Below are 56,522 nucleotides of genomic sequence, written 5' to 3'. Positions count from 1 at the left end.
AACGCCAGCCTGACGTGGTGTGCTTGCAAGAGTTGAAAGCGCCTCAAGAGAAATTTCCATTGGCCGCGATCGAGGCCGCTGGCTATGGCGCCATCTGGCAGGGGCAAAAAAGCTGGAATGGCGTGGCCATCCTGGCACGGGGCGTGGAACCGGCCGAGCACCGGCGCGGCCTGCCCGGCGACCCCGATGATTCACAAAGCCGCTACCTGGAGGCCGCAGTGAACGGCATCTTGGTGGCTTGCCTGTACCTGCCCAACGGCAACCCTGCGCCCGGCCCCAAGTTCGATTTCAAGTTGCGTTGGCTCGGGCGCCTGTTGGCGCACGCCCGGCAATTGCTGGACACCGGTTTACCGGTGGTGCTGGCTGGCGACTACAACGTGATGCCCACCGAGCTGGACGTGTACAAGCCTGAGCGCTGGCTGGACGATGCCCTGTTCCGACCCGAGGTGCGCGAGGCTTACCGCGAGCTGGTCGACCAAGGCTGGATCGATGCCTTGCGCGCCTTTCATCCCAACGAGCGCATCTACACGTTCTGGGATTACTTGCGCCGCAGTTGGGATCGGGATGCCGGCCTGCGCATCGACCACCTGTTGGTCAGCCCCTCGCTGACGGGGCGCTTGAAGGGCGCCGGCGTCTACAAGGAAGTCAGGGGGCGCGAAAAGGCCAGCGACCACGCACCGGTTTGGATAGAACTGTCGACTTGAGGCGCGCAGGGCTGACGCAGCCCCCAAAATACCGCCATCACCTCACAACAGAAAGAATGCATGTCCAAGACCAGAAACCGCCGCCAGCGTAAAAAACTGCGTGTCGCCGAATTCCAGCAACTGGGGTTCCTTTTTGAAGCAGAACTGGGCAAAGACGCGAACGACGAGGCCTTGGTCGATTCATTCCTGGCTGAAGCCATCGCGCCGCGCAACCTGAGTTTTGGGGGCTGGGCCACCGGCGGCGCCATCGACAAGCTGGGCCGTCAAAGCGTGACGGAAGAAGACCGCTCAGCGGTGCTGGCGTGGCTGGCTGCCCGTCCAGAAGTGCTGGCCTTGTCGGCCTCCGGCCTGGTGGACATGTGGTACTCCACCCCAGAAGCTCAGCAACGCACCAAGCTCAAAGGCTGATTCACTTCGCGTCGTCGTTGGCGATCTGCTGCGGGCTGGCAAATGCCGGCCCCGAGATGGCCAATGCGGCATGGGCTTCGGCGGGCTGTTCAGATGGTTGAACCGCGGCCGCCAAAGAAGCCAAGGAGATGACGAAGACATAAAGTCCGAGGGGTTTCATGGCGTCAATCTCCTGCGCGAGGGTGTGACCGGTTGATGATCGCATCATCTGCCTGCAGTGCAAATCAGGCCGTCAGACGCCCCAGGCATCGCTTGTAGGACAAAATCCCGTGGAGCCAGAATGTGCTCCACACGCTTTGGCAGTTTCACGAAAAAAGGACGTCCCCATGGCGATTGGTTGGCTCTCGGTCTTGCAAGCCGTCCCGTGGTCGGACGTGATCATCAATGCGCCCAAGGTGGCCGAAGGGGCCAAGAAGCTGTGGAGCACCGTGTCCAAAAAACCGGTCGACGCCCCCACGGCCTCGCAAGCGCCCACGGCATCGTCATCCTCCATGCTGGACGCCCGTGTAACGGCCCTGGAAGCCAACGCCGCCCAGTTGCACGAGCAGCTCGTGGCCTCGTCTGAATTGATCAAGGCCCTGGCCGAGCAGAACACCCAGCTCATCCAGGGCATCGAGGCCAACCGGCTGAAGGTGAAATGGCTGGCCGGCCTGGCGCTGGTGGGCGCGGTCACGGGCATGGTCAGCGTGGGCTTGCTCTTGGCCCACGGCTGAACAAGCCTGAAACGGCTACAGTGGATGCATGACACACCTTCGCCTCATCCTCCTTCTGGCCGCCACCGGCGGTCTGGCCGCTTGCGGCACCATGTCCAGCCCGCGTTATGCCGGATCGGTGGTCGCCAGTGAAACCGGCGCCATGGCGCGCTGTCAGTACCTGGGCGACATCAGCGGCAGCTCTGGCCTGTCAGGCTTTTTTGCGCTGAAGGGCGCCGATGACATCCGCCAGGAACTGCTGCGCCGGGCCGATGTGCAGGGGGCCACTCACGTGGTCTGGGACCGCCCCGATGCTGGCTACACCAGTACCACCGTGGTGGCCAAAACCTACCGTTGCCCACCCGTTGCTCAAGGGACCCCATGAAAAAACGAATCCTGGCTTTGGCGCTGCTGGCCGCCTCGGCCCTGGCCCATGCCGAATCAATTGGCGAAGTGGACACCGTGTTCAAGTTCATCGGGCCTGATCACAAGATCGTGGTCGATGCGCACGATGACCCCAAGGTGGCCGGCGTGACCTGCTACGTGTCGCGGGCCAAGGTGGGCGGCATCAAGGGCGCGCTGGGCCTGGCCGAAGACAAATCGGAAGCCTCGATCGCCTGCCGCCAGGTGGGCCCCATCACCATCAGTGGGCCGCTGCCCGTTCAAGAAGAAGTCTTCAGCGAACGCATCTCGCTGGTGTTCAAGAAGCTGCGCATCGTGCGCATGGTCGATCTCAAGCGCAACACTTTGGTCTACCTGACTTATTCAGACCGCGTCATTGAAGGCTCGCCGCAGAACAGCGTCACGGCCGTCGCGGTGGACCGGGCACGGCCCATTCCCGTCAAGAACTAACCGAGGCCCGCCAGGAAGGCGTGGAGCAGCGGCACCACCGCCGCGCCTTCGCCAATGGCGCCGCCCACACGCTTGACCGAGCCTGACCGAACGTCGCCCACCGCGAACACCCCCGGGATGCTCGACTCCAGGCTGGCGCCGGGCCGCAGGGCTTTGCAGCTGGCCGACCGCACCTGGTCGCCCGTGAGCACGAAGCCCGCCGGATCGAGCGCCGCGTGGCAACTGGTCATGCACTCGGTTTCTGGATCGGCGCCCACGAAAAGGAACAGGTGCCGGATCTCGTGGTTCTCAAGCTCGCCGGTTTGGCGATGCTGCAAGGTAATGTTTTGCAGGCCAGCCTCGGCATCACCGTGCAAGGCCGTCACGGCCCGGTGCGTTTTCAGCTCGATGTTGGGCGTGGCCTCGATGCGCTCGATCAGGTACTTGGACATCGTGGCCGACAGCCCTTCGCCACGCACCAGCATGATGACCTTGGCGGCGTGCGCGGCCAGGAATACAGCGGCCTGGCCTGCAGAGTTGCCACCGCCCACCAAAGCCACCTGCTGATCCCGGCAAATGCGTGCTTCGATGGGCGAGGCCCAGTACCAGACCCCGCGGCCTTCAAACGCGGCCAGGTTGTCGACGTCCAGCCGGCGGTAACGCGCGCCCGTCGCCATGACCACCGAGCGCGCACGGATGCGCCGCCCATCGGCCAGCAGCACGCCCAGTTCACCCTCGGCTTCACGCCGGCTGCAATCCAGCGACACCACCTGCGCCGGTATCAGCATCTCCACGCCAAACTTTTGCGCCTGCACGAAAGCCCGGCCCGCCAATGCCTGCCCGGAAATGCCTGTGGGGAAGCCCAGGTAGTTCTCGATGCGGGCCGAAGCACCGGCCTGGCCACCATGCGCCCTGCAATCCATCACCATCACGCGCAGCCCTTCCGAGGCGGCATACACCGCCGTGGCCAGACCGGCAGGCCCAGCGCCCACGATGGCCACGTCGTACAGGTCGGTGTGATCGACCGTGTCCACCATGCCCAGGCAGCGGGCCAACTCCAGATCGGCGGGGTTGCGCAGCACGGCGCCCGTGGGGCACACGGCCAGCACCTCGAAGGGGCCGATCTGGTATTGCTCGGTCCAGACCTGAGCATCGTGGTCGGTGTTCGGATCCAGGTGGTGGTAAGGCTGGCCATTGCGCCGCAGAAAGTTTTGCAGGCGGGCCAGCGTGGGTGCGTCGGAGCGCGCAATCAGCACCGCCCCACTGGCCCCCGATTCGATGAGCGCCACGCGGCGCAGGATCAAAGCCCGCGTGATGCGCTCGCCCAGGTCGGCCTCGGCGATCAACAAAGCGCGCAGGGCCGCGGGTTCGATCAGCAGGGCCTCAACGTCGCTCTCTGCCTGCCCATCCACCAAGGCCGGACGGCCCGACAGCTGCCCCACCTCGGCCAGGAAATGGCCGCGGTCTTGCTTTGCAATGGGCACCACCTGCCCCAAGCCATTGCGCTGCGTGATGGCCACCACGCCATCGAGCACCACGAACATGCCTGGCCCCGACTCTCCCGCGGTGAACAGACGCTCGCCAGCCGAGTAGCGGCGCACCGTGCCAAAGCGGCCCAGACGTTCGATCTCCGCCGCGTTGAGCACCGGAAACATCTGGTGGCGACGCGAAGCGACGAGGTCGGTGGGCGTGTCGGATGACATGGCAATTCTCCGTTGATGCATGCGCAATGGGACGATTGTGACGTGCATCGGCATGCCATTTGCCCTGGCAGGGCATCTCTTTCAACCAGGAGACTTCACCATGACGCACACCATCCCAGCCACCGTCCAACTCAGGGCGAATGAGGCCGTTGATCGACTGGCGCAGGCAGCCCACCATGCGGTTGACCGGGCTGCGGCCAAAGCAGAAGCTTTGGGCGAAACACAAGATGCATGGCTGGCATCCGCCCGCCTCCACGTGCAACAGCGTCCGCTGAGGAGCGTGCTGATCGCCCTGGCCGCGGGGCTGGTGATTGACCGCCTGCTGCGCTGAATCAAGCCACGGCCCCTGCCTCTCCGCGCTCAAGCGGACAAGGGGCCAGCGGTCACCGAAGACAGCTCGGCTTGTTCGATCTTCTGCGAACCATCCGGGCGCTCATAGGTGCCGATCAAACAGCCGCTGGCCAAAGCGTGGGCTTGCAAGACTTCCAGCACTTCTTCCCGCCCAGGTTTGGCCGACCACGCAGGCATTGTCGACAAGGCGAACAGCTGGAAAGCGTAGCGGTGCACCCCATGACCAGGCGGCGGATCAGGCGGCAGCCAGTGCGCCTGCAGGAAGGAGTTGAGCCCGCACGACCATTCCGGCCCGCGCCCCTCTTGCTCGTCCAGCGCGCCCTCTCTCAGGGCGCCATCGCCTGGAGGCAAACCGACCACGATGGCATGCACCAGGGGCTGGGGCGTGGGCGCGTCGGCGTCCTCTACCATCAACACGGCCGATTGGGCCTGAGCGGGCAGCCCCGTCCACTGCAGCGACGGAGAAGTGCCAGCCCCATCGGCCGTGTACAAAACGGGCAAGGGCGCGTGATCTTGAAACGCCAGGCTCGACACCGTGATGGCCGCCATGCCCGAGCGCAAGCCGACCTTGTTGAACGCCAGCTTGTCCAGCCCTGCTCGCTGGTCGTGCAGCACATGGCCAATCACGTCGGGTAGTTTTTCAAGCATCGGGCGGGCCCCTCGGTTTCAAGCCGGGCGAGATTGCCCATGCTCAGCACAGCAATCCGCGCGCCTGCGAGTACCCCCAGCCAAGCTGGGTGATCCCGGGCCGGGGCACACTGGACCACCGCCAACGAGACCATCGACATGATCGACCTGTACTACTGGACCACGCCCAACGGCCACAAGATCACCCTGTTTCTGGAAGAGGCGCAAGTGCCCTACCAGATCAAGCCCATCCACATCGGCAAGGGTGAGCAGTTCGCGCCTGACTTCTTGCGCATCGCGCCCAACAACCGCATCCCCGTCATCGTGGACCATGCCCCCCAGGATGGTGGTGAGCCGCTGCCATTGTTCGAGTCGGGGGCCATCCTGCTGTACCTGGCGGACAAGACCGGCCAGTTCATCGCGCCCGACTTGCGTGGCCGCAATGACACGCTGCAATGGCTGTTCTGGCAGATGGGCGGGCTGGGGCCGATGGCCGGCCAGAACCACCACTTCAGCCAGTACGCGCCCGAGAAACTGCCCTACGCCATCGAGCGTTATGTGAAGGAAACGGCGCGCCTGTACGCCGTGATGGACAAGCGTTTGGCCGACCGCGAGTTCCTGGCGGGCGAGTATTCGATCGCCGACATGGCCAGCTACCCCTGGATCGTGCCGCACGAGCGGCAGGGCCAGAACCTGAACGACTTCCCCAACGTCAAGCGTTGGTTCGAGGCCATTAAGGCCCGGCCCGCCACCGCACGGGCCTACGCCCGCGCCCAGGAGGTCAACCCTGGCAGCAAACCCACGGTGGACGATGAATCGCGCAAGCACCTGTTCGGGCAAAACGCCGCGACGGTGAAGCGCTGAGCATCATTTGCTGCTGAAGAACTCTTTGATGCGCTGCCAGAGTTTGGAGAAGAAGCCCGCTTCTTCCACCGGCTCCAGCGCCACGAGGGCCTGCTCGCCATAGCCCTGGCCATCCAGCGAGATCACGACCTTGCCCAGCACGGCACCCTTGGCGATGGGCGCGGTGATGCCGGGGTTCAGCTGGATGTCCGACTTGACGTTGGCAGCCTGGCCGCGCGGGATGGTCGCGACCATCGGTTCCGTCAGGCCCACCTTGACGACCTCGGCCTTGCCGAAGCGCACCTTGGGCGTTGCCAACGGGGTGTTCGCGGCCAGCGGGCGCACGTCTTCGAACGAGCCGAAGCCCCAGTTGAACAGGGCCCGGGTCTGGTCGGCTCGGGCCTGCATGCTCTTGGTGCCCATGATCACCGAGATCAGGCGCATGTCGCCGCGCTTGCTGGACGCCGTCAGGCAAAAACCCGCCTCGGCCGTGTGGCCGGTCTTCAGGCCATCGACGGACGAGTCGGTGTACAGCAGCGCATTGCGGTTGCCCTGCTTGATGCCGTTGTACTTGAACTCCTTCTCGGCGTAGATCTTGTAATAGTCGGAGCTGTCTCGGATGATGGCGCGGGCCAGGATGGCCAGATCGTGCGCCGAGGCACGGTGCGCGGGATCAGGCAGGCCGGTGGCATTGACGAAGTGGGTGTTCTTCATGCCCAGGCGCTCGGCCTCCTTGTTCATCAGCACGGCGAACGACGCTTCGCTGCCGGCCATGTGTTCGGCGATGGCCTTGGAGGCGTCGTTGCCCGATTGCACGATGATGCCGCGCAAGATGTCCATGACCGAGGCGGAGCCATGCACCGGCAGGTACATGCACGATTCGGCGCTGGTGCCGCGGCACCAGGCGTTCTCGCTGACGCTGACCATGTCGGTGGGTTTGAGGCGGCCGGCCTTCAAGGCTTGTTCGACGATGTAGCTGGTCATCATCTTGGTGAGCGAGGCGGGCGGCAAAGGCTGCTCGGCATTGACCTGCGAGAGGATGCGGCCGGACTCGAAATCCATCACCACGTAAGCGGTGTTGTCCAGAGTGGGCGCGGGCGCGATGGCGATCGCGGCGGAGGCGGAAACAGAGAAGCAGGCGGTGAGAACCGCGAGTGCCTTCTGCCAATGGGGCTTGGCTGAGCCGATGTTCATGGGAATCCTTGTTGTCAATCTACCGAAGCTGGCGCCAGGCGCGGCAGCGCGAAACCCGTCAGCCTACCCGAAGATGAGCTACGTGCGCTCACATGGCTCAACGCATAATCAATCCGCCCCTCGCCCATGGAAGTTCGAAGATGGTCAAGCAGCTCAGCAACTCAACTCACTACATGAGCCGCCTGGTGGACAAGCTCCCATCCATGCTGGCCTACTGGGACCGTGACCTGCGTTGCCGCTTTGCCAATCAGGCTTACTCCCGGTGGTTTGGCGTGGACCCCAAAGCCTTATTGGGCACATCGATCCGCGATTTACTGGGCCCCCAGTTGTTTTTGCTGAACCAGCCCTACATCGAGGGCGCGCTGCGCGGTGAAGAGCAAACGTTCGAGCGCGTGGTACCTGGCCCCGATGGCGTCCACCGCCACAGCTTGGCCAATTATGTGCCGGACGAAGTTGACGGTGAAGTGATGGGCTTCATGGTGCAAGTCACCGAGATCACTCGCCTCAAAGAGGTGCAGACTGCTCTTCAATACAGCGAAAGGAGATTTCGTGCCTTGGCCGAATCGTTGCCACTGGGCGTGTACCACGCCAATGCCGCTGGTTCATTGACTTACGTCAACGTCCGCTGGCAGGAAATCCATGGCTTGAAGTCCATTGACTGCCTGGGCGATCGATGGCTTGACGCATTGCACCCGCAAGATCGCGATCGAACGATGCAGGCTTGGCAGGCCTTGGTGCAAACCGGTAGCGCACTCGACATCGAATTTCGCATCTTGAGGCCCGATGGGGCCTTGCGCCTGGTCCGATCCCAGGCACAAAGCATTCAAAACGACACCGGGCTGACCACGGGCTTTGTGGGTGCGATCGAGGATGTCACCGAACAGCGTTTGTCGGAGCAACGCCTGCGTGCCAGCGAAGCCTTTCTGGAAAGGACCGGACACCTGGCCAGCGTTGGCGGATGGGAGGTCAATTTGCTCAACCATGAAGTGACTTGGTCAGAGCAAACCCGAAAGATCCACGAGGTGGAGCCTGCCTACCGACCCAATGTGAATGACGGCATCAACTTTTATGCGCCCGAGGTGCGCCCATTGGTGGAGCGGGTTGTGCATCGATGCATTGAGCTTGGCGAGCCCTGGGACCTTGAGTTGCCATTCATCACCGCCAAAGGCCGTCATCTATGGGTGCGGACATTCGGTGAAGTCGAGTTCGACGATGGCGTGCCCGTGCGGCTGACCGGCGCGTTTCAAGACATCACCAATCACCGCCAGCAAAGCCTTGATCTACAACGCGAGCAGGCCTTGCGCGCCCAAAGCGAAAGTCATGCGAAGGAACTGGACAAGCTGCTGCAGGAGCGCGGTGAGATGCTGGATGTACTGGCCCACGAAGTCAGGCAACCCCTCAACAATGCCTCTGCCGCCCTGCAAAGTGCGGCACAGGCTCTCTCCGAGATGGGTGAGGAACTCGCCTCAAAGGGCTTGAAACGCGCTCAAAACGTGATGGGCAAAGTGCTGGCGAGCATCGACAACACCCTCGCTGTGGCCTCTTTGCTGGCACGCCCCGAACCCATTCAACTCATGGACACCGACATTGATGTGGTGCTGGCCGTCGCCATCGCCGACATGTCCGCGGATCAGCACACGCGGGTCCGCATCGAGCGGCACACCAGCACCCGAACGGCCTCGATGGACATGAGCTTGATGCGGCTGGCCTTGCGCAACCTGCTGTCCAACGCCTTGCGGCACAGTCCGCCGGAATTCGAGGTGGTGATCCGCGTGGAGGACCTCGACGAACCGCCGGCACTGGTGATCGAGGTGGTTGACGCAGGCAAGGGCATCAACCCCGACCTGGCTCCCTTCCTTTTTCAACGGGGCGCTTCAAGCACCTCACAAGGCTTGGGACTGGGCCTGTACATTGTTCGCAGGGTCATGGAACTGCATGGCGGCCATGTCGAACTGGCCCGCAACACCCAAACAGGGGTCACCATGCGCCTTGTGATCAAGCAATGAGCAACTCATTGAGCTTGAACATGCTCATGGTGTCGACCAATCGACTCGCCTGCTGGCTCAGACTGTCTGCGGCGGCAGCACTTTCTTCCACCAAGGCGGCATTTTGCTGCGTGACCTGGTCAAGCTGCCCCACTGCGTCGCTGACCTGGTTGATGCCCTGGGACTGCTCGTGCGTGGCCGCACTCATCTCACCAATCAGTTCATTCACGCGTTTGACCTGCTCCACGATTTCGCTCATGGATTGGCCGGCCTCACCCACCAAATCGCTGCCGGCAACCACCTTCTCGACGCTGTCGGTGATCAAGCCTTTGATTTCCTTGGCTGCAGCCGCTGAACGCTGCGCCAGACTTCGGACTTCGCTGGCCACCACGGCGAAACCTCGGCCTTGCTCTCCGGCCCGAGCCGCTTCGACAGCCGCATTCAGGGCCAGGATGTTGGTCTGGAAGGCAATGCCATCGATCACGCCAATGATGTCCACGACCTTTTTGCTGGACGCGGAGATGTCGTTCATCGTGTCGACCACCCTCCCGACCACCAGTCCACCCTGAACCGCCGCGGCGCTGGCTGCACCGGCCAGTTCAGTGGCCTGACGGGCGGTCTCCGCATTGGTCTTCACGGTCGCGGTCAGTTGTTCCATGGATGCCGCGGTCTGCTGGAGATTGCTGGCTTGCTCTTCAGTTCGCTGACTCAAATCGGCATTGCCCGTCGCAATTTCGGCAGCACCCGTTGCGATGGAGTCGGAGGCCTGCCGCACCTGACTGACCACCTCGGACAAGCGCCCTTGCATGGCAGCCAGGCAAACGAACACGCTGCCAGCCGGAGCATTTGCAGCGCCATTGATTTCGAACAAGTCGCCCGAGGCCACTTGTTGGGCGGCGGCACCCAACTCGGCGGGTTCCGCCCCCAAGGCTCGGGTAATGCTGCGCCCGATAACGACGCCAGCCAAGGAGGCTGAGATGAAAGCGACGGCGCAAGCGACCATCAAGATGTGACGTTGGGTGGCGTACTCCTGCGCGGCCAAGGCCGTCATCTCGGCGGCGCGGCCCTCTGTGTACTCTTGGTAGTCACTGGATGCCTTCACCAATGCCGCCAGCAAAGGGCGGCATTCATCGTTCATCTTGACAATGGCATCTTCTTTTTTTCCATGGAGAGCCAGATCGACAATGGCCAGGGCGACGGGGCCGTAGGCACCCTCGATCCGGCTGATTTCTGAAATAAGGCTGCGAGCCTTATCAGAAACATCTGGCATCTCGGCCATCTTGTTCAACTGAGCCAAGGCGCGCTGAGCGTCCTCATGCGCCTTGTTTACCCGGATTTTCTCCGCATCAAGGTCGGAGGACTTGGTGACCAAGACCAGGTTTCTGGCGGCGATGGCGCGTCGGTCAATGGCCCCAGCCAAGTTCGCGGCTGTATTGGCCCGCGCACTGACGCCATTCACATAGTGCGTGAAGCGATGATCAGCATCACTGAGTCCCTTCAAGGACAAGATGGTGACCAATAGCACCAGCGCGGCCAGTCCCCCAAACGCCCAGCTCAGCTTGGCACGAACCGTCATATTGCTGAAATTCATAACTGCTTTCATTCAGGTTGTTCATCGCACCGAACCAACGGCTAGTTCGCATGCCCATCATTTATCGAATCAAATAATCATTTATGATTTTTTTAATACGATTTAATGAATTTACGGGCATTTATTCGCGCATGTCCGGTTTGATGGGTGCAAAAAAGCCACCATTTCAGGACATGCCGGGGAGCATTGCGATGGCCGCCAACGGGGCGGCCGCTGTTCAGACCGCTTGAAGCGATGCCTTGAACAGGTAGCCGACTCTTGACTTCGAATGGAGGGGCACGGTCATTGGCGTGGCCTTTTCGATGCGTCGGCGCAATCGGTAAATGGTGGCATTCAAACCATCGACTGCGTCAGCCTCCTGCGTCCAACCCAGTCGTTGACGAAGGATTTCACGGTTGACTGGTTCTCCGTTGGCATTCACGAAGCACTCCATCACCGCCAGGTCAGCTTCGCTGAGATCCACCCTGGCCCCATCGGGTGCGACCAGTTGCTTGAGTCGCCGGTCCAACTGCCAAGGTTGACCCGCCATGACAGAGACACCGCCACGACGCTGAACCGCCTTGATGGCCAGCGCCACTTGTTCAAACTTCACGGGTTTGACCAAGTACATGTCTGCCCCCGCACTGATCACGATGTCGAAAACATCAGGGGCCAATCGACCCGACACCACCACCACCCCCGCCTGTGATCGCAAACGGAGCACTTTGAGCAAGTCCTCACCTGCGATGCCGGGCAGCATCAAGTCCACAACGTAGAAATCGTAATCGTATGGGGAGGTATGCACCAGCCACTGGTTGCTGTCGGAGAACACGTCCACCTTGATCCCCAAACCTTCCAGGTACTGCGATAAAAACTCGGAGTACTCCGTGTCGTCGTCGATCAAGGCAAGTGTTCTCGGGAGCATAGGAGAGCTGGGTAAAAAGCTGATTTGTTGAATGACAAGTTCCAGCATAAATGATGAAGGCCACAGGTGCGGCAGGCGGCACCCAAACCGGTGCGAATGCGCTGGCATCAAGATTGCATGAACACTCACACAGAGAAACGATGTCGTCAGTCGTTGACTCGAAAGGGTGGCTAGGGTTCCGGTTTGGTGCAAATCAAATGTCTGGTCCAAGAGCCATCGGCCTGAGTTGGCACATTCACCAACGCAGGCTCCACGGCGGGACAAAAGCCCGGGAGATTCGCTTCGATTGCTGAAGTGTTCTCTCGTCACGTCTTTGTCCCAGCCTTGGAGCCAACCATGCGCCGTGTTTTGCCCTCACTCAAGCGTTCAGTGCTCAGCGCCTTGGTTGCGGTCGCCGCGATCAAGGCGCTGACAGCACCCTTGCCCAACACCTCGGCGCCCAGCCTGTGGGCCATCCGCCAGGCCATCCCTTCGTCTATCTACTGGGCGCTGGCCTGCGTCGGCCTGATCGTTCCGCTGCTGCTGTGGGCCGTGCTGGCCGCCATGGGCACGTTGGACCCGGTCTTCCTCCCTGGGCCTTCGCTGGTGCTTGAACGCACCAAAGCCTGGTGGGCCGATGGGCTGGTGGGCGACATGGGCATCAGCGTGATGCGCGTGGTGGTGGGCTGGGCCTTGTCGGCGCTGATCGCGATCCCGCTGGGCTTGTTCATCGGCACCTGGCGCTCAGTGCAGGCTTTGCTGGAGCCCTTGATGGACTTCGTGCGCTACATGCCCGCCGTGGCCTTCGTGCCGCTGGTGATGGTGTGGGTGGGCATTGATGAGGGCGCCAAGATCGCCATCATCTTCATTGGCACCTTCTTCCAGATGGTGCTGATGGTGGCCGAGGACGTGCGCCGCGTGCCGCTGCCGCAGATCGAGGCCGCGCAGACCATGGGCGCCACGCGAATCGAGATTCTGGAGAAGGTGATCGTGCCTTCGGTGAAGCCCGCACTGCTGGACACCTTGCGCATCACCATGGGCTGGGCCTGGACCTACCTGGTGGTGGCCGAACTGGTGGCCGCCAACTCGGGCCTGGGCTACGCCATCTTGAAGGCCCAGCGCTTTCTGCAGACCGACAAGATCTTTGCCGGCATCTTGCTGATCGGCTTGATCGGCCTGCTGATCGACCAGATGTTCCGCCTCGCGCACCGCAAGGCTTTCCCGTGGCTGCACGTCCGAGGTTAAGACCATGAGCACCTTCCCGCCGCCCTTGTCCGTGGGCATCGAATGCCAGGGCCTTTTCAAAACCTACCCGGGCGCCAAGGGCCCGGCGCTGCAGGACATCAACCTGCACATCACGCCCAACGAGTTCGTGACCCTGGTGGGTGCGTCAGGCTGCGGCAAGTCCACGCTCTTGCGCACCATTGCCGGGCTGGAAACGCACAGCCAAGGCGCCGTGCGCGTGAGCGGCCAGCCCATCCATGGGCCGGGGCCCGACCGCGCCATGGTCTTCCAGCATTACAGCCTCTACCCGTGGCTCACGGTGCAGGACAACATCAAATTCTGCCGGCAATTGAAGACCCACACCGACGGCCGCACCAGCAATGACGTGGAGAACGCCGCCGGCCGCGCCGATGCGCTGCTTCGCTTGATGGGCCTGACGCACGTGGCCAAGTCCTACCCCAGCGAGTTGTCGGGGGGCATGCAGCAGCGCGTGGCCATTGCGCGGGCGCTGATGAGCAAGCCGCCGATCATCCTGATGGACGAACCCTTTGGCGCTCTGGACGCGCAAACGCGCGAGGTCATGCACGACCTGATCATGCACGTGCACAAGCTCGAGCGCACCACCATCGTCTTTGTCACACACGACGTGGAAGAGGCCATGTACCTGGGCCACCGCGTGGTGCTGATGGCACCGCGGCCGGGCCGCATCGACTCGATCCACTCGGTCCCGCTGCCTTTGATCCGCGAGCAGGCCATGAAGCTGTCGCCCGAGTTCTTGCAGCTCAAGCGCCTGCTGCTGGACCGCATCCGCGAGACCTCGGGCATGAAGACCGACTTCGAACTGCTGGACCAGTTGTGCAAGTCGGCCCAGGACGTGGCCTCGGGCGCGTCCTCACATTGACTCAGACGTTGATTCAGGAAGAAGGAGCCTTGAGCATGGAAAGCTTCACCGAGATCCCCCGCAATCCCAGCGTGGCCGACCCCGTGGATGTGCCCGCGCTGTGGAAGCGCTTCGCACCCGATCTGGACGAATCCAAAGTGATGTGGTCCGAGATCGTGCCCGGCGGCGGCCATTGGTCTTACGTGATGCCGCGCGGCAGCAGCCTGCGCATGGTGGCACTGGAAGACGGCGCCAACCTCAGCATGGTGCTGTATTCAGCCCGTGAAAAATTGGAGCGTTACAACATGCCCGATTCGCTCAAGGCGCAGCACACCGCGCACTACACGCGCGGCCACGTGCTGATGAGCGACATGGGGCGATCACTGGCCAGCATCACGCTGGACACCGTGGGCTGGCACGACCCCATGGGCGGCCTGCTGGATGCCGAGCGATTGAAGCAGCAGTATGGCGAGCGCAGCTTCGACACGCACCGCAACGCCATGTACCGCAGCGGCAAAGATGGCCTGTTGATCGAGATCGGCAAGCACGGCCTGAGCCGCCGCGACCTGATCGCGCCGGTCAACTTCTTCAGCAAGGTCAGCGTCGATGAAGAGGGCCGCTTCCAGTTCGCACCAAGCCACGCCAAGGCTGGCGGCGCCGTGCAACTGCGCTTTGACATGGACACCTTGATCGCCTTCTCGACCGCGCCGCACCCGCTGGATCCATCGAAGGCCTACGCGCCCAAGAAGATCGGCCTGGCCGCCTGGCGCAGCGGCCCCGCCTTCAAGGACGACTTCTGCCGCACCTTCCGCCCCGAGTGCGCCCGCGCCATCCACAACGCCGACATGCTGTACCTCTGAGCTGAAGGACGCCACACCATGACCGCCATCCGCCTCCAGGAAAGCGCCTTGCAAGCCGAGCGCGCCGTGCTGAACCACAAGCTGCCCTCGGGTGAGCCTTACCTGCTGGAGATCAAGCAAGGCCAGACCTTGCGCATCGTCGACCTGGAAGGCAACCAGGCCGTCGACGTGATCTTCTACAACGCGCAAGACCCGGCCGAGCACTACAGCGCCACCGACACCATGCTGTCGCAAGGCGGCATCTACCTGACCACCGGCACGGTGCTGATGAGCAGCGAAGCGCGCCCCATGCTCACCATCGTGGCCGACACCTGCGGCCGCCATGACACGCTGGGCGGTGCCTGTGCGGCCGAGAGCAACACCGTGCGCTACGCCTTGCAGAAGAAGTTCATGCACAGCTGCCGCGACAACTACCTGATCGCGCTTCAGCACGCCGACATCGGCCTGGGCAAACGCGACCTGGTGCCCAACGTCAACTTCTTCATGAACGTGCCGGTGACACCGGATGGCGGCTTGAAGTTCGAAGACGGCGTGTCGGGCCCCGGCAAGTACGTGGAATTGCACGCCGAGATGGACATCCTGATGCTGGTGTCCAACTGCCCGCAGCTCAACAACCCCTGCAACGCCTACAACCCCACCCCCGCGCAATTCCTGATCTGGGACTGAGACCCACACCATGTTCGACACCGTCCTGATCGCCAACCGCGGCGCCATCGCCTGCCGCATCATCCGCACCCTGCGCAAGATGGGCTTGCGCTCCGTCGCCGTGTACTCCGAGGCCGACGCCGACGCGCGCCACGTGGCCATGGCCGATGCCAGCGTGTGCATCGGCCCCGCGCCTGCCGCGCAGAGCTATCTGGATGTGGACCGCATCCTCGCCGCTGCGCGTGCCACCGGCGCGGGCGCCATCCACCCAGGCTACGGCTTCCTGTCGGAGAACCCCGGCTTCGCCGACGCCTGCGAGCAAGCGGGCATCGCCTTCATCGGCCCCACCGGCGGGCAGATGCGCGCCTTTGGTTTGAAGCACACCGCGCGCGAACTGGCGCAGCAACACGATGTGCCCCTGTTGCCCGGCAGTGATCTGCTGAACGATGCGGCCGATGCACGGGTGCAAGCCGAGCGCATTGGCTACCCGGTGATGCTGAAGAGCACGGCTGGCGGCGGTGGCATCGGCATGCGCCTGGTGCGCAACCAGGCCGAGCTGGATGCGGCCTATGAAGCCGTCGAACGCCTGGCCCGGTCCAACTTCAAGGATGCTGGCTTGTTCCTGGAGAAGTTCGTCGAACACGCACGCCACATCGAAGTGCAGCTGTTCGGGGATGGACGCGGCCACGTGGTGGCTCTGGGTGAGCGTGATTGCTCGGCCCAACGCCGCAACCAGAAAGTCATTGAAGAAACGCCCGCGCCCCACTTGAAGCCCGCGACGCGCGATGCGCTATTGAAAGCCGCTGTGCGCCTGGGCCAGGCCGTCAACTACCGCTCCGCCGGCACGGTGGAATACGTGCTCGACGCCGACACCGGGACCTTCTACTTCCTCGAAGTCAACACGCGCCTGCAAGTGGAGCATGGCGTGACCGAGCAGGTCACCGGCGTTGATCTGGTCGAATGGATGGTGGGCCTGGCGCGCGGCGATCAACTCAACTTGCAGGCGCCCGAACCCAAAGGCGCCTCGATCCAGGTTCGCCTTTACGCCGAAGACCCCTCACGCAACTTCCAGCCCAGCGCGGGCGTGCTGACCGAAGTGGTCTTCCCCACCGATGTGCGCGTGGACACCTGGGTCGACACCGGCACCGACGTGCCTCCGCACTACGACCCGATGATCGGCAAACTGATCGTCACCGCCGACACGCGCGAGCAGGCCGTCGCCAAGTTGCAGCGAGCCTTGGCCAACACCCGCCTGGCGGGCATCGAGACCAACCTGCGCTACCTGCGCGCCGTCACTGCGTCCAGCGTCTTCGCTCAGGGCCAGGTCATCACCAAGACCCTCTCGCAACTCGCCTGGCACCCGCATGCGTTTGAAGTGCTGGAACCCGGCGTGCAGACCACCGTGCAAGACTGGCCCGGCCGCCAAGGCCATTGGGACGTGGGCGTGCCGCCCTCCGGCCCGATGGACGACCTGCACCTGCGCCTGGCCAATCAACTGGTCGGCAACCAACCCCATGCTGCCGCTTTGGAGTGCACGCTGTCCGGCCCCACGCTGCGATTTCATGACGACCTGGTGATCGCGCTCAGCGGCGCGCCGATGACCGCGACGCTGGATGGCATCGCCCTGCCCTTGAACCAGGCCATGTCCGTTCAGACCGGCCAAACGCTCAAGCTCGGTGCCGTGCCCCCAGGCCTGCCCGGTACCCGCAGCTACCTGGCCGTGCAAGGCGGCCTGGACGTGCCTTTGTACTTGGGCAGCCGCAGCACCTTCACCCTGGGCCAGTTCGGCGGCCACGCTGGCCGCACCTTGCGCACCGGCGATCTGCTGCACGTCTGGCCCTCCGAGGCCCAAGCCCCGACCCCACGCCAAGGCCCCGTTCCCGCACTGGCCCGGCAATGGGACATCGGCGTGCTCTACGGCCCGCACGGCGCGCCTGACTTCTTCACGCTGGACGACATCGCCACCTTCTTCGCCACCGACTGGCAGGTGCACTACAACTCCAGCCGCACCGGCGTGCGCCTCATCGGCCCCAAACCCCACTGGGCGCGCACCGATGGTGGCGAGGCGGGCCTGCACCCCTCCAACATCCACGACAACGCCTATGCCATCGGCGCCATCGACTTCACCGGCGACATGCCCGTCATCCTTGGCCCCGATGGCCCCAGCCTGGGTGGTTTCGTCTGCCCGGCTGTGGTCGTGGCCGCAGAGCGCTGGAAGCTGGGCCAGCTCAAGCCCGGCGACACCATCCGCTTCCAGGCCTTGAGCGCCAAGCAAGCCCAAACTTTGCTCGAGGCGCAAGAAGCCTGGCTGGCTGGCACCGGCCCGTTGCCAGCCTTGCCCCAAGGCGTGCCACCTGATGAGGTCGCCAGCACCCTGTCGCCCATCATCCACCAACGCGCCGCCCAAACCACCCCGCAGGGCGAACAACCCGCCCTGTGCATCCGCCAGGCCGGGGACCGCTACCTGCTGATCGAGTTCGGCCCCCTGGTGCTGGACCTCACCCTGCGCTTCCGCGTGCACGCGCTGATGGCCTGGCTGCAAGCGCGCCGCGACGCGGGCGAGTTGCCCGGCATCATCGACATGACGCCCGGCATCCGATCACTGCAGGTCCACTTCGATCCGTGTGTGCTGCCACGCGTTGAACTGCTCAGTGCCTTGAAGCAGGCCGACGAACAACTCGGCAGCACCGATGACATCGTCGTGCCAACGCGCACCGTCTGGCTGCCCTTGTCGTGGGACGACAGCGCCACCAAACTCGCCATCGAGAAGTACATGCAATCGGTGCGAGCAGACGCGCCCTGGTGCCCCAGCAACATCGAGTTCATCCGCCGCATCAACGGCCTGGACAGCATCGACGACGTCAAGCGCATCGTCTTCGACACCAGCTACCTCGTCATGGGCCTGGGCGACGTGTACCTGGGCGCCCCCGTGGCCACGCCGCTGGACCCGCGCCACCGCCTCGTCACCACCAAGTACAACCCCGCACGCACCTGGACGCCCGAGAACGCCGTGGGCATCGGCGGCGCCTACATGTGCGTCTACGGCATGGAAGGCCCTGGCGGCTACCAGTTCGTGGGCCGCACCATCCAGATGTGGAACCGCTGGCGCGACGAACGCAGCGGCGCCATGGACTTCGAAGCCGGCAAGCCATGGCTGCTGCGCTTCTTCGACCAGATCCGCTTCTACCCCGTGGGCGAAGAAGCGCTGCTGCAATTGCGCCGCGACTTCCCCGCCGGTCGCTTCAAGCTCAAGATCGAGCATGGCCAATTCAGCCTGGCCGGCTACCAACGCTTCCTGGCCGACGAGGCGCCCAGCATCACCGCCTTCAAATCGCGGCAGCAAGCAGCCTTCGATGCCGAGCGCGAACGCTGGAAGGCCAGCGGCCAGGATGGCAGCCTGAGCGAACTCGATGTCAACACGTCTGCGGACGAGCAAGCCCTGCCCCCAGGCGCGCGCGCGGTGGCCAGCCCGGTGCCGGGCAGCGTCTGGAAGGTGCTGGTGGCCGAAGGCACCAAAGTGCTGGAAGGCCAGACCCTGGCCGTGGTCGAATCCATGAAAATGGAGTTCCCTGTGCTGGCCCCTTGTGATGGCACCGTGCTGCAAGTGCGCTGCAGGGAAGGCGGCGGCGTCACGGCCGGGCAGGATGTCGTGGTGATGGCCTGAATCGAGGCGGCGTGCGACACTGCGCGGTTGTTTTCGATCCCAGGGGCACCCGCCCCGCGTCTGCCTGCCATGTCCACGCCCACTCCATCCCCAGCCAAAGCCCCGCACGTCATCGTCATCGGGGGTGGCCCGGCTGGCCTGATGGCCGCTGAAACCCTGGCGGCAGGGGGCGCGCAAGTTGACGTGTACGACGCCATGCCCTCGGTAGGCCGCAAATTCCTGCTGGCCGGCAAAGGCGGCCTCAACCTCACGCACGCCGAACCCCTCGACTATTTCCTGGGCCGCTACGCCGAGCGCCGCGAAGCCCTCACCCCGCTGATCAACGACTTCAACCCGCAAGCCCTGCGCGATTGGGCCCAGGCCCTGGGCATCGAGACCTTCGTGGGCACGTCCAACCGCGTCTTCCCCAAGGACCTGAAGGCCGCGCCCTTGTTGCGCGCCTGGCTGCACCGCCTTCGTGAAGCCGGCGTGCGCTTCCACATGCGCCACCGTTGGCAAGGCTGGGCTGATGACGGCTCGCTGCTGTTCACCTCACCGCAAGGCGAAGTGCGCCAAAGCGCCGACGCCACTGTGCTCGCGCTGGGCGGTGCCAGCTGGGCCCGGCTGGGCTCCGATGGCGCCTGGGTGCCCTGGCTGCAAGCGCGCGGTGCCGAGATCGCCCCGCTCAAGCCGTCCAACTGCGGTTTCGACGTGGCCCCCACCGCCCCCGGCCGCACCGGCTGGAGCGAGCACCTGCGCGACCGCTTTGCCGGCCACCCCATCAAGCCCGTGGCGATGAGCTTCACCGATGCCCAAGCCCAAACGCACCGCCAGCAAGGCGAGTTCGTGCTCACCTTCAGCGGCATCGAAGGCAGCTTGGTCTACACCTTCTCGGCCCGCATCCGCGATGCGATTGAAACCCAGGGCTCGGCCACCGTCCACCTGGACCTGCTGCCCTCGCACACGCCCGAGCAAGTGCTGACCGAGACCAAGCGCCCACGCGGCACGCGCAGCCTGTCCACGCACCTGAAAAGCTGCCTGGGCATCCAGGGCGTGAAGATGGCGTGGCTGCACGAAGTGCTGACACCCGCACAACTGGCCGATCCGGTGCAACTGGCACAACTGCTCAAGGCCCTGCCAGTCACCTTGGCTGCGGCACGCCCCATCGACGAAGCCATCAGCACCGCGGGCGGCGTGCGCTTCGAATCACTGACCACTCAGCAAATGTTGCCGTCCATTCCTGGCGTGTTCTGCGCTGGCGAGATGCTGGACTGGGAGGCGCCCACAGGTGGCTACCTGCTCACGGCCAGCATGGCCACTGGCAAAGCCGCGGGCCAAGGCGTGCTCGACTGGTGGGGCCAGCAACCCGCGGCGGCCCGTTAACATTTGTGATCTTTTTTAACTTTTAGAAAACAAGCCAGGCAAGCCCTTTCCGAAAATCGGAGTTAAAAATCTCGTCCATTAAATCAAGGGATGAGAGGGTTGGTGATGTCTGAAGAACGGATGCTGGAGCATGCACGACCTGAATTCGCACAGGCGTGGCAAGACCTCCAATCAAACACCGTGCGAGAGGCCGTGGTCAGGTTCTACGCTCGGCATGACGCCCGCGTGAACACCGCCATCCAAGCCGCACCTCAGGCATTGGCCTGCGACAAGGGTTGCAGCCACTGCTGCCGGCAGTTTGATGTCGTGGCGCTGCCCGTTGAGGTTTTCGAAATCCACGCTCACGTGTTCCGGCATTTCAAACCCGACCAGCTGCGCGACACAATCCAAAGGGTGATCAAGTACGTGGCCAAGCGCAAAGGCGTGAGCGAAGAAACGCGGCTGTCCTTGCGTGATGCCTGCCCTTTCCTGGTCGACAACAGCTGCTCGATCTACCCGGTGCGCCCATCCGTGTGCCGCAACTACCACGCGACCGACAAGACCAATTGCGAGAAGTCCTTGAACGAGCCGCTCAGCACCTGGCCCACCACCTACATCGATGATGTTTTCTTCACCGCCATGGGCAGCTCAGCGGGCTTCAGGAACGCGGTCGCCGAAATGGGCCTGGACACGAAGGAATATCACCTCTCCGCGGCCTTCCTGGAAACCGTGCAGAACCCCAATTGCGTGAAGCGTTTCAAGAGCGGCAAGAACGCCTTCGTCAAGGCCACCCACACCCAGTTCAACCAATCCTCAGGCGGAGCATCACGCGCCGCTTGAAATGGCTTCCTGCAGGCCCACGCGGGCCTCGCCGAACATCAGCCAATCGCGCACACCCGCCACGCAATGCCCTTCGCGGATCAGCTTGAAGTAATAGCTGCCATCGGCCGTGTCGCCATACAGGCAGGCGCCAATCAACTTGTTGTCGCGCAGCACCAATTTTTTATAGACACCGCCAAACGGGTCCGACAAGAGGATTTCTTCCGTGCCTTCCCCGCCCATGAAATCACCCGCCGAGAACAGATCGATGCCCGTGACCTTGAGCTTGGTGGACACCTGCGAGCCCAGGTAACGCCCGATGCCGTGCATGGCCAGGTGGTTGGCGCACACCTTGCCTTGGTCAAACAAAGGGGCGACCAGGCCGTAAGCGATGCCCCGGTGTGCTGCGCACTCGCCCACGGAGTACACGCGTGGGTCGGTCACCGTCTGCATGGTGTCGTTGACGACGATGCCGCGGTTGCAGTGCAGGCCGATCTTCTCGGCCAACTGAGTATTGGGCCGAACACCCGCAGCCATGACCACCAGGTCGGCCAGCACCTCGGTGCCATCCTTGAACTTGACCGATTGCACGCGCCCGTCGGCATTGCCCACCAGCTCTTGCGTCTGCGCGCCAATCATGAACTTCAAGCCGCGCTCTTCCAGCGATTTCTGCAGCAGCTTGGCGGCCACATCGTCCAGCTGGCGTTCCATCAGCCAAGGCGCGATGTGCACCACCGTCACGCTCATGCCGCGCAGCATCAGTCCATTGGCCGCTTCCAAGCCCAACAGGCCGCCGCCGATCACCACGGCGTGCTGGTGCGTGGCGGCCGTCTCGATCATTGTGTTCGTGTCGGCAATGTCGCGGTAGGCAATCACGCCCTTCAGGTCGTTACCCGGCACGGGAAGGATGAAGGGGTTGGAGCCCGTGGCGATCAGCAATCGGTCGTACTCGGCCTCGGTGCCGTCTTCGGCCGTCACCAGGCGCTTCTTTCGATTGATGCTGGTGACCTTCTTGTTCAGGTGCAGCGTGATCCCGTGCTCGGCATACCAGGCCAGCGAGTTGAGGATGATCTCATCCACTGTCTGCTCGCCGGCCAACACAGGCGACAACATGATGCGGTTGTAGTTGGGATGCGGCTCGGCGCCGAACACCGTGATCTCGTACAGATCAGGGGCCACCTTGAGCAGCTCTTCCAGAGTGCGGACACCCGCCATGCCGTTGCCCACCATCACCAACTTCATCTTCTTCATGGACGCGCTCCTTCGCTTCCTGGATCAGTCCGCGCGGCGCAAGCCAGCAGGTGTCGGCTGTTGCTGCGGCGATGCCGGGGCTGCCGGATGGGCATGCACACGGGCGCGGCCACCCTTTTCAGCCCAGGTGCGCGTCCAGCGAACCTGCATGATGCGCATCACCACCAGCATGATCAGCGCCAGCACCGCGAACAGCACGAAGCCCCACAGATAGGTGCCCAGGTACTGCTTGGACAGGCCCATGGCATTGGGCACCAGGCCACCGCCCAAGGCCCCGATCTCACCAATCATCGAACCGGCCACCGCCGTGCTCAAAGGCCAGCGCAAAGGCACGAGTTGGAACAGGGCACCATTGCCCGCGCCCAGCGCTGCAAAGCAGGTGATCAGCAGCAGCGTCGTCATGATCAAGGACGATGAAGACAGCCCCACCAAGGTCAAGGTGACCGCGACGACTGTCAACACAATGGTCAAGGTGTTCAAGCCGCCCCAGTGGTCCGAGATCCAGCCACCCAGAACACGCACAAAGGCACCCATGAAGGCCGCCAGCATCGTCAGCTGGCCAGCTTGCACCTTGCTGACGCCGAACTGGTCGTAGTAGTAAGTGGGCAGGAAGGTGATCAGGCCGATGAAGCCGCCAAAGGTCACGCCGTAGATCAGGCTGAAGACCCAGCCGTCCTTTTCAAACAGGCAGGCAATGTGCTCGCGAAAACCAGCGTGTTTGTCCACGTCGGGTGGCTCTTTGGCGAACACCACCATCACGATCATGGGCACCAAGATCGCGGCCGCGGCCACGCCATACACGGCCTGCCAACCCAGCCACTGAGCCAGGGGCGGCGCCACCAGCACCGACACCGCCGTGCCCACATTGCCAGCGCCCACCAGGCCCATGGCCAGCCCCTTGTGCTGAGGAGGGAACGAGCCCGAGCCGAGCGACAAGGCCACGCCAAAGCTCGCGCCCGCGATGCCCAGCAGCACGCCCATCTTCAACAGGTCGTTGAACTCGTTCACCATGAACACGCCGTACAGCATGGCCAGCGCGATCATGCCCATCTCGACCAGCGTGGCGTTCTTGCGCCCGATGTACTGCGACAAAAGCCCCAGCGGAAAGCGCATGACCGCGCCCGCGATGATGGGGATGGACAACATCAGACCCTTCTGGGCCGGCGTCAGGTTGAAGGTCTCGCTGATGAAAGGCGCCATGGCGCCGTTGAGCACCCAGATGCAACACGAGAACGAGAAGTACAGGAAGGCCGCGAACAAGGTCGGGCTGTGGCCGCTTCTTAGAAATGTTCTGAAATTGGACATGGCAGTGGTGCGGTGCCGCAAGGGCACCTGAAAAGGCAGGAGAAAATGGAATAGCCCGCTGACCAGATTTGGCCCGGGCGATGGATGCTTGAAGTGGGCTGCCAAAGCGGCAGGTTTCAAGCTTTGCTGCGGTGCTTCGTTGCACCACGGGCAATTCCATGCAATATGCGCGCCAAGGTGCTGTGGCACCCCAGAATGTCAACTTTTCAGACCCTTCACGGAACATCCACCATGTGGTTTTCACTGCGAAAGCGCCGCCCATGACCCTCACCCTGTTGGTGATGTCACCGCCCAGTCACGCCCCGACGCCAACGCATGCCCTGCTTCAAGAAGGCTCGCTTGGCCCTGCGTGGACCGTGGTGGAGGGCGGTGATTGCCACCATCTGGTGCACCAATTCAATGCGCACGCACCGAATCAGGTCGTGCTTTTGGGGCCAGCGGTGGCCGTGGCCGAATCGCTCAGCACCTGGAACGGCGCTCCGCCCTGCGCGGTGACCTGGCTCGCGGCCAACCCTAGCCCGGATGAACTGAGCCAACTGCTTGACCTGGGCCTGACCGGCTGGTGGCCCGACGCCGGCCTGTCTGCCGCAAGCTTGGCCACGGGATTGGCCCTGGATGGCCAACGCTGGCAACGCCACGCCACACTCGCGCAAGCCCTGGATCAGGTGCAGGGCCAGTTGAGCGACCGCAAATACCTGGACCGCGCCAAAGGCTTGTTGGCGCAAGCCCGTGGGCTCGACGAAGACGAGGCCTTCAAACTGCTCCGGGGCGCCGCCATGCACGCCAAGTTGAAGATCGGTGATGTGTCCCGCTCAGTGATCGAGGCGGCCGCCTGGGCCGAGGCCCTGAACCGCGCCGGCCAATTGCGCATGCTGTCGCAGCGCCTGGTCAAATTGGCGGCACAGCGCCTGGCGGGCGTAGACGCGCACCGCGCCCGCAAACTGCAGGACGACTCCGAGCAGCGCGCCCAAGCCAATCTGGATTTCTTGTCCGCCCTGCCGCAACTGGGGGCCCAGGGCCAAGCCTTGCCCGAAGCCGTGGCCCGAACGCACGCCGCCTGGTCCATCTTGCAAGCCACCTTGGCGCAGCGCAAATCGGCCGCCGTGCTGAAACAAGCCGATGACAAGGCCGACGCGTTGTTGATGCAGGCCGAAGCCTTGGTCAGCGAGCTTGAAACCGCCTCGGGTCGGCGTGCCTTGAAGGTCGTCAACCTGTGCGGCCGCCAACGCATGCTCGCGCAGCGCCTGGCCAAAGACGCCCTGCTGGCCGAGATGCTGGACGACGGCGCCCGCCGTGAAGGGTTCGCCCAGCTGAAATCCGAGTTCGAAACCGCTTTGCTGGAGCTGGAAATGGCCCCCCTGTCCAGCCCGGAGATCCGCGCGGCCCTCAAGGCCGCCCGCGAAGAATGGACCCGGTTGTTGTCGGGCCTGCGCTTTCTGGACAACTCAGAAAGCCGCCTGGCCATCAGCCGGGCCAGCGAGGTGCTGCTGGAGGTGTTTGAAGGCCTGACCGCGCTTTATGAACGCAGCCTGCAGGTCATCATGTCGTGAGCACGGGCCGCCGAACCAAAACTGGTCGGGGTGAGAGGATTCGAACCTCCGGTCTCTACGTCCCGAACGTAGCGCTTTACCAGACTAAGCTACACCCCGATTTGACTTCCCGAAAGCGGTGTCGATCAAGACGATCGGTGCACCGAATCAGCCGACAATTGTAGCAGCGCGTCCCTGTAGACCGACCCCGGCAAAGCCACCAGACAGCCCTCGGCCAGACGTGCCTGCTCCTCGGCCGCCTCGCGCGTAGCCTGCAGCGCCCCCGTGGTTTTGACGATGTCCACGATCTGCGCCATGCGCTCCACTTCACCGTGGATGATGGCGTTGCGGATCAACTCCCGCTGCTCAGGTGTGCCACGCTGCATGGCCACCAGCAAGGGCAAAGTGGGCTTGCCTTCGCGCAGGTCGTCGCCGATGTTCTTGCCCAATTCGGCGGTGCTGCCTTCATAGTCCAGCAGATCATCGATCAGCTGGAAAGCGGTGCCTAAGGTGCGCCCATACGAAGCACAGACCTCTTCCACCTCAGGTGTCGCGTCCACGATCACTGCGCCCAGGCGGGCACTGGCCTCGAACAGCTTGGCCGTCTTGTACTCGATCACCTTCAGGTAATCGTCCACCGAGATGTCGGGGTCGTGCATGTTCATCAACTGCAGCACCTCGCCCTCGGCGATCACATTGGTCGCGTCGGCCAGCACTTCCATCACGCGCAGGCGGTTGGTGGTGACCATCATCTGAAAAGCGCGCGAGTACAGAAAATCACCCACCAGCACGCTGGCCGCGTTGCCGAACATGGCGTTGGCCGTCTGGCGGCCGCGCCGCAGGTTCGACTCGTCCACCACGTCGTCGTGCAACAGCGTGGCCGTGTGGATGAACTCCACCACCGCCGCCAGCTCATGGCGCTGCGAGGAGTTGTTGCCCAGGGCCCGCGCGATCAGCAACAACAACATGGGGCGGACGCGTTTGCCACCCGCGTTCACGATGTAGTTGGAGATCTGGTTGACCAGCGCCACCTTGGACGACAGCCGCTGGTGGATGACCTGGTCCACCTCGGCCATGTCAGGAGCCATCAGGCTGCGGTAGTTCACGGTGGGGGTGGAAGTGGCTGACACGCTGGACAAGGTTGGAGTGCGGTAATCAGGTGATTATAGGAACCCCCTTCGCCAGGGCAGCAACAGCGCGACAATGCCCATTCAGGAGCCCCACGATGACCACCATTGAAGACACCGCTGTGACAAACCCACCGCTGCCCCGAGCTGGCCTGTCGGTGGCCATCATTGGCGCCGGCCCGGCAGGCTTGGCCTTGGCTCTGCAGGCCGCCCAGGCCCTGCCCCAGGCCCGCATCACCGTGTTCGACGCGCGCGCTGCGGACAAGGATGTGTCGGGCGATCCGCGTACCCTGGCCCTGTCTCTGGGCAGTGTGCAGGAGCTGGAACGCATGGGCGTGTGGCCTGCCATCCAGGCCTGCCAGCAAGTGGCGCCCATCCGGGCCGTGCACGTGTCCCAACAGCAACCCACCGTGCTGTGGCCGGGCCGCGATCAACCGGCCGTCACCATCAGCGCGGCCGAGCAGGGCGTGCCCCAACTCGGCGCTGTGGTCAGCTACGGCACCCTGGTGGCGCCCATGCAGGCCGCCTGGGCCCAGGCCACCGGCCGCGAACCTCATCGCCTGTTGATGCGGTTTGGCACCCCGGTCAAGGGGCTCAAGCCCGTGCCAGGCGGCGTCGAGGTCGATGCCGAAATCGCTGAATCCTTCGACCTGGCCGTGGTGGCTGAAGGCGGCGTGTTCGCCGACCAGCCCAGCTTGCAGTGGCCCCAAGGCGTCAGCCGCGACTACGTCCAGACCGCCTGGGTGGGCCAGGTATTGCTGAACGAAGACAGCGAAGCGGGGGTGGCGTATGAACGTTTCACGCCATCCGGCCCCGCCGCCTTGCTACCCCTGACCGATGGCGCCGTGGTGCCCGGTGGGCCCAGCGGCCGGCGTGCCGCCTTGGTGTGGTGTGTGCAGCGCGACGACGATCCCGTGCGTGACCTGACCGATGCCCAGCGGCTGGTGGTGCTGAACACGATTTTTCATGAACGCGTGGGCACGATTCACCAGGTGTCTGCCTTGAAGGCCTTCCCGCTGGGGCTGAACGCTCACCGCACGCTGGTGAACGATGGCGCGGTGGTGCGCATTGGCAACGCGGCGCAAACACTGCACCCGGTGGCCGGGCAAGGTTTGAACCTGGGCCTGCGCGATGTGCACGAACTGCTGTCGGCGATCAAAGGTGCCAGCGTGGCAGGGAACGTGGATGTGGCCGCCGCCCTGCGGCACTTTCAGCGCCGCCGTCAGCCCGACCGCTGGGCCCTGATCGCTGGCACGGATTTCTTGGCCCGCAGCTTCACGTGGCCCGCGCCCATTTTGGCAACCGCCCGCGGCATGGGGTTGGGCGCCATGCAGTTGCTGGGCCCTTTGAAACACCGGCTGGCCCGAACCATGATGTTCGGCCTGCGCTGAATCAAATCAACGGTTCAGGGCCACCATGGTGGATGCGAACTGCGCATTCACCTGAGAGGCCTCCACGTTGGACTGCAGGCCGTAAACCGCCCAGGCGGTCATGGCGGCAAACAAGGTGTTTTGCAGCAGCTTCTTGCGCATGGGTCTCTCCTCTGATTTGGCGGGCCGCCCTCGTGCAGCGGGACGACCTCATCTTAGGAAGGATGATTCTCCTTCCAAGGACGTAACAAAACCCCCTTAAGGGGGTAGTTCAAGGTTCATCCTGTTCAAAGTCCGCATCGCAGCCTTGGCCGGCGGCGATCACCCGGCGCGCCCAACGCAGCCAGAGGCGCCGCAAAGGGCCCCAACTCATCCAGCGTCCGGCCAAAAAACGGTCGGGGTCCACCAAGAGGCCACAGCGGTAGGCCGAGGCGTCGTCCGACCAGACCAGCGCGTCGCAAGCCCCGTGTCGGCGCCGACTGATCAGCATGCCCACTGGGCACGGCTCGACCAGGCAGCACACGCCGCAACCATTGCAGGGCGCGCCCACGGCGGGCTTGGGCGGCGCCTCTGGGTGAATATGGATGACTTGGTGGTGCATGAATGGCCGGGGTTTGCGACAATCTTGCCTTATGAACACCGCGCAGACCACCTCCCCCTCCGCCAACCAGCCGGTTGACCAGTACATGACCGCCGTGGGCCAGGCTGCTCGCGCTGCCGCCACCCTGATGGCCGCAGCGTCCACCGCCGCCCGCAACAACGCGCTGCTGGCGCTGGGCCGGCTGATCCGCGAACAGGCCGCATCCCTCAAAACGGACAACGTCCAGGACGTGTCCAAGGCCCAGGCCAATGGCCTGAGCGAGCCCATGGTCGACCGCCTGCGCCTGACCGACAAGGTCATCGAGACCATGGCGCAAAGCTGCGAACAGGTCGCCGCCCTGCCCGACCCGGTGGGCGAGATGACCAACCTGCGACAGCGCCCCACCGGCATCACCGTGGGCCAGATGCGTGTGCCCATCGGCGTGTTCGGCATGATTTTCGAGAGCCGCCCCAACGTGACCATCGAGGCCGCCTCGCTGGCCATCAAGAGTGGCAACGCCTGTGTACTGCGGGGCGGCTCCGAAGCCATCCACTCCAACCTGGCATTGTGGAAGCTGGTGCAAGACGCCCTGGTCGAGGCCGGCCTGCCCGCCACGGGCGTGCAATTGGTGCAGACCACCGACCGCGCCGCCGTGGGCCAGCTCATCACCATGCCGCAGTATGTGGACGTGATCATCCCGCGCGGCGGCAAGGGCCTGATCGAGCGCATCAGCGCGGAGGCCAAGGTGCCCGTCATCAAGCACCTCGATGGCAACTGCCACACCTATGTCGATGCCGAGGTCGACCTGGCCATGGCCGTGAAGGTGACCGACAACGCCAAGACACAGAAGTACAGCCCCTGCAATGCCACCGAATCGCTGCTGGTGCATGCCAAGCAGGCCACTGCCTTCTTGCCCTTGATCGGCCAGGTCTTCGCCGACAAGGGCGTGGAGATGCGCGCCGATACCCGCGCCAAGGCCATCCTGGCCGACGTGCCCGGCGCGAAGGTGGTCGACGCCACCGAGCAGGACTGGTACGAGGAATACCTGGCGCCAGTGATCGCGGTGAAAGTGGTCGATTCGCTGGACGAGGCCATCGCGCACATCAACCGCTACGGTTCGCACCACACCGATGCCATCCTGACCACCAACCACCCCAACGGCATGCGCTTCATCCGCCAGGTGGATTCGGCCAGCGTGATGATCAACGCGTCCACGCGCTTCGCCGACGGCTTCGAGTTCGGCCTGGGCGCCGAGATCGGCATCAGCACGGACAAGTTCCACGCGCGCGGCCCCGTGGGCCTGGAAGGCCTGACGTCCTTGAAATACGTGGTGTTGGGCCAGGGCGAAGTGCGCTCTTGATCACCCTGCATGCTTGATCTGACACCAGCCAACGTCGGCCTGATGTTGCTGGCGTCAGGCGCCGCCGGGCTGGTGGACGCGATCGTGGGTGGAGGGGGTCTGATCATGGTGCCCTCTTTGTTCGGCTTGTTCCCGCAAGCCTTGCCCGCGACCTTGCTGGGTACCAACAAGGCCGCGTCCGTCTGGGGCACGGCGTGGGCGGCCTGGCGGTTTTCCAAGCAAGTGAGCTTGCCGTGGTCGCGCCTGCTGGGCGCCATCGTGGCCGCCCTCATCGGGGCGGTGCTGGGCGCCTGGCTGGCCACCCGGGTGCCGGCCTCGCAGTTCAGGGTCGCGCTGCCTGTGGTGCTGTCGCTGGTGTGGGCCTACACGCTGTGGCGCAAAGACTTGGGCCGCCACCACACGCCGCACTGGCCTGCCCGCACCGAGAACCTGCTGGCCACCCTGCTGGGCGCCACGGTGGGGTTCTACGATGGCCTGTTTGGTCCTGGCACCGGCAGCTTCTTTGTCTTCGCGCTGGTGCGCGGCCTGGGGTGGGATTTCTTGCACGCCAGCGCGGGCGCCAAACGCCTGAACTTCGCCACCAATGTGGCCGCACTGGCCTGGTTCATCCCCCACGGGCATGTGGACTGGGCCTTGGCCTTGCCGATGGCGGTGACCAATGTGGCAGGCAGCAGCCTGGGCACCCGCCTGGCACTGCGCCATGGCACGGGCTTCGTGCGCATGGTGTTCCTGGTGGTGGTCGGCGCCTTGATCCTCAAGACGGCGTGGGATGCCTGGGGCGCTTTACTTTGACGCTGGGCCGCTGTAGTTCATCCAGCCAACGGTCTTGGCATTGAGGCTCTGGATGAAGAGCTTGCCGTCCAACTCGGTGGCCGCGGTGGTTTCAGGGTAGGCACCACTCGGGTCCTGCAAATCATCCACGACCTTGCCAGACTCATCAAAGGCCACGATGTGGCCGTAGGCCTTGGGCACCGGCCACAAAAAGCGCGGCAGGCGCAAGGTCAAGGTGCGGATGATGGGGTGCTCGGCCGCGAAGTCGATCACCGGGCTGCGGGGCTTGGTCAAACCCACCCACAGGCGGCCCTGCTCACCGGCCACCAAGTTGTCGGGGAAGCCCGGCAGGTTGTCCACCAGCACGGTGGCCGCGCCCTGGGTGAGGGCATTGGCCAATGTCGGTGTGTTCATCATGCCCTGGGTGGCACGCGTCAACGACAGCTTGGCCAGGTCGATCTTGAGGATGCGGTAGGTGCCGGTCTCCGACAAGTACATGGTCTTGCCATCTTTTGAAAACGCCAAGCCATTGGGGAAGCACAAGCCCGACAAGGCCACCCGCGACTTCAAGGACACCGGGTCTGCGGCAATGAGCCGGCCGGTGCAACTGTGCTCAAGGATGTCCAGCACGCTGGCTTCCAGGGTGCTTTTCCACTCGACCACGCCAAAGCGGCGGCTGGCATCGGTCAGCCACAGGGTGCCATCGGCACCCACCTTCACGGCATCGGGATAGCGAAGGGGGTCGCCCACCACCGGGTCATCCACCTTGGTGAGCAAGGTGTCGACCTTGGCGCTGGCGCCGCTGCCTTCAATGCGCAACAGGCCCTTGACCCCATCGGCCACCAGCACACGACCCTGCGCGTCGACGTCGACACCCAAGGGCCGTCCGCCCGTGTTGGCCAGCACCTGGCGGGTTTTGCCATCCGGGCTGAACTTGAGCACATCGCCATTGAACAGGCCGGTGTACAACCAGCCGTGGTGGGCGGCGATGTGTTCCGGGCCCGTCTGGCCGGCTCCCAAGGTGATTTGCTGCAACCCGGCCAGCTTCTGGTTGGGAGCATGAGGGCCCACATAACCCAGGTCAGCTGGGGCTTTCCAGGCCACCGGATCTGCCGGAACAGGCCAGAACGCCAGGTAGGCCACCAGGGCCGCCACCGGGGTGGCCCAAGAGGCCAGCCAACTGAAGCGGCCACGTTGCGGCCCGCGACTTGATGGGATCACACTCACTTGCGAACTCCAGCCACCCCATCAACAGAGGCTATTGATTTTATTGAATCGATTGAATATACAAAACAAGCCGAGACCGCGATGATGAGAACAATTCTCAACGGAGCGCCATCATGGCCAAAACCGCCACTTTTGGATTGATGCACATCGGCACCTCATTCACCGTGACCTATGCAATCACCGGCAGCATGAGCGTGGCCGGGATCGTGACCTTTGTCGAACCGCTGGTCAACACGGTGATGCACTACTTTTTCGACAAATACTGGGACCGGGTCCCAGCCTGGGTTCACTTCTCGACGAAAGCGCGCTCGATCACGTAGTCGCCCGGCTCGCCTTGCGAAGGCGAGATGTGGAAGCCCCGGGCGTCCAGGATCTTGCACAGATCGGTCAACATGGAGGGGCTGCCGCACATCATGGCGCGGTCGGTGGCGGGGTTCAGTGGTGGCAGGCCGATGTCGGCGGCCATTTTGCCGTTCTCGATCAGGTCGGTCAGGCGGCCTTGGTTGCGGAACTCTTCACGCGTCACCAAGGGGTAGTAAATCAGCTTGTCGCGCACCAGGTCGCCCAGCAACTCGTGGTCGGGCAGGTCGTCCTTGATGAAGTCGTGGTAAGCCAGCTCGCTCTTGTAGCGAACGCCGTGCACCAGCACCACCTTGTCGAACTTCTCGTAGGTGTATGGATCCTGGATGATGCTCATGAAAGGCGCCAGGCCGGTGCCGGTGCCGAACAGGTACAGGTTCATGGCGGGCTTGAGGTCGTCGACCACCAGCGTGCCCACGGCCTTACGGCTGACCAGCAGCTTGTCGCCCACCTTCAAGTGCTGCAAGCGCGAGGTCAAGGGGCCGTCCTGCACCTTGATGCTCAAGAATTCGAGGTGTTCTTCGTAGTTGGCGCTGGCCACGCTGTAGGCGCGCATCAAGGGCTTGCCGTTGACTTCCAGGCCAATCATCACAAAATGACCGCTGGCAAAACGCAAGGCGGGATCGCGCGTGGTCCGAAACGAGAACAGCGTGTCGTTCCAGTGGTTGACGTGGGTAACAGTTTCTGTGTTGAAAGCGGCCATGACCAGGTTCCTGCAAGGCCCACATGCTTGCAGGCCGGACTCTCGAAAACCCTCTATTGTCGCCCAGCTTTGCGGCCCCTGCCAACCACGCGCCACAGCCACCCCTGAACTCCGGGGATTTGATCCGCTATGCTGAGCCGTTGCGCCCTGCCCTGCCTGCCACCGAGTTGTTCGCCATGCCCGCCGCCACCGCCCCCCCCTCCGCCTTTGCCGACCCACGCGCCGCCCTGGTGGTGTTCTCGGGCGGGCAGGATTCCACCGCCTGCCTGGCCTGGGCCCTGAGCCGCTTCAGCCGCGTTGAAACCATCGGCTTCGATTACGGCCAGCGTCACCGCGTCGAACTGGACTGCCGCGAACCGGTTCGCCAGGCTGTGGCCAGCGCTTTTCCAGCATGGACCGCCCGACTCGGCCAAGACCATGTGCTGGACCTCGCCCTGCTGGGCCAGATCTCTGACACCGCCCTGACCGAAGACCGCGCTATCGAAATGCAGTCCAATGGCTTGCCCAACACCTTCGTGCCCGGCCGCAACCTGTTGTTCCTCACTTTCGCGGCATCCGTGGCCTACCGGCGCGGCCTGAACGTGCTGGTGGGCGGCATGTGCGAGACCGACTATTCCGGCTACCCCGATTGCCGCGACAACACACTCAAAGCCTTGCAAGTGGCGCTCAGCCTGGGGTTGGCCGCGCCCATGACGGTGGAAACGCCGCTGATGTGGCTGACCAAAGCGCAAACCTGGGCCCTGACCGATCAGTTGGGTGGTACCGTCCTGAACGACATCATCGTGGAGCACACGCACACCTGCTACCTGGGCGACCGCACGCACCGCCACGCCTGGGGATACGGCTGCGGCCAATGCCCTGCCTGCCAATTGCGCCGCGAAGGCTTTGAGCAGTGGACTGCTACGATTGATTGAACGCAACGGCTTGGGAGGCCACGACTTTGAACACCACACAAATCATCACCCTCGCGGTGGTCGCCTTGATCGTCTTTTGGGCCGTGGGCGCCTACAACCGACTGGTCAAACTGCGCAACGAAATCACCAATGCCTTCGCGCAGATCGACGTTCAGCTCAAGCGCCGGCACGATCTCATTCCCAACCTGGTCGAGGTTGCACGCAAATACCTGGAACATGAACGCGAGACCCTGGAGCGCGTGACTGCCGCGCGGGCGCAAGTGGTCGCCGCCACCGACCTGGTGCGCAGCCAGCCCAACCAGGCAGGGCCCATCAAGAGCCTGAACCTGGCCGAAGGTGTGCTCAACAGCGCCATGGGGCGCTTTCAAGCCACCGTCGAGGCCTACCCTGAACTCAAGGCTGATGAGTCCTTGCGCGACCTCAGCGAAGAGCTGACACACACCGAGAATAAAGTGGCGTTCTCGCGGCAGTTGTTCAACGATGCCACGCTGGACTACAACAACTCGGCCCAGCAGTTTCCGGCCAATCTGGTGGCCGGTGTCTTCGGCTTCAAAGAGGCCGCCATGCTTCAGTCCACCTCCACCGACGCAGAACGCGCTGGCGTGAAAGTGGCTTTCTGATCAAGATCTGAACCAACGGGCAGTCTCGCCGTTCACCATGAAATTCCGACAGCATCAGGAACAGGCCCAGGCGCAAACCTTCAAGTTGTTCGCCTGGTTTGCCGTGCTGTTGGCCGGACTGGTGGTGGCCGTCAACGTGCTGTTGGCGCTGGCCTACAAGCTGCTGATGCCGCTCAGCCATGGCTACCCAGCCTTGTTCTTCGAGACCAACTCCGGCGTCATCTTGCTGTTTGTGCTGGGCGGCTGCCTGATCGAAACCCAGCGCCTGCGCGAAGGTGGTGGTCAACGCGTTGCCCACTGGATGCACGGGCGCCTGGTCAAGGACCCTGATGATGCGCTGGAGCGCCGGCTGCTCAACGTGGTCGACGAAATGGCCATGGCCTCGGGGCAAACCGTGCCCCACGTCTACGTGCTCACCCGCGAAGACGCCATTAACGCCTTCGTGGCCGGCTGGTCACCCGAGGACTATGCCCTGTGCGTGACCCGGGGCGCCCTGGACCGCCTCACGCGCGCAGAGCTGCAAGGCCTGGTGGCCCACGAGTTCGGCCACCTCAAGGAGGAAGACCTGCCCATGGCCATGCGTCTGCTGGCGCTGGTGTGGGGCTTGTCGCTGGTGCATGGCTATGGCCAGACCCTGATGAGCCCGGACGACAACGGGCACGTCAACCCGGTGCGCTGGGTGGTCGGGCTGGTGTTCAGTGCGGTCGGCTGGCTGGGCTGGGGCGCCGGCCGGCTGCTGCAAGCCGCCGTGGCACGCCAGCGCGAGTTTCTGGCCGATGCCAACGCCATCCAATTCACCCGCACGCGCGATGGCTTGGGCAATGTGCTGCGCAAGATCTGGTTTGACCAGCAGATGCTGGCCGGTCAAATGCGCCATCCCCAGGCCGACATGGTTGCATCGCTGCTGCTGCACCAGTCGCGCTTGTCGCGTTGCCTGGCCACGCACCCACGTTTGCCCGAGCGCATCCGCCGCATCTGCGGCGCCGTGCTGTCGCCCATGCCAGCACCCTTGCTGCGGCTTGAGAAAGCCGAGCCCCGCCGCCCGCCGCCCACAGCCCCAGGCGCCATGCTGGCGGCCGCGGCGGCCTCGGGCTTGCACGCGGAGGCCACCAAGCCACCAGCCCCCGCTGAGGACGCCGATGCCTTGGGCCGATTGCGCCGCCTGGCCGGCCCCCGCGAGAAACGCATGGCGGTGCTGGCGCTGATGATGTCGGCCGGCAACTGCGATGAACACAAGCTGTGGCTGAAATTGGCCGAGGGCCTCACGCACGGCCAACAGATCCTGGAGGATGTGCAGGGTCTGCGTCCTGAACGCCTGGTCCCCGAGTTCGAGCGCCTGTGCAAAAGCATCGCCAATGACCCGATCAGTGACCGCCGAGCGTTGGTCGAGGCCGCCCGTGATCTGCTGAAGGCCGATGGCCGCGTCAGCCCCCGCGATCGCCTGTGGTGGCTGACGCTTCGCCACCAGATGAGCGACAAGAAAAGCAGCCGGCCTTTCATGCGCCCGGTGACCGGACAAGGCCGCGAATTGATCGATCTGCAGGAAGATGAGCTGGCCCACGTGATCGCACTGTCAGCCTACCTTGCCCGCTTTGTGCCCGAGCCGGAGATGCAAGGCCTGTTGGCCGCCACCAGCCGCGCCTGGTACGCGCGCGTCATCGCACGCTGCACCCACCTGCAAGACTTGAAACCGGATGGCAAGATCCCCGACGCAGACGCCCTGATGCATGCCCTGGCAGGCGTTCAGGAGTTGTCGTGGATGATCAGGCCCGTGTTGCTGAGGGCCTGGGTTGAAGAAGCGCTGAACCACAGCACCGGCGGCTTGATGTCCAACGACACCGCCAACGCCCTGCGCTTGATGGCCGGGCTGATCGACTCGCCCATGCCACCAGCCTTGGCCTCACACTACCCGCGCGATTGAAGGCCGTCAGGCGTCGCCGTCTTTGTCTCGGCCACCACCGTTGGAGCGAGGCAGTCGGGTCAGGCCCAACAGGCCATTGCGCAACTCTTCAGGTGCGGCCGGCCCGATGTACATGCGCAGGTAGATCTGGTAGGCCAACTCGTTGTTGATGGCATTGTTGCTGACGCCACCCGTGGCACCGGGGTCGATCAGCAGCTGCTTGCCATTGATGTAGCACACCCAGCCCTTGCCTGGCAACCAGTCCAGGTTGATGACGTCGCCCTTGCTGACGCGTTTGACCGCGCTGTAGGCCGCGCCCACCTGGCTGATCTCGTTGATCAACTGCTTGAACTCGGCGTCGGTCGAGTTTTGCTTGAAGTCCGAGATGAAGATGCGGGAGATGGTCGACGACGTGAATTCGCGCAAGATGTTGAGCTGGATTCGGCGGATGCCGTTGAGCTTGAAGATCGCGTCGGGCGTGGTGCGCTTTTCCGGCAGGTACAGCGCAGTGACATCGGCCTTGAAGTAGCCTCGCTTGCGCACCGCAGCCCCGTTGAGCACCAGCTTTTGGCCGTGCGCCATGATGGACTCTTCGAGTTCAACCCCTTCCAACTCAACGCTGGCCGCCTGGGCAGGCGTGGCCCACGGCACAAGTGCTGCAGCCATGGCACTGGCCATCAGCTGGCGCCGGTTTTGTTCAAACGGGGATAAAGCGATACGGTCATCTTGCATGATGTGACCACTCCTACGGTACAGCCATCAACTCGCCCGTGGCACGGGCACCCTGGCCGCAAAGCCAGGGTCGCTCCATCAATCAGTACCCTGATGAGGTTACAGCGGCTTGGACAGGGTCAACCAGAAGGCCTGGCCCTCAGTGCGATTTTTCGCACCAAATTCCTTCAGGAATTTGCCTTCCAGCAGGAACTCACCGCCATTGGCCAACCAGGCCACGGCCGGGCCTGCGGCATAAACGCGCATCTTGTTGCCGGTGCTGAGGTCGGCCGTGGTGGCCAGCGCGGTTTGTTGAGCCGACGAGAAGCCGGTCAAATCCTGATCGTCCTTGCTGAACTGTTCCACCACGTAGCCTTGCAGACCCACGCGGATGTCCTCGGAAACAAACTTCATCGCCTGGTAGTCGATGTTCAGGATGTTGCCAGTGCGGTAGCCATTTTCCTTGTTGCGCGTGTTGAACGACAAGACCAGGCGACCGCCCACATCCCAGCCGTCGCCCACGAAGGCGTATTGCACCGATGGACGGAAGGTGAAGAAGTTGCCAAAGCCGGAATTGGCGCGCCTGGTGGCGTCATAGTCACCGGTGGGCAGCACGATGGTCGGGGCAATCGACACATGCTGGTGATCACCGATCTCCATGTGCCAGATGGGCGAGACTTCGAGGTCACCGATGCCGTACGTGGCCGACTCGTTGGCAATGCGGCCCAAAATGGTTGGGCTGAGACCTGCGGCCAAACTGCCTGGCACCGCAGGAGCCGCGCTGCCAGCGCCCGGTGTGAAGCTGGGCGTTTCGCCAGCCAGCTGGATTTTTCTGCGCACCAAAGGCAGCATCGCCGTGAATCCCACATTGCCACCCAATACCTGCTCGTTGCTCAGGTAGGTAATACGGGGAAGAATGGCGTAGGTGTCGGCCTTGATGCCAATTTTGGAGTTGTAGTTAATGCCGCCTGCAAACCCGGGAGCAGCAGCAGACGTGGCTGGGTTAGCGGCCAGTTGAGCTTGGGTGATATTCCCAGACCTGGTCAATTGCTTGCCATCATTGCCTTTGATCTTGTTGGCGTGGTACGCCACCATCGCCACCTGCCCATACCAGCCGGGCACCAAAGGCGAGGTCATGTCACTGCCGCCCACGCCAGGCGAATAGCGCTGGTTGCCGTTCTCGGCCGCCAATGCCACCGAAGATGCGCTGAGGGCCGCCGCCAGGGCCACGGTCTTGAGGGTCAGCGCGCAGGCCGACGAGGCATCACGGCGAAAGTTATTCATGCGGACAGCTCCTACGAATTGAGTTCGTTCAACGGGTTTGTTAGAAAAATGCACGTTGCGAAACGTATCTGTGCAATATCGGCCTAACTGTGCCTTGCTTGACCCCAAATGTGTGCGCAAGTTGTCGCAATGGCGCGACATGGATCCCCTGGAGTGCGTTGGTTTTGCACGCCAGTTCCATCCATCCAATGGGGATCGACCCTGATTGAGGGCTTACTCGCCTTCGCCGAACTTGTCGTTGATGAGGGCCACCAACGCCTTCATGGCGTCTTCTTCGCGGGCGCCATCGCACTCCAGCTCCACTGCCGCCCCCAGTCCGGCAGCCAGCATCATCACGCCCATGATGCTTTTGGCGTTCACACGCCGGTCATTGCGGCTCATGAAGACATCGCAGGGAAAACTGCTGGCCAGCTTGGTGAACTTGGCCGATGCGCGCGCATGGAGTCCCAGCTTATTGCTGATGTTGACGGTGGTCTTGATCATTGATGGGCTGACTGGCCTGGTTTTGTGGCCGGTTGGTCGCGATTTGCATGACGCCCTGGGTGCCGCCAGCCACCGCGCGGGTGATCAGGGTGTCCAGGGATTCATTGGAGTAATTGAGGGCTCGCCAGAGCATGGGCACATTCACGCCGGTGATGACCTTGACGCGCACACCGTCGGACAAGCGCTGCACGATATTGCACGGCGTGGCGCCGAATACATCGGCCAGGATCAGGGCCTCGCCGCGCGAATCGGCCTTTTGCAGCATCTCCAGGATGATGCGGCACTGCGCCTCGATTTCGTCGGGGGGCAGGTTCGAGGGCACGTCCAGGATCCGCATGGCCTGCGCAGCTTCGGGAAAACAATGCTGCGCCGCCAGCTTCAGGGCAGAAGCCAGGGGGGCATGCGCAATGAGGAACAGGCCGGGCATGACAACGATTATGGGCTGCTCAGTCCAGAAATTTGAAGCCCTGAATGAATGTCTCTACCGCGTCGGTGGAATCCTTGGCATTTGCACTCGGCACGGGGCGCCACAAGCTGGCCTGGTAAACCATCAGACCGTGGGAAAAATGCCACGCGTGCACTTCCACCGGCGCGCTTTCACCATGCCCGGCCGGGCGCCGCCCCGTCAGACGCCAGTGGCGTGCCAGGGCGTGGGGAGTCATGCCCGGAATCTTGACCGGTTCCAGGTCCACGGCAGACACGGCGCCCTCGGCGGCTGGAGCGCCCACGTTGCTGACCGCCTGCAGGTTGTCGCGCAAAGCGCGGTTGTCCGCCGCCAGCGCCTGCGGCACCCGGTTGATGTCTTGCGCATCGAAATAGCTGAGCGCCCAGATGGACTCGCCCACCTTGCACGACACCAGGTGCATGGTCACAGGAGGGCCGGGCAAGGCTGGAAGCCTCAATGAACGGTCCACCTGGGCTGGTTTGCACGGAAACAAGGCCTGCAAGGCCGGGGCATGTTCAGGCCGAACGGTGCGCCAATCCAACGCCGGACTGCAAGCCACCAAGGCCACGCATCCCACGACCGACAGCGCCCAGGCGCCCAGGTTCGACCAACTTTTTTCCATGGCGCCAATTATGGACACGCCCCCCCCGCAATTCACCCAACCGTGGGATGGACAAGCCACATCGGGCCGCAGAAACTGCCCCTGAACGAACCGAGATGTGCCATGAACTCGCCCGTCCCCTTCCCGGCCAAGTTGGCGACGCCCCACCGAGGCGTCAACCCGGATGCGCCGCCACTCAGCCCCGATGAGCGCGAGTTGGCGCGCTGGCAGGAGTTGCTGGCCCAAGCCGGCCGCGAGTTGGCCGAACCCCTCACCGCCGCGCTTGAGCGTGTCGCCACCTTGACCACCACCGGCCGCATCGACCGCGCCGGCCTGCGCACCTTGCTGGACGAGGTAGACCGCGCCCGCCAGGCCGGCATCTGGTGCCAGCAGATTTCGCGGCTCGCTTCAGGCCGGGTGCGCCAGTCGCATGAGCGCGTCCACCTCACCAACACCGTGCAAAGCGTGCTGGCCCACCGGGCGCGTGAGCTGCAGGCGCGCGGCATCCACATTGTTCAGTCACTGCAAGAGGTCGAGGTGCAGGTCGATGCCTCCATGCTTCATGGCCTGCTGAACGCCGTGGTCGAGTGGTGGCTGAGTTGCGCCCAGGGCTTGGTGGATGTCCGCATCGACCAGGGCCGCTGGTCAGACAACGCCTCGCTGGTCTGCCAGTTCCAGCACCGGTCGCCAGACCTGCCTCAGAACAAGGAGGCGCCTCACAACCCCGCACTGGACAGCATGAGCTGGCACCTGCTGGAGCAAACGGCCCGCACGCTCGGCGTGGCTCAGCACCGCGAGATCGAGTCCTCGCAAGCGCGTTTGACGCTTGAGTTCCCGCGCACGGTCAACGTGCTGGCGGTGGCCCCGGGTGCCGACACGCCCGACGCCAGCTTTGCCGACTCGATCAACTCCAAACCTTTGGCCGGCTGCCACGTGCTGGTGGTGGCGGCACGCCGCGATGTGCGCGGGCTGGTGCGCGAGTCCATGAAGTCCATGGGCTTGGTGGTCGATTTCGTCAACACGGTGGCCGATGCTGTCGAGTTCTGTGACGCCGGGCTGCCTCATGGCATCGTGTTCGAGTCCAGCCTGAAAACACCGCGGTTCATGCAGATGGTTGCCAGCATCCGCCAGGAGGTGCCCGAGTTCGTGTTCATCGAGCTGCTTGACGATGGGCACACTTTCGAGATTTCCAGCATCAGCCCGACGGGCATGGCGCGGGTGGGCCATGCGGCGGTGGCCACCTCGCTGCCTTCAGCCCTGGTCTACGAGCTCACGCGCATCATGTGACGCGACTCGGGCCTCAGGCAGGCTCGGCCAGCAGTTGCCCCAGCAAGGTGTGCAGGGCCTCAAAATCGGGCTCGCCAATGTAGCGCTTGACGATCTCGCCTTTTTTGTTGACCACGAATGTGGTCGGCGTCAACTGCACCGGGCCAAAGGCCTTGGCCAGATCGCCCGTGTGGTCCATCACCACCTGGAAGGGCAGTTGCCGGCTTTGCGCAAATTGCATCACGTAAGCAGGGGGGTCGTATTCCATGGCCACGGCCAGGGTCTGCAGGCCTTGCGCCTTGAACTTGTTTTGCGTGGCCACCAGTTGCGGCATCTCTTTGACGCACGTGCTGCAGCTGGTCGCCCAGAAGTTGATCAGGGTGACCTGGCCCTTCAAATCCGAGGTCCGGTGCTGGCTGCCATCGATCCGGGTGTAAGGTAGATCAGGCAATGGCGCCTGCGTGTCCCAAAAACATCCGGACAGAAACATTGGCACGGCCAGGGCGATCAGGGCAAGATGTCGTCTGTTGAAATTCATGGCCGTAGGTCAGTGGAGCTGTGTCAGTGGATCACTTAATGAACCGTCGTCAAATCATATTGTCGTCTGCCTGCCAGGCCTTGGCTGGTGGCATGGCATTGTCCCTGCTGGCCTCGTCCACCGCGCGCGCCGCGGCCTTCAGCCAGGCCGATGCCAGTGGCGCCGTGCGTGCAGCGCTGGAACGAGGCGCAGACATCGCCGTCAAGCAGTTGGGCCAGACCAATGGCTTCCTGGGCAATGACAAGATCCGCATCCCCCTGCCCGAGGTGATGGAGAAAGCCGCCCCTTTGCTGCGCGCGGTGGGACGAGGCCGCCAGTTGGACGACCTGATCAGCGCCATGAACCACGCCGCCGAGAACGCGGTGAGCATGGCATTGCCCCTGCTGCGCAACGCCATCAAGGGCATGTCGGTGCAAGACGCGCGCCAAATCCTGTCGGGTGGCGAGCACGCGGTGACCGATTTCTTTGCCACCAAAACCCGCGAGCCTTTGAGCGTGCAGTTCGCCCCCTTGGTCAACAAGGCGGTTGAGAAGCTCTCGCTGGCCAAGCGCTACAACGACCTGGCTGGCAAGGCCAGCAGCATGGGACTGATCAAAGGCGATCAAGCTGCCACCGTGCAGCAACACGTCACCACCAAGGCGCTGGACGGCTTGTATTTCGTGATTGGCGAAGAAGAGCGCCGCATTCGCAATGACCCGGTGGGCACGGGCAGCGCCATCCTCAAGAAGGTTTTTTCGTCGCTTTGACACCGGCCCCAGCGGCGGGCTGCGAGGCGCCAGGCACGGGCGCCAGCAGTGAGCGCTGCACGCGTTCAACCTGCGGATCGGCCCACGAACCGGTCACGCTGAACTGCCTGGTGCTGGCCTCGGCCACCTGCTTGCGCAGCAGCACCTGGGCAATGAAGGTACCCAGGCCCACGGCCGGGTTGATGACCGCGTAGGCCAGCGATGCCGTGCCGGCGTTCACCTCGGGCACCACGAACACGTGCAGGTTTTGCGTTTCGCGTGCCAGGTCGGCCTGGCCTTCCATCATCACCACCGCCTGAACCCCTCGCATTCGCAGGTTGCGGGTGTCGGCCACGCCTTGCTTGATGGACACGTCGCCATCGATGGCGTCAAAGGCAAAGCCTTGCTGGAAGACATCGCGGAAGTCCAGCACCAGGCGCCGAGGCAGCGATTGCAGGCTGAGCACACCCAGCAGTTTGGCCATGCCGGGATCGACTTTGAGGAACTGCCCTTCCTTGATGTCCACAGACAACTCGCCAGACATGGTCGCGGGGTTGGGCTCCAGCGGTGAACCCATCCAAGAGATCTGGCCGGTAAGCTTGCCCTTGCCGCCCTTCAAGGTCTGCGGCAAGCCCAGGCGGCCCAGCAAGGCGCCGCTGTTGTTGAGCTCCAGCGTGAAGTTGAAGGCCGCCTTCTGCTTGGGTTTGGCGCTGTTGCCCGGCAACAGGCCCACCGCCATCCAGTTGCCGCTGGCATTGAGCTGGGCCTCGGGGTTGGTCATGCGCAGTTTGTTCAAGCGCCATTCGGGCTGCCAACCGCCACCGGCCACTGGCACCAGGCGGTTGATGGCTTCCACCTCCATCTTGCCCAAAGGCAGGCCCCGCCAATCCAGTTCGTCGATGACGATGTCCAGCGCCGGCACCGTCACGGTTTCAGGGGTCAGCAACTGCAGCGCCGCCTGGTCCTCAAAGGCCTCAGCCTCGGCGGCCGGCACCGACAGGCGTGACAGGCGCGCCACCACACGGCTGCCAGACGGCCCGCTGGCCAGCGGCGAGGTCTCTGGCCGCATCTCGATCTGGCCGGCCAACTGGTCGGACTCGATCTGGGCACGCCACACCCCGGGGCTGGGGTGCGCCAAGGTGACGTCCACATTGCGCAGATTGCGCTGCTGGTAGTTCAACACGCCCGTGTGCAAGGTCAAGGTGTCGGGCAAGTAGTCCTCGCCCGGCCCGGTGCTGTCGCTGGACGGTGACCGCACCACGCGGGCCAGACCCTGCCAGGCGTCCAGGTCCAGGGTGGGCACCGTCACTTGGGCGACCACGCCTTTGGGCGGCAAGGCTGGCACGGCGATGGCATCGCCACCGGCCGTGGATTGCACCAGGCTCAAGGCGCCTCGGGTGACCCTGGCCTGGTCCCCGCGCACATCGCGGCGAAAGTCAGCGCGCAACCAGGGTGAACCGGCGGGATTGGCCGATTGCGCGTTGCCCAGTTCCACCAGCAAAGCGTCGCTCAGCCCGCTGGGATCGTCGCTCCGGTGGATCATGCTCAAGGGCCAGACGCTTTCGGCACGCTTGTTCAGGGGGGCGGGGAGGTCCACCGCCAGACCTTGCAAGGTGGACACCACCTGCAGTTCGGGTTGAGCCGCGGCGCCCTGGTCGGCCGACGCCTTGGGCAAGGCCACCGTCACGGTCACCGCCGTCTGCCCTGTCATGCGCTGGGCCAATTGGGCCAGCGCGGGCCATTCGCTGGCGGTGCGCAGGCCTTCGGCCGTGATCAACCCCTGCGCGACGAACTTGGGCGCGCCAGTGGCATCCTGCTGGCCTTCAACCGAGATGTCCTGCCCCCACACATTGGCCAGCGCCGACACCTTCAAGGTCTTCTGCGTGAAATCGACATGCCCCTTCACCTTCTGCAACAGCGGCACGCTGGGGTGCAGGCGCAAGGCGGCCTGGTCCTGTTCACCCAAACTCACTCGCCCGCGCAAACCGGTGTTCGCCGTGTGGTTCAGCGGAATGTCCAGGGCCAGTTGCAAGCTGCCGGTGCCGGTGCCCTCGGCCTTGTGCAACAGGTTGCCTGTCCACACCCCCACCGGAGACACGGCCATGTAGCGCAACAAGTCGTTCAGGGGGCCTTGCCCCTGTCCGCGGATCTCCAGATGCGGGTCGTCGGACGCGAGGTTCTCTATCCGTCCCGCCACATCACGCAGCACAAAACTGCCGGAGCCCAATCCACCCAATTGCGCTTTGGCGCCCTCAATGCGCAAGCGCAGGCCCTCGAAGATCAGATCACCGTCCAGCCCTGTGAACGCGGGCCAACGGGTCTGCGCGGGCACGCCACCGGTCTCCAGCAGGGCCGCAGGCACGTAGTCCAGGGTCACGTTCTTGGCGGGCACGTGAACCCGGAAGCGACCACCCTCATCGTCCTTGAAAGGAAAACCGGCCAGGTCGCCCTTGACTTCAAAGGTGACTTTCTCGCCACGCCCCTCGCGAACGGCCATGCGCACGTAGTCGCGGGCATGGAAGGGGATGACCGACGGCAGGTAACGCCAGACCCGGTTGGCCTGACCCCAAGCCAGCTTGCCATCAAGCTCCAGGTGCCCCGGGAAACGGCCTGTGGCGCCCGCGCCGATGCCTGGGCCGGTGCGCCACGTGGCCTGCAACTCGCCTTCAGCGTCATCGTTGGCGAATGTCGCCTTCCTGACCTCGACCTGCAACTGCGGCGGCAAATCCGCCCGGCCGGCCGGTTTGATGCGCCAGTTCACACGGGCCGCCATCGCCTTCAAAGGGATGCGGGGCTCGTCGAAAGCCCCTGGCAACTCAACCCAGCCTTTTTCGATGGCCACGGAGGCCTGGCCGCCCTGCTCGTCGGCCTTCAAATCGATGTCGGCCTCGGCCAGCCCCGGCCGCCCTTGTTGGGCCGAGGCCGCCCAACCAAAGCCCTTGATCTGTGCGCGGGCGCTGTATTCGCGCGGGTCATCGGCCGGGCCTTCCCAACGCCAGGTCAATCGCCGGCCCACGCCTTCGGGAGCCAGGTCTGCCAAAGTCCGCCGCATGGCCGTCGAGATGGGCAAGCGATCGGCCAACCGGGCCAGCACGCCCAGGTCCAGGCGGTCGGCGTCCACCTGGCCACCCACGGTCTGGCGCCAGACGTCGGCATTGATCTGTCCTTGCAGAGGCGCGTGCCGCCAAGCCAGCCGGGCCGAACTGGCCGGCCAAACCAGGCCTTCGGCCGTGGTGAAGGCCAGCTTCTCCAGCGCCACGTGGGATTCGGTGCGTTCATTGAGGGCCGTGATGCGGCCACTCAGTCCACGAAACGCCAGGGGCCTCAAGCCTTTTTCAAGGCGGATGCTCACGTCCTGCACATCCACGTCAAGCGCCAGGCTGGCCGGCCGACCCTGCTTGAGGACGAGTTCAGCAGCCATGCGGCCCCGCCCCCCTTCCACATCGACAGGCAAGTCCACATGCTTGCGCAAGGACTGCACATCCGCATGCGGCAGGTTCACCGACAACTTCCCCGACCAACTGTTCAAATCGGTGGTCTTGGGCGCGCCGCCCAACCAACGCCGCCACCAAGGCAAGTCAACAGTTTGGGATGAAGCGGCCTCTTGCGCGGTCAAAGCCCACAAGGGCTGCGTCATCCGGGCCTTGACCTCGAACCGCCGCCCGAACTCCGGCAAAGGCGTGGCCAACAGCGACAAATGGTGCATCTGCGTGCCCAACCCCGGGTGGCTGCTCAAGTCCAGGTCCACCTGCTGCAACACCAGGGTGGGGGCTTTCCGCAGCTCATCGGTCCAGCGCACGGCGCCCTGCTCAATGCGGATCAGACGCTGTGACAGCACCCAGTCCAACACCTGGCCATTGCCGGTGGGCGCGGCGTTGGAGGCCAGCTTCAAGCCCGCCACATGCAGATCACCGGCCACATCCCGGCGCACCTGCAACTCGGGCCGAACCAGCACCAGCCTGTCCAAGCGAAGCTCCTGGCGCCACAAGGCCGTGGGCCATAGGCTGCCAGGTGAAATGCGTGCGGTGACTTCCGGCAGGCGCAAAGCCACGCTGCCACGCTCGTCCAGCAACGCCACCTCCTTCAAGGACAGAACCGGCGACCAGCCCTCGGCCCGGCCCGACAAGGCACCAATGCGCACCGGCACCCCCAGTGACTTTGTGGCTTGTTGGGCCAGGGCTTCACGCCATGAACCGATTCGGGGCAGAATTTGGAACAACAAAGCCCACCAGGCAACCGCGGCCATGAACAGCAGCACCGCCAGCGTCAGCAGACACCACCGCCCGGCTCGGAGCAGCGAGCGCGCTTTGCGCACCTTGGGATTGCCAGAAGAATCAGAAGAAATCGTGGGCATGAAACAAAACTGTCGTCCAGGCGGGCCAAATTCGCCATTTTGTAAAACGCAACTGCCCTACCATCCCGGAACCAGTTGCGGGGCCCGATAGTCGGCCACCCTAGCACAGACCCTCACCTAGGCTCATGGGCTTCACATTCTTTAACCCCCACAACACCGGGCCATCCCGGGCCCATGCCGACCACGCGCGGTTCGTGCAGCGCATCCGTCGCCGTTACACCCCTGAACGCGAAGCGTTTGCCCAGCAGGCGCCCGGCACCCCCACTGAAGACACTATCGGGGCCCTGATCGATCATTTGCTGGCGGGCGGCCGCGCCCTGCCCTCCGCCTTGCGGGTGGCCCGGCAACTCGTGCTCGAGCGCCTGGCCTGCGTCGATGTCGAGCAATCCTGCGCCCTGGCCGATGTCACCATGGCCATGACCGAACTGGCCCAGGTCACGCTGGAGCGTGCTCTCGAAAGCGCCCAGGCCGAATTCGACGCCGTCCACGGCGCGCCCCTGAACGAGCAAGGCCAGCGCATCGACCTGTGGGTCATCGGGATGGGCAAGCTGGGCGGACGTGAACTCAATGTCTCGTCCGACATCGACCTGATCTACGTCTACGAGGACGATGGCCAGACCACCGGCATCGACGATGGCCGGGGTGGCCTGCAAGGGCAGATCAGCGCTCACGAATACTTCGCCAACGTGGCCAAGCGCCTGTTCAGCCTGATCGGCGACACCACCGAAGACGGTTTCGTCTTCCGCGTTGACCTGGCCTTGCGCCCCAACGGCAACTCCGGGCCGCCCGTGGTCAGCCTGGCCATGCTGGAAGAGTACTTCCTGGTGCAAGGTCGCGAATGGGAGCGTTTTGCCTGGCTCAAAAGCCGCATCGTCGCTCCCCGCGCCGCCATGCCCAAGGGCAGCCGGCACGCCCGCTCCCTGGCTCTGCGCGACGTGGTCATTCCCTTCGTCTTCCGCCGTTACCTTGACTACGGGATCTTCGAAGGCCTGCGCCAGTTGCACCGCAAGATCCGCGACGAGGCCAACCGGCGCGCCGCCGGCCGCCCCGAACGCGCCAACGACGTCAAGCTCTCACGCGGCGGCATCCGCGAGATCGAATTCACCGTGCAATTGCTGCAAGTGGTGCGCGGCGGCCAGTTCCCGGAGATCCGCACCCGATCCACCCTCAAGGCCCTCAAGCGCCTGGCGGCACGCGGCCTGATCTCGGACATCACCGCCGACAAGCTCGCGCAGGCCTACACCTTCCTGCGCCAGGTCGAGCACCGCATCCAATACCTGGACGACCAGCAAACCCACCTGCTGCCCACCGACGACGCCGACCTGGCCTGGATCGCCGCCAGCCTGGGCCTGGGCAAACCCAGCGAAGACAAGCCTGACTGCAACAGCGGCACCTGCCAGTTGCTCGACATCCTGTGCAATGTGCGCGAGTTGGTCGCCACCGAGTTCGACGCCTTGCTGCACGAAGGCAATGCCCCCAGCAGCAAACCCGGTGGATGCCGATCCTGCGGGGGCCCGCCCCTGCCGGTCGACAGCGAAGAATTCATTGCCAAACTGCCCGAGCCCATCGCGGCGCATGTGCGCACCTTTGCCGCGCAAGCGCGCGTCAACCTGCTCAGCGACACCGCCAAACTGCGCTTGGCCAAACTCATTGGCCGGGCCACCCTGCTGGCCTACACCAGCGAAGACTGCACCGAAGCCACCCCGCAAGACTGCCTTGGCCAGGACGCCGTGCTGCGCTTCATCGACTGGCTGAACCCCTTGCTGCGCCGTGACAGCTACCTGTCCCTGCTGGCCGAACGGCCCGAAGTGCTCAAGCGTCTGCTGCGTCTTCTGGGCTTGGCCAAATGGTCCATGCGCTACCTCATGCTCCACCCCGGCGTGATCGACGAGCTCGCCGACCCGCGGCTGATGGAAGGCCGCTTCGACCCCATCGCCTACCAGCAAGACCTGCAAGACCGCCACCGCGGTTGGGAGCGCGCCGGCCAGGCCGACGAAGAATCCCTGCTCGACACCTTGCGCCGCGCCCACCACGCCGAGATCTTCCGCACCCTGGTGCGCGACGTTGAAAAGCTGCTGACCGTCGAGCAAGTCGCCGATGACCTCTCCGCCCTGGCCGACGCCACGCTTGACATCACCTTGAAGTGGGCCTGGGGCCACCTGCAGCAACGCCCGCCCAAACAGGCGCGCTACGCCGTCGGGCGTGAACCGCATTTCGCCGTCATCGCCTACGGCAAATTGGGCGGCAAAGAGCTGGGCTATGGCAGCGACCTTGATGTCGTCTTTCTCTTCGATGACAGCCAGGACCGCCCGCCCGCTGACGCCGACCCTGACACCCCCGACCCCATCGACGCCTACCTGGTCTTTGCACGCAAGGTCATCAACTGGCTGACCCTGCGCACCTCCGCTGGCGAGCTGTTCGACATCGACACCGCCTTGCGACCCAATGGCAATGCCGGCCTGCTGGTCACCTCCTTCCACTCCTTCGACGACTACCAGCGCCAGCGTGGGAGCAACACCGCCTGGACCTGGGAGCACCAGGCCCTGAGCCGCGCGCGCTGGTGCGCCGGCGACCCTGCCCTCGCCCCGCGTTTCGAGACCACCCGCCGGGCCATCCTCTCCACGGTGCGTGACACCCAAGCCCTCAGCGACGAGGTACTGGCCATGCGTGAACGCCTGCGCGCCGCCCACGCCTGCCCGCCCGACAAGTTCGACGTCAAGCACAGTGCCGGCGGCATGATCGATGTCGAATTTGCCGTGCAGTACCTTGTGCTCGCCCACAGCCACGCCCACCCCGGCTTGCAGGACAACGTCGGCAACATCGCCCTGCTCCTGCGGGCCGAGCAGGCTGGCCTGTTGCCCGCGGGCATTGGCCATCAGGCAGGCCAGGCCTACCGCGAACTGCGACGGGTCCAGCACAGGGCCCGCCTGGACGAGTCCGCCCTGCAACTGTCCGGCGAGGCGAAGGAAGCGATCGGGCCGCACCGCGACGCGGTCCTGCGCTTGTGGGATGCCGTCTTCACCACACCCATCGCCCACACTTCGACGTGATGCCGCGCCCACTCGGGCCCGTGGCCTGGACAGGCCTCGCCTTGGTGCTTGGCCTGCCCGCGCTGCTGGGTCTGCTGCCCCATCAGCTTCCACCCGACAGCTGGGCATTGCACCCCAGTGCCGGCGTGCGGCAAAACCCCTTGAACTTCCTGACCTGCATCTGGTTGCACGCCAACACGCGACACCTGATGGCCAATCTCGCGGGTTTGACCCTCCTCATCAGCCTGGGCTGGATCCTGAAGTTGGCACCGCAAGCCGCCCTGGCGTGGCTGCTGGCCTGGCCCCTCACGCACCTGGCCTTGCTTCTTGACCCTCGGCTTAGCACCTATTACGGCCTGTCGGGTGTGCTTCACGCCGGGCTGAGCATCATCGCCACCACCCTCATCACCCAAGCCCATGGCCCAAAATGGTCCCGCACCTATGGCTGGCTGCTGCTGGGGGGCATGCTCGCGAAATGCTGGCTGGAAAACCCTGGCTGGCAGGCCCTGCTGCCCCGCCCCGGGCTGGCCATGAACGTCGCACCCATGTCGCATTGGGCCGGAACCTTGGTGGGCGCGGTTATCACCTTGACACTGGCGTTACGCCAAAGTCACCCCTGCTCGAAATCCCGCCCTTGAGACAGCGTTCCAGGAACGTACACTCATTGGCTGAATTTTCGACGTCAGGGAAGTCCCCAGGGAACTTACCGCCTTCGCGGCGGGTCTCTCTGCACGATCGAGTCTCCACACCAATCATTAACTTTTCGTTCAGCCCCTTATGCACACCAACCAGCCTACCTTCGCTCGTCATCGCGCCCTGCAACGTGCAGCCCTGGTCCCCATCGTGGTGGCCACCGCCCTCCTGGTAGCTGGCTGCGGTAAAGACGGCAAAGAACCAGGCAAAGCCACCCAGACGGCCGCCCGCATCAACGGCGAAGAAATCACCGTTCACCAGATCAACATGGTTCTGGAGCGCCAGCAAGGTCTCAAGCCCGAGCAAGCAGAACCCGCCAGCCGTCAAATCCTCGAAAGCCTGATCGACCAGGAACTGGCCCTGCAAAAGGCCACCGAACAAAAGCTGGACCGCGATCCCCAGATCATCCAGATGCTGGACGCCACCCGCCGCAACCTGCTGGCCCGCGCCTACCTTGAAAAGACCGCCGCCGCCAGCGTGGGCGCCCCCTCGGCCGAAGACGTCCGGAAGTACTTTGACGAGCATCCTGCGCTGTTCGCACAACGCCGCATCTACATGCTGCAAGACTTCACCATCCAGGGCGATCCTGAGCAGATCAAGGACATCACGCCCAAGCTGCAAGTCACTGACAGCTCGCAGGCCTTCGTAGAAGTCCTCAAAAACAGTGGCCTGAAGTTCGCCGTGAACCAAGTCACCCAGCCAGCCGAGGCCTTGCCCCTGAACCTGGTGGACCAGTTCGCCAAGCTCTCGGATGGCAAAGGCATGTACCAAGGCATGACGGGTGGGCTCAAGGTCGTGCTGGTCGCGGCCAGCAAGGCTCAGCCCATCAGCCTGGATCAGGCCAAACCCATGATCGAGCGCTTCCTGACCGAATCGCGCCGCCAAGAGTTCATCCAGAAAGAAACCAAGAGCTTGCGCACCGCGGCCAAGATTGAATACCTGGGCAAATTCGCCGAGAAACCAGCTGGCGCGGCTTCTGGGGCAGCGTCTGGCGCTGCCGCCGCTTCCACAGCCACGGCTCCCGCAGTCCCTGCCAGCGCAGCATCGTCGGCCAATGGCATTGACCCAGCCGCCCTCAACAAAGGGCTGTCTGGCCTGAAATAATGTCGGTTTTGGCCTGGGGGAGGCTTTCTTCCAGGCCATTTACCAACCAAAGCCAAATGCACTGTCAGTCCGGCTCTTATCGGGCTGGAAACAGGCTTGATTGGCTACAAAATCGCATAAATGACATGTGCGAAGGTGCGAAGGTGGCATACATTTGTAACCAGGAAGGATCTTCTTCCATGGTCGAAACTGCCGCCAAACAGGTTTAACCAAGAAGCCCTCAAGGTCTGCTCAAGCGCCGCCGATTTCAGGTGGACATTCTCTATGTTATGAGTTCAAGACATGACTTTTGACCAGTTGTTTAGGATTTTGAAGGCGCGCTGGAAACTGGCACTCGCCATCGCAGCATCCATCATTGTGGCCACCTTGCTGGTGAGCCTGATTTATCCGAAGTCATACCAGGCCACCGCCAGCTTGCTGATTGATGCCAAACCCGATCCCGTGTCCATCAATGCTGGTTTGGGTGCCAGCGGCGGCCAGAGCTACCTGGCCACTCAGGTCGATGTGATTGGCAGCGCGGCGGTTGCGCAACGTGTCGCCCGCACCCTCGGCATGGAGAACAACGCTCGCATGAGAGAGCTCTGGCAGAAGGAGACCGATGGCAAGGGGAACATGCAATCGTGGCTGGGCGAGCTGATCTCCCGCGGTTTGAAAATCAAGCCCTCGCGTGAGTCCAACGTCATCGACATCATCTACCAGGATGCGGACCCTGCATTCGCCGCGATCGTGGCCAACACGTTTGCCAAGGCTTACATCGACACCACGGTGGATGTTCGTTTGGCACCCGCTCGCCAATACACGCAGTTTTTCGAAGAACGCGCGGCTTTGGCCCGTCAGAAGCTTGAACGTGCCCAAGAGCAGTTGTCAAAAGCGCAGCGAGAAAAAGGCATTTTGGCGACCGAAGAGCGCCTTGACGTCGAAAATGCCCGCCTCAACGACCTGTCCAGCCAAGTGGTGGCCTTGCGTGGATTGCGCTCGGAAACCAGCAGCCGCGACTCTCAAGCCCGCAGCCGGCCCGAGCAAATCGAAGACGTCCTGAACAGTGGCGTGATCGGCTCCCTCAAGGCCGACCTGGCACGCCAAGAGGCGCGCCTTGAAGAGTTGTCTTCGCGCTTGGGCCAAGCCCACCCCAGCTACATTGAAGCATTGGCGTCGGCCAATGCGCTCAAGAGCAAGATCAACCTCGAAACCTCCCGCAGGACAGCCAGCCTGGGCATCAATAACTCGATGGCCGGCACCCGCGAAGAATCGGCCAAACAGGCTTACGAAGAACAGCGCGCCCGCCTCTTGAAACTCAAGGAGTCGCGCAGTGAACTGGCCGTGCTTGAGCGTGATGTCGAGAGCGCCCAGCGCATCTATGACACGCTTCAGGTCCGCTTGAACCAAGCCAATCTGGAAAGCAATTCAAGCCAGGCAGGCATCACCCTTCTCACACCAGCGACCGAACCGGCCAAGCACTCTTCTCCCAAGATGACGCTGAACATGATCGCCGCCGTGGTGCTCGGCTCCATGCTGGCCATCATTGTCGTGCTCACGATCGAACTGATGGACCGCCGTGTTCGCGGTGCCCAGGACATCACGCAACTGCTCAACATTCCGGTGATCGGCATCTTGCCCATGTCCGACTCATCGACGCCTCGCCTGCGCTCATGGCACAAGAAACCACCTAGCGGCGGCAACAACGCCCTGGCTGTGAATTAACCAAGCTGTATTGCCATGACCGCTTCCACTCATCCGTCGACCCACTCAGCGAACCATCACCAGGATGGTCCCAACACCGATTTCTCGCCCCACACCGAGATCCCCGTGGAGCGGTCCATCGGCGAGATCATCAGCCAGGCGAATAACCTCTCGCCTGAACAGATTGAATCCATCCTCGAATTCCAGCGCAGCAACGGCGTGCGGTTCGGGGAGGCCGCGGTCGCCCTGGGGCTGGCCAACACGGACGACGTGCTGTGGGCTTTGGCCCAACAGTTTCACTATCCCTACTCGCAGACGGGCGGGGCCTTTGACCCGGAAGTGGTTGTCGGCAACCATCCCTTCTCCGAAAAAGCCGAGGCATTCCGCCGCATCCGCAGTCATCTCATCATGAAGATGTACAACGATCCAGCGGCCACCCGCCATGCCTTGGCGATCATGAGCCCGAATTCCGGCGATGGCAAAACCTACTTCGCCGTCAATCTGGCGGTGGCGTTCGCACAGTTGCCTGGCCGCACGCTGCTCATCGATGCGGACATGCGCTCGCCCCGCATCCACAATGTGTTCAAGCTCAGCATCACCGCCGGCTTGTCCTCCATCTTGTCTGGCCGGTCGGCGTCCAAAGTCATCCAGTCCGTCAAAGAAAGCCCCAGCCTGTTCGTGCTGCCAGTTGGCGTGACACCACCCAACCCCCTCGAGTTGCTAGAACGCCCGGCCTTCGGGATGCTGTTGCGCGAACTTAAAACAAAGTTCGACCGCATCATTGTCGATACCCCCGCCCATTCGGTCGGTGCGGACGCGGCCGTGCTCAGCGCCCGTTGTGGCGCGGCACTTGTCATCGCCAGAAAAGACAAAAGCTCGGTGGTCGCACTTGAGCAAATGGTGCGGACCGTGGGCATGGGCTCGGCCCAGATCGTGGGCTCGGTGCTGAACGAGTACTGACCCGCCACTGCATGGCGCACTGGGCATGCCTCACAGTTCTCAACTGAGACGTTGGCTGACATGCGCGGCCTTGCTGGGCGTTCCGCTCATTGCAGGCGCCAAAGTCATTCAGGTGGACGCACCAGCCGCGGGCAGTGCGCTGACATTGGACAGCGCCAACAACATGGCCAAAGCCGGGGACACCGTGCGCCTTGCCCGTGGGGGAACATGGCGAGAGACCCTGGAGCTTAAAAGTGGTGTCCGCTATGAAGCAGGCGGAGACCCGGCAAAGCCGCCCCCCATCATCAGCGGCGCCATTCCCATTGGATCCCTCGATTGGCAGCGCATGAATGCCACCGTACCCGGCAGCACGGCAGCGGTATACCGGGCGCATGTCAGCGCGTCGGTTCATGGCATCGGACAAGTCTTCTACCATGATCAAAAGCTGCAACGTGCTCGCTTTCCCAATGTGGGCGAGGGCGATTTCGGCGTAGGAAGCAACAAGTACCTGCGCATCACCAGCGCCGTGGCGGAGGCCGGTGGCAGCAGGCTCACGCTTGAACGAACACTTCCCGCCCAGGCTGATCTGAAAGGTGCGACGGCCTACGCACGTTATGCACCCTGGGCCCTCGGACAGTACGTGGTCACAGAGCACGAACCCGGCAGCCGGCAACTGCAGACCAGACCTTGCGCCGGCATGAGATATTGCCTGGGAGGCGGGGCTGAAATTCCAGCTGGCCACGGTGCCTGGTTTGAGAACAAGCTGTGGATGCTTGACCGCCCAGGCGAGTGGTATTTCGATGCGGAATACGGCTATCTGTACCTGGCCATGCCGGATGGCTCCTCGCCCAGCGGCCAGAACATCGAAGCTGCCGTGCTCGACAACGGCATCCAAGGGCGCGAACTCAAACAGGTGATGGTCACAGGCTTGCGCATTGAACGCACGCTGGGCAACGCTGTTGACCTTGATCGAGTCAGCGGTACGTTGCAGTTGTCCGACCTGAGCATTGTCAATGCAGGCTGGATGGGCATCTCGGTCACCAACAGCACGCAGCTCACTGGCGCCATAGACCACGCGGAGATCACTCAGAGCGTTCACGCCGGCATCTATCTTGGTGGGGACTCAACACGTGGCATCAATGTCACGCGCTCCGTGATACGCCAGGCTGGTCGAGGTTACTTTGCACCCAGCGCCATTTTGCTGGGTCTGGACAGCCAGGCCATCAACAACGCGGTGATCGAATCCTCTGCCATCGGCATACAAGCCTGGGCCAATACATCGGGCGCCGAAAGGGCGCCCATCAGTGGCAACCACGTGAAATCCAGCTGCCTGGAATTTGACGACTGCGGCGGCATCTATGCCATCGGACGAATCGCCTCCCAGCTGCCAGGCCATCCCTTGAACCTGCTCATTCAGAACAACATCGTGGTGGGCGCGCCAGACGACCGCATGGCCCGCCTGGATGGTTTGCCACCTGGCGCTCGCCCGCAGACAAAAGGCATTTACCTGGATGACTTCGCGGGCAGCTCCGAAGTGCGGCGCAACTTGGTCAAAGGCCACGACTTCGGCATCATGCTTCACCATTCCCGAGACATCGTGGTGGCCGACAACGCCGTGGTGGAGAGCACCCAGCAAGCGCTGTGGCTGCAAGAGGACCGCCTGCCCAGTCCCTTGCCCTGCGCTGGGCTCAAAAATTGTTCAGCCGATGGGTACATGGCCAACAATGTCATCACAGGCAACATCCTGGCCACCGCGCAAGGTGGCTTCATTGTCAACTTGGACAGCGACTACCGTGATGTCGATCAGATGGGCAGGTTCAGCGACAACCGCTACATCCTCAACCGCACCCCATGGTCCGCAGGCAGGGGCCCGTTCAGCAAAGCTTCGCCCAAACTGCGCCAAACCTCACTCAAGTCCTGGCTGGCCAAGACGGGCAAGCGCGATTCTGTGGTGGCTTCATTGGCCTCCGGTGCGGCACGCCCGGTTCCATCGAGAAACTTGCTCATGGGCCCCGACAGCCTTCTGCCCGATGCCAAAGCCTGGACTTCATACCTCGGCAAGGTCACCCACGAGAACATGAAAGGCGGCCTCGGCTACCGCGTGCTCGCGGATGCCGCTGAAGGTGCCCCGGTGGTTGACTCAGAAGGTCGACGCTCGTACATCGTGTACACGGCACGCAATTTCAGCCTGCAGCGGGGTCGTCAGTATCTTGTGGCCTTTGACGCCGCCTCCACGCAAGCCGGTGACCGCCTTTGGTTGACCATGCGGGACAACGCGCGCCAATATGCCCAGTCGTCCACAGGCGGGTCCGCGGTGCTTCAAACGCGCCCGCAAAGGCTCCATTGGGTGCTCACGGCCTGGGCAGATGTTCGGGGCACCGCCCGGCTCGACCTTGACCTGCAAAGCG

50 protein-coding genes, 1 tRNA gene, 1 pseudogene and 1 riboswitch (2 of these 53 only partly in view) are annotated in these 56,522 nt (G+C 63.5%); of the genes and pseudogenes, 31 read left to right on the top strand and 21 right to left on the bottom strand.

Annotated features, from left to right (window positions below; translation table 11 throughout):
* Positions 1–704, top strand: the 3' portion of a protein-coding gene (gene xth, locus LQ232_RS12685; RefSeq protein ID WP_230180668.1) for an exodeoxyribonuclease III. The gene continues 70 nt to the left of window position 1, outside the view; 704 of the gene's 774 nt are visible here — the last part of the coding sequence; its start codon lies off the left edge, out of view; the stop codon is at positions 702–704.
* A gap of 60 nt (positions 705–764) precedes the next feature.
* Positions 765–1,112: a YggL family protein gene (locus LQ232_RS12680; protein WP_230180667.1), complete on the top strand. Its 348-nt coding sequence runs from the start codon at positions 765–767 to the stop codon at positions 1,110–1,112.
* A gap of 1 nt (position 1,113) precedes the next feature.
* Here LQ232_RS12680 and LQ232_RS12675 read toward each other — a convergent pair whose 3' ends face one another.
* A complete protein-coding gene (locus tag LQ232_RS12675) occupies positions 1,114–1,272 on the bottom strand; it encodes a hypothetical protein (RefSeq protein ID WP_230180666.1) in 159 nt (52 codons plus the stop codon).
* Positions 1,273–1,438: 166 nt separating this feature from the next.
* Between LQ232_RS12675 and LQ232_RS12670 the strand changes: the two genes are divergently transcribed.
* The 3 genes from LQ232_RS12670 to LQ232_RS12660 are packed head-to-tail and all read left to right on the top strand — an operon-like array spanning position 1,439 to position 2,656.
* Positions 1,439–1,825 (top strand): hypothetical protein, encoded by a 387-nt coding sequence (locus tag LQ232_RS12670; protein ID WP_230180665.1) that lies wholly within the window; start codon positions 1,439–1,441, stop codon positions 1,823–1,825.
* A gap of 28 nt (positions 1,826–1,853) precedes the next feature.
* Positions 1,854–2,189 carry a hypothetical protein gene (locus LQ232_RS12665; RefSeq protein ID WP_230180664.1) on the top strand — a complete coding sequence of 112 codons (336 nt, stop codon included), beginning with the start codon at positions 1,854–1,856 and terminating at the stop codon, positions 2,187–2,189.
* Positions 2,186–2,656, top strand: coding sequence for a CreA family protein (locus tag LQ232_RS12660; RefSeq protein ID WP_230180663.1), 471 nt, complete (start codon positions 2,186–2,188; stop codon positions 2,654–2,656). The genes LQ232_RS12665 and LQ232_RS12660 overlap by 4 nt, the downstream gene beginning before the upstream one ends.
* Here the strand turns inward: LQ232_RS12660 and LQ232_RS12655 are convergent.
* Positions 2,653–4,338, bottom strand: a complete 1,686-nt coding sequence (locus tag LQ232_RS12655) for a cyclic nucleotide-binding domain-containing thioredoxin-disulfide reductase (protein ID WP_230180662.1) — start codon at positions 4,336–4,338, stop codon at positions 2,653–2,655. The genes LQ232_RS12660 and LQ232_RS12655 overlap by 4 nt on opposite strands.
* A 100-nt stretch (positions 4,339–4,438) precedes the next feature.
* Between LQ232_RS12655 and LQ232_RS12650 the strand changes: the two genes are divergently transcribed.
* A complete protein-coding gene (locus LQ232_RS12650; protein WP_230180661.1) occupies positions 4,439–4,669 on the top strand; it encodes a hypothetical protein in 231 nt (76 codons plus the stop codon).
* Positions 4,670–4,698: 29 nt separating this feature from the next.
* Here the strand turns inward: LQ232_RS12650 and LQ232_RS12645 are convergent, their stop codons facing one another.
* Positions 4,699–5,337: a YbhB/YbcL family Raf kinase inhibitor-like protein gene (locus tag LQ232_RS12645; protein WP_230180660.1), complete on the bottom strand. Its 639-nt coding sequence runs from the start codon at positions 5,335–5,337 to the stop codon at positions 4,699–4,701.
* A gap of 138 nt (positions 5,338–5,475) precedes the next feature.
* On the opposite strand from LQ232_RS12645, the gene LQ232_RS12640 reads away from it, so the two are divergent.
* Positions 5,476–6,180: a glutathione binding-like protein gene (locus tag LQ232_RS12640; protein ID WP_230180659.1), complete on the top strand. Its 705-nt coding sequence runs from the start codon at positions 5,476–5,478 to the stop codon at positions 6,178–6,180.
* A gap of 3 nt (positions 6,181–6,183) precedes the next feature.
* Here LQ232_RS12640 and LQ232_RS12635 read toward each other — a convergent pair whose 3' ends face one another.
* The gene (locus LQ232_RS12635) at positions 6,184–7,353 is read right to left on the bottom strand and encodes a D-alanyl-D-alanine carboxypeptidase family protein (protein WP_230180658.1); all 1,170 of its coding nucleotides are present in this window, start codon (positions 7,351–7,353) and stop codon (positions 6,184–6,186) included.
* A 140-nt stretch (positions 7,354–7,493) separates the two neighbouring features.
* Between LQ232_RS12635 and LQ232_RS12630 the strand changes: the two genes are divergently transcribed.
* Positions 7,494–9,359, top strand: a complete 1,866-nt coding sequence (locus LQ232_RS12630; protein ID WP_230180657.1) for a PAS domain-containing protein — start codon at positions 7,494–7,496, stop codon at positions 9,357–9,359.
* On the opposite strand, the gene LQ232_RS23610 is transcribed toward LQ232_RS12630, so the two are convergent.
* Together LQ232_RS23610 and LQ232_RS12615 are read right to left on the bottom strand one after the other, a co-directional pair.
* The gene (locus LQ232_RS23610; RefSeq protein WP_305878676.1) at positions 9,349–10,929 is read right to left on the bottom strand and encodes a methyl-accepting chemotaxis protein; all 1,581 of its coding nucleotides are present in this window, start codon (positions 10,927–10,929) and stop codon (positions 9,349–9,351) included. The two genes, LQ232_RS12630 and LQ232_RS23610, sit on opposite strands and share 11 nt — an antisense overlap.
* Positions 10,930–11,146: 217 nt before the next feature.
* Positions 11,147–11,881: a response regulator transcription factor gene (locus LQ232_RS12615; RefSeq protein ID WP_230180656.1), complete on the bottom strand. Its 735-nt coding sequence runs from the start codon at positions 11,879–11,881 to the stop codon at positions 11,147–11,149.
* A 111-nt stretch (positions 11,882–11,992) separates the two neighbouring features.
* Positions 11,993–12,110, top strand: a riboswitch (guanidine-I (ykkC/yxkD leader).
* Between the two features lie 59 nt (positions 12,111–12,169).
* Here LQ232_RS12615 and LQ232_RS12610 point away from each other — a divergent pair.
* The 7 genes from LQ232_RS12610 to LQ232_RS12580 all read left to right on the top strand — a co-directional run bounded on the left by LQ232_RS12610 (position 12,170) and on the right by LQ232_RS12580 (position 21,266).
* Positions 12,170–13,057 carry an ABC transporter permease gene (locus tag LQ232_RS12610; RefSeq protein ID WP_230180655.1) on the top strand — a complete coding sequence of 296 codons (888 nt, stop codon included), beginning with the start codon at positions 12,170–12,172 and terminating at the stop codon, positions 13,055–13,057.
* A 4-nt stretch (positions 13,058–13,061) separates the two neighbouring features.
* Positions 13,062–13,937 carry an ABC transporter ATP-binding protein gene (locus LQ232_RS12605; protein ID WP_230180654.1) on the top strand — a complete coding sequence of 292 codons (876 nt, stop codon included), beginning with the start codon at positions 13,062–13,064 and terminating at the stop codon, positions 13,935–13,937.
* 140 nt (positions 13,938–14,077) lie between these two features.
* Positions 14,078–14,776, top strand: coding sequence for an urea amidolyase associated protein UAAP1 (locus LQ232_RS12600; RefSeq protein WP_371820225.1), 699 nt, complete (start codon positions 14,078–14,080; stop codon positions 14,774–14,776).
* An 18-nt stretch (positions 14,777–14,794) separates the two neighbouring features.
* Positions 14,795–15,442 carry an urea amidolyase associated protein UAAP2 gene (locus tag LQ232_RS12595; RefSeq protein WP_230180652.1) on the top strand — a complete coding sequence of 216 codons (648 nt, stop codon included), beginning with the start codon at positions 14,795–14,797 and terminating at the stop codon, positions 15,440–15,442.
* A 10-nt stretch (positions 15,443–15,452) separates the two neighbouring features.
* Positions 15,453–19,085 carry an urea carboxylase gene (gene uca / locus LQ232_RS12590; protein ID WP_230180651.1) on the top strand — a complete coding sequence of 1,211 codons (3,633 nt, stop codon included), beginning with the start codon at positions 15,453–15,455 and terminating at the stop codon, positions 19,083–19,085.
* 69 nt (positions 19,086–19,154) lie between these two features.
* Positions 19,155–20,447, top strand: a complete 1,293-nt coding sequence (locus tag LQ232_RS12585; protein ID WP_230180650.1) for a TIGR03862 family flavoprotein — start codon at positions 19,155–19,157, stop codon at positions 20,445–20,447.
* Between the two features lie 105 nt (positions 20,448–20,552).
* Complete coding sequence (locus tag LQ232_RS12580) at positions 20,553–21,266, top strand: YkgJ family cysteine cluster protein (protein WP_230180649.1); 714 nt, start codon at positions 20,553–20,555, stop codon at positions 21,264–21,266.
* Between the two features lie 15 nt (positions 21,267–21,281).
* On the opposite strand, the pseudogene LQ232_RS12575 reads toward LQ232_RS12580, so the two are convergent.
* Both LQ232_RS12575 and LQ232_RS12570 read right to left on the bottom strand, forming a co-directional pair.
* Positions 21,282–22,496, bottom strand: a pseudogene (locus LQ232_RS12575) (NAD(P)/FAD-dependent oxidoreductase); the annotation flags it as partial.
* A 24-nt stretch (positions 22,497–22,520) separates the two neighbouring features.
* Positions 22,521–23,801, bottom strand: a complete 1,281-nt coding sequence (locus LQ232_RS12570; RefSeq protein WP_230180648.1) for a nitrate/nitrite transporter — start codon at positions 23,799–23,801, stop codon at positions 22,521–22,523.
* A 260-nt stretch (positions 23,802–24,061) separates the two neighbouring features.
* Here LQ232_RS12570 and LQ232_RS12565 point away from each other — a divergent pair, with 260 nt between their 5' ends.
* Complete coding sequence (locus tag LQ232_RS12565; RefSeq protein ID WP_230180647.1) at positions 24,062–25,351, top strand: type IV pili methyl-accepting chemotaxis transducer N-terminal domain-containing protein; 1,290 nt, start codon at positions 24,062–24,064, stop codon at positions 25,349–25,351.
* Between the two features lie 22 nt (positions 25,352–25,373).
* On the opposite strand, the gene LQ232_RS12560 is transcribed toward LQ232_RS12565, so the two are convergent.
* Both LQ232_RS12560 and ispB read right to left on the bottom strand, forming a co-directional pair.
* Positions 25,374–25,450, bottom strand: a tRNA-Pro gene (locus tag LQ232_RS12560).
* Positions 25,451–25,476: 26 nt separating this feature from the next.
* Entirely contained in the window at positions 25,477–26,418 is a 942-nt protein-coding gene (ispB, locus tag LQ232_RS12555; protein ID WP_230180730.1) for an octaprenyl diphosphate synthase, read from the bottom strand.
* Positions 26,419–26,555: 137 nt separating this feature from the next.
* Between ispB and LQ232_RS12550 the strand changes: the two genes are divergently transcribed.
* Positions 26,556–27,848 (top strand): FAD-dependent monooxygenase, encoded by a 1,293-nt coding sequence (locus tag LQ232_RS12550; RefSeq protein ID WP_230180646.1) that lies wholly within the window; start codon positions 26,556–26,558, stop codon positions 27,846–27,848.
* A gap of 6 nt (positions 27,849–27,854) precedes the next feature.
* On the opposite strand, the gene LQ232_RS23540 is transcribed toward LQ232_RS12550, so the two are convergent.
* On the bottom strand, positions 27,855–27,989 hold the full coding sequence (locus LQ232_RS23540; RefSeq protein ID WP_256450041.1) for a hypothetical protein: 135 nt from the start codon (positions 27,987–27,989) through the stop codon (positions 27,855–27,857).
* A 109-nt stretch (positions 27,990–28,098) separates the two neighbouring features.
* Positions 28,099–28,428 carry a hypothetical protein gene (locus LQ232_RS12545; protein ID WP_230180645.1) on the bottom strand — a complete coding sequence of 110 codons (330 nt, stop codon included), beginning with the start codon at positions 28,426–28,428 and terminating at the stop codon, positions 28,099–28,101.
* 31 nt (positions 28,429–28,459) lie between these two features.
* Between LQ232_RS12545 and LQ232_RS12540 the strand changes: the two genes are divergently transcribed.
* Together LQ232_RS12540 and LQ232_RS12535 are read left to right on the top strand one after the other, a co-directional pair.
* Positions 28,460–29,767 carry a glutamate-5-semialdehyde dehydrogenase gene (locus LQ232_RS12540; protein ID WP_371820216.1) on the top strand — a complete coding sequence of 436 codons (1,308 nt, stop codon included), beginning with the start codon at positions 28,460–28,462 and terminating at the stop codon, positions 29,765–29,767.
* A gap of 9 nt (positions 29,768–29,776) precedes the next feature.
* Positions 29,777–30,559 carry a TSUP family transporter gene (locus LQ232_RS12535; RefSeq protein ID WP_230180644.1) on the top strand — a complete coding sequence of 261 codons (783 nt, stop codon included), beginning with the start codon at positions 29,777–29,779 and terminating at the stop codon, positions 30,557–30,559.
* Here the strand turns inward: LQ232_RS12535 and LQ232_RS12530 are convergent.
* Positions 30,551–31,765 carry an SMP-30/gluconolactonase/LRE family protein gene (locus LQ232_RS12530; protein WP_230180643.1) on the bottom strand — a complete coding sequence of 405 codons (1,215 nt, stop codon included), beginning with the start codon at positions 31,763–31,765 and terminating at the stop codon, positions 30,551–30,553. The two genes, LQ232_RS12535 and LQ232_RS12530, sit on opposite strands and share 9 nt — an antisense overlap.
* A 113-nt stretch (positions 31,766–31,878) precedes the next feature.
* On the opposite strand from LQ232_RS12530, the gene LQ232_RS12525 reads away from it, so the two are divergent.
* A complete protein-coding gene (locus tag LQ232_RS12525) occupies positions 31,879–32,085 on the top strand; it encodes a DUF2061 domain-containing protein (protein WP_230180642.1) in 207 nt (68 codons plus the stop codon).
* Here the strand turns inward: LQ232_RS12525 and LQ232_RS12520 are convergent.
* Positions 32,052–32,828 carry a ferredoxin--NADP reductase gene (locus tag LQ232_RS12520; protein WP_230180641.1) on the bottom strand — a complete coding sequence of 259 codons (777 nt, stop codon included), beginning with the start codon at positions 32,826–32,828 and terminating at the stop codon, positions 32,052–32,054. The genes LQ232_RS12525 and LQ232_RS12520 overlap by 34 nt on opposite strands.
* Positions 32,829–33,004: 176 nt before the next feature.
* Here LQ232_RS12520 and queC point away from each other — a divergent pair, with 176 nt between their 5' ends.
* Genes queC through LQ232_RS12505 form a run of 3 tightly spaced genes read left to right on the top strand, consistent with a single transcriptional unit; the run spans position 33,005 to position 36,283 of the window.
* A complete protein-coding gene (gene queC / locus LQ232_RS12515; RefSeq protein ID WP_230180728.1) occupies positions 33,005–33,742 on the top strand; it encodes a 7-cyano-7-deazaguanine synthase QueC in 738 nt (245 codons plus the stop codon).
* A 26-nt stretch (positions 33,743–33,768) separates the two neighbouring features.
* A complete protein-coding gene (locus LQ232_RS12510) occupies positions 33,769–34,362 on the top strand; it encodes a LemA family protein (RefSeq protein ID WP_230180640.1) in 594 nt (197 codons plus the stop codon).
* Between the two features lie 37 nt (positions 34,363–34,399).
* Positions 34,400–36,283, top strand: coding sequence for a M48 family metalloprotease (locus tag LQ232_RS12505; RefSeq protein WP_230180639.1), 1,884 nt, complete (start codon positions 34,400–34,402; stop codon positions 36,281–36,283).
* A 6-nt stretch (positions 36,284–36,289) separates the two neighbouring features.
* On the opposite strand, the gene LQ232_RS12500 is transcribed toward LQ232_RS12505, so the two are convergent.
* The 5 genes from LQ232_RS12500 to LQ232_RS12480 all read right to left on the bottom strand — a co-directional run bounded on the left by LQ232_RS12500 (position 36,290) and on the right by LQ232_RS12480 (position 39,807).
* Positions 36,290–36,928 carry a chalcone isomerase family protein gene (locus LQ232_RS12500; RefSeq protein WP_230180638.1) on the bottom strand — a complete coding sequence of 213 codons (639 nt, stop codon included), beginning with the start codon at positions 36,926–36,928 and terminating at the stop codon, positions 36,290–36,292.
* A gap of 165 nt (positions 36,929–37,093) precedes the next feature.
* Positions 37,094–38,257, bottom strand: a complete 1,164-nt coding sequence (locus LQ232_RS12495; protein WP_230180637.1) for a transporter — start codon at positions 38,255–38,257, stop codon at positions 37,094–37,096.
* Between the two features lie 213 nt (positions 38,258–38,470).
* Positions 38,471–38,740 (bottom strand): HPr family phosphocarrier protein, encoded by a 270-nt coding sequence (locus LQ232_RS12490; RefSeq protein ID WP_230180636.1) that lies wholly within the window; start codon positions 38,738–38,740, stop codon positions 38,471–38,473.
* On the bottom strand, positions 38,709–39,167 hold the full coding sequence (locus tag LQ232_RS12485; protein ID WP_230180635.1) for a PTS sugar transporter subunit IIA: 459 nt from the start codon (positions 39,165–39,167) through the stop codon (positions 38,709–38,711). The genes LQ232_RS12490 and LQ232_RS12485 overlap by 32 nt, the downstream gene beginning before the upstream one ends.
* A 19-nt stretch (positions 39,168–39,186) precedes the next feature.
* Entirely contained in the window at positions 39,187–39,807 is a 621-nt protein-coding gene (locus LQ232_RS12480) for a hypothetical protein (protein ID WP_230180634.1), read from the bottom strand.
* Between the two features lie 102 nt (positions 39,808–39,909).
* Here LQ232_RS12480 and LQ232_RS12475 point away from each other — a divergent pair, with 102 nt between their 5' ends.
* Complete coding sequence (locus LQ232_RS12475; protein ID WP_230180633.1) at positions 39,910–41,073, top strand: hypothetical protein; 1,164 nt, start codon at positions 39,910–39,912, stop codon at positions 41,071–41,073.
* Between the two features lie 13 nt (positions 41,074–41,086).
* Here the strand turns inward: LQ232_RS12475 and LQ232_RS12470 are convergent, their stop codons facing one another.
* Positions 41,087–41,590: a TlpA disulfide reductase family protein gene (locus LQ232_RS12470; RefSeq protein WP_230180632.1), complete on the bottom strand. Its 504-nt coding sequence runs from the start codon at positions 41,588–41,590 to the stop codon at positions 41,087–41,089.
* A gap of 92 nt (positions 41,591–41,682) precedes the next feature.
* Here LQ232_RS12470 and LQ232_RS12465 point away from each other — a divergent pair, with 92 nt between their 5' ends.
* Positions 41,683–42,336: a DUF4197 domain-containing protein gene (locus tag LQ232_RS12465; RefSeq protein ID WP_230180631.1), complete on the top strand. Its 654-nt coding sequence runs from the start codon at positions 41,683–41,685 to the stop codon at positions 42,334–42,336.
* On the opposite strand, the gene LQ232_RS12460 is transcribed toward LQ232_RS12465, so the two are convergent.
* Complete coding sequence (locus tag LQ232_RS12460) at positions 42,311–46,669, bottom strand: YhdP family protein (protein WP_230180630.1); 4,359 nt, start codon at positions 46,667–46,669, stop codon at positions 42,311–42,313. The genes LQ232_RS12465 and LQ232_RS12460 overlap by 26 nt on opposite strands.
* 125 nt (positions 46,670–46,794) lie before the next feature.
* Between LQ232_RS12460 and glnE the strand changes: the two genes are divergently transcribed.
* The 6 genes from glnE to LQ232_RS12430 form a co-directional block, all read left to right on the top strand.
* On the top strand, positions 46,795–49,719 hold the full coding sequence (gene glnE / locus LQ232_RS12455) for a bifunctional [glutamate--ammonia ligase]-adenylyl-L-tyrosine phosphorylase/[glutamate--ammonia-ligase] adenylyltransferase (protein WP_230180629.1): 2,925 nt from the start codon (positions 46,795–46,797) through the stop codon (positions 49,717–49,719).
* Positions 49,719–50,336: a hypothetical protein gene (locus tag LQ232_RS12450; RefSeq protein WP_230180628.1), complete on the top strand. Its 618-nt coding sequence runs from the start codon at positions 49,719–49,721 to the stop codon at positions 50,334–50,336. The genes glnE and LQ232_RS12450 overlap by 1 nt, the downstream gene beginning before the upstream one ends.
* A 139-nt stretch (positions 50,337–50,475) precedes the next feature.
* Positions 50,476–51,495 (top strand): EpsD family peptidyl-prolyl cis-trans isomerase, encoded by a 1,020-nt coding sequence (locus LQ232_RS12445; RefSeq protein ID WP_230180627.1) that lies wholly within the window; start codon positions 50,476–50,478, stop codon positions 51,493–51,495.
* 282 nt (positions 51,496–51,777) lie between these two features.
* The gene (epsF, locus tag LQ232_RS12440; protein WP_230180626.1) at positions 51,778–53,196 is read left to right on the top strand and encodes a chain length determinant protein EpsF; all 1,419 of its coding nucleotides are present in this window, start codon (positions 51,778–51,780) and stop codon (positions 53,194–53,196) included.
* 15 nt (positions 53,197–53,211) lie between these two features.
* Complete coding sequence (locus tag LQ232_RS12435; protein WP_230180625.1) at positions 53,212–54,135, top strand: polysaccharide biosynthesis tyrosine autokinase; 924 nt, start codon at positions 53,212–53,214, stop codon at positions 54,133–54,135.
* 25 nt (positions 54,136–54,160) lie between these two features.
* Positions 54,161–56,522, top strand: the 5' portion of a protein-coding gene (locus LQ232_RS12430; RefSeq protein WP_230180624.1) for a right-handed parallel beta-helix repeat-containing protein. 398 nt of this gene lie beyond the right edge of the window; 2,362 of the gene's 2,760 nt are visible here — the first part of the coding sequence; the start codon lies at positions 54,161–54,163; its stop codon lies off the right edge, out of view.

The organism is Aquabacterium sp. CECT 9606 (genome assembly GCF_918741295.1).
GTDB lineage: Bacteria > Pseudomonadota > Gammaproteobacteria > Burkholderiales > Burkholderiaceae_C > Aquabacterium.
This window is presented reverse-complemented; position numbering and strand designations above follow the sequence as displayed.

Coding starts and splice junctions, on each gene's coding strand:
- LQ232_RS12485 (WP_230180635.1), bottom strand. CDS start 39,167: ATGCCCGGCCTGTTCCTCATTGCGCATGCCCCCCTGGCTTCTGCCCTG.
- LQ232_RS12665 (WP_230180664.1), top strand. CDS start 1,854: ATGACACACCTTCGCCTCATCCTCCTTCTGGCCGCCACCGGCGGTCTG.
- LQ232_RS12605 (WP_230180654.1), top strand. CDS start 13,062: ATGAGCACCTTCCCGCCGCCCTTGTCCGTGGGCATCGAATGCCAGGGC.
- LQ232_RS12600 (WP_371820225.1), top strand. CDS start 14,078: ATGTGGTCCGAGATCGTGCCCGGCGGCGGCCATTGGTCTTACGTGATG.
- LQ232_RS12675 (WP_230180666.1), bottom strand. CDS start 1,272: ATGAAACCCCTCGGACTTTATGTCTTCGTCATCTCCTTGGCTTCTTTG.
- LQ232_RS12465 (WP_230180631.1), top strand. CDS start 41,683: ATGGCATTGTCCCTGCTGGCCTCGTCCACCGCGCGCGCCGCGGCCTTC.
- LQ232_RS12470 (WP_230180632.1), bottom strand. CDS start 41,590: ATGAATTTCAACAGACGACATCTTGCCCTGATCGCCCTGGCCGTGCCA.
- uca (WP_230180651.1), top strand. CDS start 15,453: ATGTTCGACACCGTCCTGATCGCCAACCGCGGCGCCATCGCCTGCCGC.
- LQ232_RS12610 (WP_230180655.1), top strand. CDS start 12,170: ATGCGCCGTGTTTTGCCCTCACTCAAGCGTTCAGTGCTCAGCGCCTTG.
- LQ232_RS12520 (WP_230180641.1), bottom strand. CDS start 32,828: ATGGCCGCTTTCAACACAGAAACTGTTACCCACGTCAACCACTGGAAC.
- glnE (WP_230180629.1), top strand. CDS start 46,795: ATGGGCTTCACATTCTTTAACCCCCACAACACCGGGCCATCCCGGGCC.
- LQ232_RS12680 (WP_230180667.1), top strand. CDS start 765: ATGTCCAAGACCAGAAACCGCCGCCAGCGTAAAAAACTGCGTGTCGCC.
- LQ232_RS12640 (WP_230180659.1), top strand. CDS start 5,476: ATGATCGACCTGTACTACTGGACCACGCCCAACGGCCACAAGATCACC.
- LQ232_RS12615 (WP_230180656.1), bottom strand. CDS start 11,881: ATGCTGGAACTTGTCATTCAACAAATCAGCTTTTTACCCAGCTCTCCT.
- LQ232_RS12580 (WP_230180649.1), top strand. CDS start 20,553: ATGTCTGAAGAACGGATGCTGGAGCATGCACGACCTGAATTCGCACAG.
- LQ232_RS12655 (WP_230180662.1), bottom strand. CDS start 4,338: ATGTCATCCGACACGCCCACCGACCTCGTCGCTTCGCGTCGCCACCAG.
- LQ232_RS12670 (WP_230180665.1), top strand. CDS start 1,439: ATGGCGATTGGTTGGCTCTCGGTCTTGCAAGCCGTCCCGTGGTCGGAC.
- epsF (WP_230180626.1), top strand. CDS start 51,778: ATGACTTTTGACCAGTTGTTTAGGATTTTGAAGGCGCGCTGGAAACTG.
- LQ232_RS12450 (WP_230180628.1), top strand. CDS start 49,719: ATGCCGCGCCCACTCGGGCCCGTGGCCTGGACAGGCCTCGCCTTGGTG.
- LQ232_RS12535 (WP_230180644.1), top strand. CDS start 29,777: ATGCTTGATCTGACACCAGCCAACGTCGGCCTGATGTTGCTGGCGTCA.
- LQ232_RS12545 (WP_230180645.1), bottom strand. CDS start 28,428: ATGCACCACCAAGTCATCCATATTCACCCAGAGGCGCCGCCCAAGCCC.
- LQ232_RS12540 (WP_371820216.1), top strand. CDS start 28,460: ATGAACACCGCGCAGACCACCTCCCCCTCCGCCAACCAGCCGGTTGAC.
- ispB (WP_230180730.1), bottom strand. CDS start 26,418: ATGGCTCCTGACATGGCCGAGGTGGACCAGGTCATCCACCAGCGGCTG.
- LQ232_RS12460 (WP_230180630.1), bottom strand. CDS start 46,669: ATGCCCACGATTTCTTCTGATTCTTCTGGCAATCCCAAGGTGCGCAAA.
- LQ232_RS12660 (WP_230180663.1), top strand. CDS start 2,186: ATGAAAAAACGAATCCTGGCTTTGGCGCTGCTGGCCGCCTCGGCCCTG.
- LQ232_RS12645 (WP_230180660.1), bottom strand. CDS start 5,337: ATGCTTGAAAAACTACCCGACGTGATTGGCCATGTGCTGCACGACCAG.
- LQ232_RS12630 (WP_230180657.1), top strand. CDS start 7,494: ATGGTCAAGCAGCTCAGCAACTCAACTCACTACATGAGCCGCCTGGTG.
- LQ232_RS12585 (WP_230180650.1), top strand. CDS start 19,155: ATGTCCACGCCCACTCCATCCCCAGCCAAAGCCCCGCACGTCATCGTC.
- LQ232_RS12435 (WP_230180625.1), top strand. CDS start 53,212: ATGACCGCTTCCACTCATCCGTCGACCCACTCAGCGAACCATCACCAG.
- LQ232_RS12650 (WP_230180661.1), top strand. CDS start 4,439: ATGACGCACACCATCCCAGCCACCGTCCAACTCAGGGCGAATGAGGCC.
- LQ232_RS23540 (WP_256450041.1), bottom strand. CDS start 27,989: ATGCGCAAGAAGCTGCTGCAAAACACCTTGTTTGCCGCCATGACCGCC.
- LQ232_RS12495 (WP_230180637.1), bottom strand. CDS start 38,257: ATGAATAACTTTCGCCGTGATGCCTCGTCGGCCTGCGCGCTGACCCTC.
- LQ232_RS12550 (WP_230180646.1), top strand. CDS start 26,556: ATGACCACCATTGAAGACACCGCTGTGACAAACCCACCGCTGCCCCGA.
- LQ232_RS12445 (WP_230180627.1), top strand. CDS start 50,476: ATGCACACCAACCAGCCTACCTTCGCTCGTCATCGCGCCCTGCAACGT.
- LQ232_RS12490 (WP_230180636.1), bottom strand. CDS start 38,740: ATGATCAAGACCACCGTCAACATCAGCAATAAGCTGGGACTCCATGCG.
- LQ232_RS12565 (WP_230180647.1), top strand. CDS start 24,062: ATGACCCTCACCCTGTTGGTGATGTCACCGCCCAGTCACGCCCCGACG.
- LQ232_RS12525 (WP_230180642.1), top strand. CDS start 31,879: ATGGCCAAAACCGCCACTTTTGGATTGATGCACATCGGCACCTCATTC.
- LQ232_RS12635 (WP_230180658.1), bottom strand. CDS start 7,353: ATGAACATCGGCTCAGCCAAGCCCCATTGGCAGAAGGCACTCGCGGTT.
- LQ232_RS12595 (WP_230180652.1), top strand. CDS start 14,795: ATGACCGCCATCCGCCTCCAGGAAAGCGCCTTGCAAGCCGAGCGCGCC.
- queC (WP_230180728.1), top strand. CDS start 33,005: ATGCCCGCCGCCACCGCCCCCCCCTCCGCCTTTGCCGACCCACGCGCC.
- LQ232_RS12500 (WP_230180638.1), bottom strand. CDS start 36,928: ATGGCTGCAGCACTTGTGCCGTGGGCCACGCCTGCCCAGGCGGCCAGC.
- LQ232_RS12505 (WP_230180639.1), top strand. CDS start 34,400: ATGAAATTCCGACAGCATCAGGAACAGGCCCAGGCGCAAACCTTCAAG.
- LQ232_RS12475 (WP_230180633.1), top strand. CDS start 39,910: ATGAACTCGCCCGTCCCCTTCCCGGCCAAGTTGGCGACGCCCCACCGA.
- LQ232_RS12570 (WP_230180648.1), bottom strand. CDS start 23,801: ATGTCCAATTTCAGAACATTTCTAAGAAGCGGCCACAGCCCGACCTTG.
- LQ232_RS12480 (WP_230180634.1), bottom strand. CDS start 39,807: ATGGAAAAAAGTTGGTCGAACCTGGGCGCCTGGGCGCTGTCGGTCGTG.
- LQ232_RS23610 (WP_305878676.1), bottom strand. CDS start 10,929: ATGAATTTCAGCAATATGACGGTTCGTGCCAAGCTGAGCTGGGCGTTT.